The 57,671-nt window shown below is 50.7% G+C and carries 57 protein-coding genes (2 of these 57 running past the window's edge); 20 read left to right on the top strand and 37 right to left on the bottom strand.

Going from position 1 to position 57,671, the window contains the following annotated elements; genetic code table 11:
• The 6 genes from QLH52_RS18115 to QLH52_RS18090 form a co-directional block, all read right to left on the bottom strand.
• On the bottom strand, positions 1-1,508 hold the 5' portion of the coding sequence (locus QLH52_RS18115) for a cytochrome c peroxidase (protein WP_319962476.1). The gene continues 751 nt to the left of window position 1, outside the view; only the first 1,508 of its 2,259 coding nucleotides appear in the window; it begins with the start codon at positions 1,506-1,508; the stop codon falls past the left edge of the window.
• Between the two features lie 129 nt (positions 1,509-1,637).
• Complete coding sequence (locus tag QLH52_RS18110; RefSeq protein ID WP_192395884.1) at positions 1,638-2,555, bottom strand: hypothetical protein; 918 nt, start codon at positions 2,553-2,555, stop codon at positions 1,638-1,640.
• A gap of 623 nt (positions 2,556-3,178) precedes the next feature.
• The gene (locus QLH52_RS18105; protein WP_101051963.1) at positions 3,179-3,976 is read right to left on the bottom strand and encodes a hypothetical protein; all 798 of its coding nucleotides are present in this window, start codon (positions 3,974-3,976) and stop codon (positions 3,179-3,181) included.
• Positions 3,977-4,397: 421 nt separating this feature from the next.
• Positions 4,398-7,733 (bottom strand): DUF3570 domain-containing protein, encoded by a 3,336-nt coding sequence (locus tag QLH52_RS18100; protein WP_319962475.1) that lies wholly within the window; start codon positions 7,731-7,733, stop codon positions 4,398-4,400.
• The gene (locus QLH52_RS18095; RefSeq protein WP_230410270.1) at positions 7,720-7,833 is read right to left on the bottom strand and encodes a DUF4266 domain-containing protein; all 114 of its coding nucleotides are present in this window, start codon (positions 7,831-7,833) and stop codon (positions 7,720-7,722) included. Before QLH52_RS18095 ends, QLH52_RS18100 begins: the two co-directional genes overlap by 14 nt.
• Positions 7,834-7,960: 127 nt before the next feature.
• Complete coding sequence (locus tag QLH52_RS18090; RefSeq protein WP_253734681.1) at positions 7,961-8,404, bottom strand: TlpA family protein disulfide reductase; 444 nt, start codon at positions 8,402-8,404, stop codon at positions 7,961-7,963.
• 869 nt (positions 8,405-9,273) lie between these two features.
• Between QLH52_RS18090 and QLH52_RS18085 the strand changes: the two genes are divergently transcribed.
• The 5 genes from QLH52_RS18085 to QLH52_RS18065 all read left to right on the top strand — a co-directional run bounded on the left by QLH52_RS18085 (position 9,274) and on the right by QLH52_RS18065 (position 16,575).
• A complete protein-coding gene (locus tag QLH52_RS18085) occupies positions 9,274-10,236 on the top strand; it encodes a hypothetical protein (RefSeq protein ID WP_133120648.1) in 963 nt (320 codons plus the stop codon).
• Between the two features lie 62 nt (positions 10,237-10,298).
• Complete coding sequence (locus tag QLH52_RS18080) at positions 10,299-11,114, top strand: VPLPA-CTERM sorting domain-containing protein (RefSeq protein WP_319962474.1); 816 nt, start codon at positions 10,299-10,301, stop codon at positions 11,112-11,114.
• 219 nt (positions 11,115-11,333) lie between these two features.
• Complete coding sequence (locus QLH52_RS18075; protein WP_319962473.1) at positions 11,334-12,863, top strand: tetratricopeptide repeat-containing sulfotransferase family protein; 1,530 nt, start codon at positions 11,334-11,336, stop codon at positions 12,861-12,863.
• Between the two features lie 687 nt (positions 12,864-13,550).
• Positions 13,551-15,701: a c-type cytochrome gene (locus tag QLH52_RS18070; protein WP_319962472.1), complete on the top strand. Its 2,151-nt coding sequence runs from the start codon at positions 13,551-13,553 to the stop codon at positions 15,699-15,701.
• 238 nt (positions 15,702-15,939) lie between these two features.
• A complete protein-coding gene (locus tag QLH52_RS18065; RefSeq protein ID WP_319962471.1) occupies positions 15,940-16,575 on the top strand; it encodes a hypothetical protein in 636 nt (211 codons plus the stop codon).
• 180 nt (positions 16,576-16,755) lie between these two features.
• On the opposite strand, the gene QLH52_RS18060 is transcribed toward QLH52_RS18065, so the two are convergent.
• The 7 genes from QLH52_RS18060 to tusD form a co-directional block, all read right to left on the bottom strand.
• Complete coding sequence (locus QLH52_RS18060) at positions 16,756-17,268, bottom strand: hypothetical protein (protein WP_033156550.1); 513 nt, start codon at positions 17,266-17,268, stop codon at positions 16,756-16,758.
• Between the two features lie 391 nt (positions 17,269-17,659).
• Complete coding sequence (locus tag QLH52_RS18055) at positions 17,660-18,415, bottom strand: hypothetical protein (protein ID WP_319962470.1); 756 nt, start codon at positions 18,413-18,415, stop codon at positions 17,660-17,662.
• Positions 18,412-19,152 carry a type III pantothenate kinase gene (locus QLH52_RS18050; RefSeq protein WP_319962469.1) on the bottom strand — a complete coding sequence of 247 codons (741 nt, stop codon included), beginning with the start codon at positions 19,150-19,152 and terminating at the stop codon, positions 18,412-18,414. Before QLH52_RS18050 ends, QLH52_RS18055 begins: the two co-directional genes overlap by 4 nt.
• The gene (birA, locus tag QLH52_RS18045) at positions 19,149-20,138 is read right to left on the bottom strand and encodes a bifunctional biotin--[acetyl-CoA-carboxylase] ligase/biotin operon repressor BirA (RefSeq protein WP_319962468.1); all 990 of its coding nucleotides are present in this window, start codon (positions 20,136-20,138) and stop codon (positions 19,149-19,151) included. Before birA ends, QLH52_RS18050 begins: the two co-directional genes overlap by 4 nt.
• A 41-nt stretch (positions 20,139-20,179) precedes the next feature.
• Positions 20,180-20,764: a PilZ domain-containing protein gene (locus QLH52_RS18040; protein ID WP_033156554.1), complete on the bottom strand. Its 585-nt coding sequence runs from the start codon at positions 20,762-20,764 to the stop codon at positions 20,180-20,182.
• Between the two features lie 91 nt (positions 20,765-20,855).
• Entirely contained in the window at positions 20,856-21,212 is a 357-nt protein-coding gene (tusC, locus tag QLH52_RS18035) for a sulfurtransferase complex subunit TusC (protein ID WP_171695697.1), read from the bottom strand.
• 7 nt (positions 21,213-21,219) lie between these two features.
• Positions 21,220-21,609, bottom strand: coding sequence for a sulfurtransferase complex subunit TusD (tusD, locus tag QLH52_RS18030; RefSeq protein ID WP_319962467.1), 390 nt, complete (start codon positions 21,607-21,609; stop codon positions 21,220-21,222).
• A gap of 127 nt (positions 21,610-21,736) precedes the next feature.
• On the opposite strand from tusD, the gene QLH52_RS18025 reads away from it, so the two are divergent.
• From QLH52_RS18025 to QLH52_RS18000, 6 genes are all read left to right on the top strand, one after another.
• On the top strand, positions 21,737-23,188 hold the full coding sequence (locus QLH52_RS18025; RefSeq protein WP_319962466.1) for a M48 family metalloprotease: 1,452 nt from the start codon (positions 21,737-21,739) through the stop codon (positions 23,186-23,188).
• Positions 23,189-23,664: 476 nt separating this feature from the next.
• Complete coding sequence (gene rpoZ, locus QLH52_RS18020) at positions 23,665-23,904, top strand: DNA-directed RNA polymerase subunit omega (protein ID WP_033156558.1); 240 nt, start codon at positions 23,665-23,667, stop codon at positions 23,902-23,904.
• Between the two features lie 5 nt (positions 23,905-23,909).
• Complete coding sequence (locus QLH52_RS18015) at positions 23,910-26,093, top strand: RelA/SpoT family protein (RefSeq protein ID WP_319962465.1); 2,184 nt, start codon at positions 23,910-23,912, stop codon at positions 26,091-26,093.
• Between the two features lies 1 nt (position 26,094).
• Positions 26,095-26,490, top strand: coding sequence for a RidA family protein (locus QLH52_RS18010; RefSeq protein WP_319962464.1), 396 nt, complete (start codon positions 26,095-26,097; stop codon positions 26,488-26,490).
• Positions 26,491-26,532: 42 nt separating this feature from the next.
• Positions 26,533-28,620 carry an ATP-dependent DNA helicase RecG gene (gene recG / locus QLH52_RS18005; RefSeq protein ID WP_319962463.1) on the top strand — a complete coding sequence of 696 codons (2,088 nt, stop codon included), beginning with the start codon at positions 26,533-26,535 and terminating at the stop codon, positions 28,618-28,620.
• 3 nt (positions 28,621-28,623) lie between these two features.
• Entirely contained in the window at positions 28,624-29,184 is a 561-nt protein-coding gene (locus tag QLH52_RS18000; RefSeq protein ID WP_319962462.1) for a chorismate--pyruvate lyase family protein, read from the top strand.
• Between the two features lie 36 nt (positions 29,185-29,220).
• Here QLH52_RS18000 and QLH52_RS17995 read toward each other — a convergent pair whose 3' ends face one another.
• The 4 genes from QLH52_RS17995 to QLH52_RS17980 form a co-directional block, all read right to left on the bottom strand.
• Positions 29,221-31,260: a GtrA family protein gene (locus QLH52_RS17995; protein WP_319962461.1), complete on the bottom strand. Its 2,040-nt coding sequence runs from the start codon at positions 31,258-31,260 to the stop codon at positions 29,221-29,223.
• 12 nt (positions 31,261-31,272) lie between these two features.
• Positions 31,273-32,223 (bottom strand): glycosyltransferase, encoded by a 951-nt coding sequence (locus QLH52_RS17990; RefSeq protein WP_051669954.1) that lies wholly within the window; start codon positions 32,221-32,223, stop codon positions 31,273-31,275.
• Between the two features lie 296 nt (positions 32,224-32,519).
• Positions 32,520-33,191: a zf-TFIIB domain-containing protein gene (locus QLH52_RS17985; protein ID WP_205450423.1), complete on the bottom strand. Its 672-nt coding sequence runs from the start codon at positions 33,189-33,191 to the stop codon at positions 32,520-32,522.
• 1 nt (position 33,192) lies between these two features.
• Entirely contained in the window at positions 33,193-34,203 is a 1,011-nt protein-coding gene (locus QLH52_RS17980; protein ID WP_205450424.1) for an SPFH domain-containing protein, read from the bottom strand.
• A gap of 80 nt (positions 34,204-34,283) precedes the next feature.
• Here QLH52_RS17980 and QLH52_RS17975 point away from each other — a divergent pair, with 80 nt between their 5' ends.
• The gene (locus QLH52_RS17975; RefSeq protein WP_205450425.1) at positions 34,284-34,820 is read left to right on the top strand and encodes a gamma carbonic anhydrase family protein; all 537 of its coding nucleotides are present in this window, start codon (positions 34,284-34,286) and stop codon (positions 34,818-34,820) included.
• Positions 34,821-34,920: 100 nt separating this feature from the next.
• On the opposite strand, the gene QLH52_RS17970 is transcribed toward QLH52_RS17975, so the two are convergent.
• On the bottom strand, positions 34,921-35,460 hold the full coding sequence (locus QLH52_RS17970; RefSeq protein WP_033156563.1) for a copper resistance protein NlpE: 540 nt from the start codon (positions 35,458-35,460) through the stop codon (positions 34,921-34,923).
• A gap of 271 nt (positions 35,461-35,731) precedes the next feature.
• Here QLH52_RS17970 and QLH52_RS17965 point away from each other — a divergent pair, with 271 nt between their 5' ends.
• Together QLH52_RS17965 and QLH52_RS17960 are read left to right on the top strand one after the other, a co-directional pair.
• Complete coding sequence (locus QLH52_RS17965; RefSeq protein WP_319962460.1) at positions 35,732-36,025, top strand: hypothetical protein; 294 nt, start codon at positions 35,732-35,734, stop codon at positions 36,023-36,025.
• A gap of 11 nt (positions 36,026-36,036) precedes the next feature.
• A complete protein-coding gene (locus tag QLH52_RS17960) occupies positions 36,037-36,222 on the top strand; it encodes a hypothetical protein (protein WP_033156565.1) in 186 nt (61 codons plus the stop codon).
• Between the two features lie 46 nt (positions 36,223-36,268).
• Here QLH52_RS17960 and QLH52_RS17955 read toward each other — a convergent pair whose 3' ends face one another.
• The 7 genes from QLH52_RS17955 to QLH52_RS17925 are packed head-to-tail and all read right to left on the bottom strand — an operon-like array spanning position 36,269 to position 42,048.
• Positions 36,269-36,691: a hypothetical protein gene (locus QLH52_RS17955; RefSeq protein ID WP_319962459.1), complete on the bottom strand. Its 423-nt coding sequence runs from the start codon at positions 36,689-36,691 to the stop codon at positions 36,269-36,271.
• Positions 36,676-37,107, bottom strand: a complete 432-nt coding sequence (locus tag QLH52_RS17950) for a YcgN family cysteine cluster protein (RefSeq protein WP_319962458.1) — start codon at positions 37,105-37,107, stop codon at positions 36,676-36,678. Before QLH52_RS17950 ends, QLH52_RS17955 begins: the two co-directional genes overlap by 16 nt.
• Positions 37,108-37,111: 4 nt before the next feature.
• The gene (gene ftsX / locus QLH52_RS17945) at positions 37,112-38,074 is read right to left on the bottom strand and encodes a permease-like cell division protein FtsX (protein WP_033156567.1); all 963 of its coding nucleotides are present in this window, start codon (positions 38,072-38,074) and stop codon (positions 37,112-37,114) included.
• 2 nt (positions 38,075-38,076) lie between these two features.
• Complete coding sequence (gene ftsE / locus QLH52_RS17940; RefSeq protein WP_033156568.1) at positions 38,077-38,733, bottom strand: cell division ATP-binding protein FtsE; 657 nt, start codon at positions 38,731-38,733, stop codon at positions 38,077-38,079.
• 19 nt (positions 38,734-38,752) lie between these two features.
• Entirely contained in the window at positions 38,753-40,720 is a 1,968-nt protein-coding gene (gene ftsY / locus QLH52_RS17935) for a signal recognition particle-docking protein FtsY (RefSeq protein ID WP_319962457.1), read from the bottom strand.
• A gap of 4 nt (positions 40,721-40,724) precedes the next feature.
• Positions 40,725-41,312: a hypothetical protein gene (locus QLH52_RS17930; RefSeq protein ID WP_319962456.1), complete on the bottom strand. Its 588-nt coding sequence runs from the start codon at positions 41,310-41,312 to the stop codon at positions 40,725-40,727.
• Positions 41,305-42,048 (bottom strand): SURF1 family protein, encoded by a 744-nt coding sequence (locus QLH52_RS17925; RefSeq protein ID WP_319962455.1) that lies wholly within the window; start codon positions 42,046-42,048, stop codon positions 41,305-41,307. Before QLH52_RS17925 ends, QLH52_RS17930 begins: the two co-directional genes overlap by 8 nt.
• Here QLH52_RS17925 and QLH52_RS17920 point away from each other — a divergent pair.
• Complete coding sequence (locus QLH52_RS17920; protein ID WP_319962454.1) at positions 42,041-42,394, top strand: twin transmembrane helix small protein; 354 nt, start codon at positions 42,041-42,043, stop codon at positions 42,392-42,394. The two genes, QLH52_RS17925 and QLH52_RS17920, sit on opposite strands and share 8 nt — an antisense overlap.
• Before the next feature lie 63 nt (positions 42,395-42,457).
• Here the strand turns inward: QLH52_RS17920 and QLH52_RS17915 are convergent, their stop codons facing one another.
• From QLH52_RS17915 to bioB, 10 genes are all read right to left on the bottom strand, one after another.
• Complete coding sequence (locus QLH52_RS17915) at positions 42,458-43,333, bottom strand: cytochrome c oxidase subunit 3 (protein WP_319962453.1); 876 nt, start codon at positions 43,331-43,333, stop codon at positions 42,458-42,460.
• Positions 43,334-43,344: 11 nt separating this feature from the next.
• Complete coding sequence (locus tag QLH52_RS17910) at positions 43,345-43,887, bottom strand: cytochrome c oxidase assembly protein (RefSeq protein WP_205450427.1); 543 nt, start codon at positions 43,885-43,887, stop codon at positions 43,345-43,347.
• A 155-nt stretch (positions 43,888-44,042) separates the two neighbouring features.
• The gene (gene ctaD, locus QLH52_RS17905; protein ID WP_033156574.1) at positions 44,043-45,659 is read right to left on the bottom strand and encodes a cytochrome c oxidase subunit I; all 1,617 of its coding nucleotides are present in this window, start codon (positions 45,657-45,659) and stop codon (positions 44,043-44,045) included.
• A 53-nt stretch (positions 45,660-45,712) separates the two neighbouring features.
• Complete coding sequence (coxB, locus tag QLH52_RS17900) at positions 45,713-46,843, bottom strand: cytochrome c oxidase subunit II (protein WP_033156575.1); 1,131 nt, start codon at positions 46,841-46,843, stop codon at positions 45,713-45,715.
• A gap of 253 nt (positions 46,844-47,096) precedes the next feature.
• Complete coding sequence (locus tag QLH52_RS17895) at positions 47,097-47,492, bottom strand: bacteriohemerythrin (RefSeq protein WP_033156576.1); 396 nt, start codon at positions 47,490-47,492, stop codon at positions 47,097-47,099.
• Positions 47,493-47,546: 54 nt separating this feature from the next.
• Positions 47,547-48,242, bottom strand: coding sequence for a dethiobiotin synthase (gene bioD, locus QLH52_RS17890; RefSeq protein WP_319962452.1), 696 nt, complete (start codon positions 48,240-48,242; stop codon positions 47,547-47,549).
• Positions 48,239-49,027 carry a malonyl-ACP O-methyltransferase BioC gene (gene bioC, locus QLH52_RS17885; RefSeq protein WP_319962451.1) on the bottom strand — a complete coding sequence of 263 codons (789 nt, stop codon included), beginning with the start codon at positions 49,025-49,027 and terminating at the stop codon, positions 48,239-48,241. The genes bioD and bioC overlap by 4 nt, the downstream gene beginning before the upstream one ends.
• Positions 49,024-49,785 (bottom strand): pimeloyl-ACP methyl ester esterase BioH, encoded by a 762-nt coding sequence (gene bioH / locus QLH52_RS17880; protein ID WP_319962450.1) that lies wholly within the window; start codon positions 49,783-49,785, stop codon positions 49,024-49,026. The genes bioC and bioH overlap by 4 nt, the downstream gene beginning before the upstream one ends.
• On the bottom strand, positions 49,782-50,942 hold the full coding sequence (gene bioF, locus QLH52_RS17875) for an 8-amino-7-oxononanoate synthase (protein WP_319962449.1): 1,161 nt from the start codon (positions 50,940-50,942) through the stop codon (positions 49,782-49,784). The genes bioH and bioF overlap by 4 nt, the downstream gene beginning before the upstream one ends.
• On the bottom strand, positions 50,942-51,931 hold the full coding sequence (gene bioB, locus QLH52_RS17870) for a biotin synthase BioB (RefSeq protein WP_319962448.1): 990 nt from the start codon (positions 51,929-51,931) through the stop codon (positions 50,942-50,944). The genes bioF and bioB overlap by 1 nt, the downstream gene beginning before the upstream one ends.
• Before the next feature lie 70 nt (positions 51,932-52,001).
• Between bioB and QLH52_RS17865 the strand changes: the two genes are divergently transcribed.
• Positions 52,002-52,703, top strand: coding sequence for a ComF family protein (locus QLH52_RS17865; protein WP_319962447.1), 702 nt, complete (start codon positions 52,002-52,004; stop codon positions 52,701-52,703).
• Positions 52,704-52,712: 9 nt separating this feature from the next.
• Here the strand turns inward: QLH52_RS17865 and QLH52_RS17860 are convergent, their stop codons facing one another.
• The gene (locus QLH52_RS17860; protein ID WP_319962446.1) at positions 52,713-54,314 is read right to left on the bottom strand and encodes a nucleotide-binding protein; all 1,602 of its coding nucleotides are present in this window, start codon (positions 54,312-54,314) and stop codon (positions 52,713-52,715) included.
• A gap of 226 nt (positions 54,315-54,540) precedes the next feature.
• On the opposite strand from QLH52_RS17860, the gene QLH52_RS17855 reads away from it, so the two are divergent.
• From QLH52_RS17855 to QLH52_RS17840, 4 genes are all read left to right on the top strand, one after another.
• A complete protein-coding gene (locus tag QLH52_RS17855; RefSeq protein ID WP_319962445.1) occupies positions 54,541-55,077 on the top strand; it encodes a flavoprotein in 537 nt (178 codons plus the stop codon).
• Positions 55,074-56,468, top strand: a complete 1,395-nt coding sequence (locus QLH52_RS17850) for a DUF6513 domain-containing protein (protein WP_319962444.1) — start codon at positions 55,074-55,076, stop codon at positions 56,466-56,468. Before QLH52_RS17855 ends, QLH52_RS17850 begins: the two co-directional genes overlap by 4 nt.
• Positions 56,469-56,624: 156 nt before the next feature.
• Positions 56,625-56,987 (top strand): NifB/NifX family molybdenum-iron cluster-binding protein, encoded by a 363-nt coding sequence (locus tag QLH52_RS17845; protein WP_319962443.1) that lies wholly within the window; start codon positions 56,625-56,627, stop codon positions 56,985-56,987.
• Entirely contained in the window at positions 56,984-57,355 is a 372-nt protein-coding gene (locus QLH52_RS17840) for a hypothetical protein (RefSeq protein ID WP_319962442.1), read from the top strand. Before QLH52_RS17845 ends, QLH52_RS17840 begins: the two co-directional genes overlap by 4 nt.
• Before the next feature lie 8 nt (positions 57,356-57,363).
• On the opposite strand, the gene QLH52_RS17835 is transcribed toward QLH52_RS17840, so the two are convergent.
• Positions 57,364-57,671 carry the 3' portion of a PA0069 family radical SAM protein gene (locus tag QLH52_RS17835; RefSeq protein ID WP_319962441.1) on the bottom strand. The gene runs 769 nt beyond the window's last position, so the window shows 308 of its 1,077 coding nt (coding positions 770-1,077); the start codon falls outside the window, past its right edge — the gene reads right to left on this strand; its stop codon occupies positions 57,364-57,366.

The following is a 57,671-nucleotide window of genomic DNA, read 5'->3' as shown; positions in this document are numbered from 1 at the left end:
TCCGGGTCCGCTACGCCAGTGTTGGCAAAACCTAAGTCCATCAATTTGTAATAGCTGGTAGCGCCATTTCGAGTAGTGTCCCGAGTCACAACATTCGCGGCTGGTGTGATACCGCCGATTCTGCCGCCGTCACCGTCACCGATAGCATTCGAACCGTAAGGAATAGGTTGACTAAGCGGTCCATAATTCATGCCCGGCGTAGGCGTCACCAAACTGGCATTGGTAGCTACCGCTGCAATGCTTAAGGTCGGCCCACCATGGCACAGTTGACAATGGTTGCCGGTAAAAGCCTCAAACCCGCGTGTCAGGGTATCAATTTTTTCCTGATCGTACCCTAAGTTAGTCCAAATAGGCTCCAAGCTATCGGGATCGCGTGCGGTCAAATCGATTGGGGCCTGGTCCGAAATTAACGTGCCTTGGTATAACTGTAATGCGATACCGAAAAACATCGAAAAATTGGCTTCCATTTGGTCGTAAGGGGCTTGTCCCTGACGCCCCCCGAAAGGACCGATACCGCTATAGGACCAGTATTTCTGATTAAAAGCTTGCTTGATTAGTGCTTTATAAGTGGTATTTAGGCCGGGCCGCAAATTTCCAGCGCTGCTTAAACTATACGGACCAAGCACGCTATCTTCGTTGTGAACCTTTTGGTTCTGCAGCGGCTGCCTTAACAATAGTTTTCTTCCGATATCGGGCCAAACTCGCTGCCTGCATCCCATTTCCGAATCACTCAAAGGCGGAGCAACCGCTAGAGAGGCCAATGAAGAATTGACCAAATGTAAGCGTGATTTTTGAACATTACGCGCATTGACTTTCTCCCAGACACCGGCCGTCGGGTCACGGTCGCCCCATGGACTACTGCCGTTAAACACGTTATTGGCTCTGCCGTCCCAAAAATTGCGATGATTAAAAACCGCGTTGATCACGGTTGGCGCGTTACGCGGCTCAACCCGCCGCGTCCCAATACCATTCACGTGAAACACCGGATCAGCGCCTCTGCCGCATTGATCGTTATTGCCACTAAACTGTGATGCACTAATGAAGGTTCCGCTAAAAGTACCTGCCGAAGACACTACATCGTCGGAATTAAAGGTGACCTGACTCGCTGAATTTAGCGGATCGCTATATCGACGTAGCGGAAAGTCGGCAACGCTGAGTTCGTGATTGGGACCACCCAAGCCGGTCGGCAACGCTTCGAAGGTCTGCCCGCTGGGCTGAGTACTTTTTTGACCAGGATTGATTTGATTTTTGACGCGGCTATCCGCGCCGGCATGGAAATGACAAGAACCGCAAGCCATGCCATCGCTGCCGACATTGACATCCCAAAATAACGCTTTACCTAAAGCGATCGCTTTATTCTTGTCCACAACAATTGGATTTGGACCATCGGTAAGTCCCGGCACGGGCGGAACCGGCACACGTTGCAGCGGCATAGGCATAGGCCCATGGGCAACTGCTGCCTGCGACACGACCAAACAACACATAATAACAATATCGGTTAATCTCATTTTTTGCCTCTAAATTAATCCTATCCGTCGCTTGATCAAGTGTGCCGCAACATTGCCACCAACAGCCAACTCGCCAAGTCGCCAAGTCTCGTTGCAAGAGCGGCGAATTCACTCTTGCAACAGTAGCGTTTACCGTGAAAACTTACTCGAATTGCGCTTACCAAAGCCCAACAAACCGACCAAGGCACTACCAAATAGCCAAACAGCACCAGGCAACGGGACTGGAGCCGCAGTGCTAAGATTCAATCGATACCCAGCGTGCGGGTTAAAGTTACCTTCTCCCGAGTTACCACCCAGATATATTGAATAAACCTGTCCGGCAACTGCGGTAAACACCAATGCGTTCGTAGCATCTACGGTCGCGTCATGCGTCAAATAGGTTAGGCCGGTGGTGCCCATGGGGTTGTCCGCGGTAAAACTGGTCTCGTTCCAACCCGCATGGTGGCTATAGTTGGGGGTTGTAGCCTTGGATGTATCCGTATCCATGCCGGTAAAAACCGTAACACCAAAATTGCTCCACGACTTATCGGGCTCGGAAACATTAAACAGTGGCGTTAACCTGATGGATACTTCGGTGGTAACGTCGGATTTGAACAAGCCTATATCGGTATTGTGCGCCCAGCCGGTAGAGCCATCGAACCAAGCACCTTTAGCTGTATCGATATTAGCCAAGTACGTTGTACCCGCCACTGGACCCCATGCAGTGCCGTAGCGCGTCGCGGCATCGGCTTGCGAAATCTCCAAAGAATCTCCCGCAGCCGTGACATGCGCCGCCCAGTTCGCAATCGACAAGCCTTCGTAGCCAAACGGCCTTACCGCACCAACTGTTCCCAACCAAGGCAAAGGGGTTCCGGTATTAGTACCATTGTTATTGCGAGTCCAGCCGTCGGTAGATAAGGCCGCTGCATCGGTAGGATTACCGTTGGTAATGGGCTTATTGGTGTTATACATCGTGGTGGAGGCTGAAGCATTTGATACGCCAGCGAGGGTTATTGCGCCGCCAGCGATAGCTAAAGAAATAGCTTTGGCAAGTGTGTTTCTTATCATCAGATTTATCCTAAAAAATATGTCCTAAAAAGTTACTACTGAACTAGACTGCTAATGACAAAAAGGCCATTGTTGATCCCTTACGCTAAGCATCAACCGAGAATCAGCAAAAACGATGCCATAGCGAAAAGCCTTATAAAGCCTAGCCTTAACCAACAATAATCAGACCCCAGGAAGAAAAAACAGGTTAAATCACTTATTTAAATATGGGAATTGGCGCTAAAGAGCGCCGGTGGGAATGCAAGACCAACACCGAAAGTATGGTCAGTCACTTGTGAACAAAATAATGCCGTTTTTGGTTAGATCAATAGCGGACCAAAAAACGTCCTTTGCAAATTAGACTTCATATTTTTCACAGTCAACGCGACAATTATAAGACTTTGGTCTAATTTACTTTTTACCAACAAGCGCCTTGTTGGTCGCAAATGTTCCATAAATTAATCTATGTTATATACAACATAGATTTACAGGCATTTACCCTATTTTCGAGCTATTCAGTCAACGGCGAGCAAGCCATTTTCAGGGACTACTTTATAGCTACCACTTCCATTCCGCTACAAACAAAGAAGGGCAAGACGAACTCGCCTTGCCCTTCAGTTCAAGCAGAATTTCAAATAACCAGCTTAAATCATGGCTTTTCTGCGGCCTTGCGCAATCATGCCCAACAAAGCGGAACCGAACAACCACACCGCGCCAGGAACCGGCACACTTGAAACAGGCGCATCCAGGGTGATATCGTCAATACGAATATCCCAATCAGGATAACTGCCCAAAGCATAGTTGACAGTTGGGCTATGATTAAAGCCCTGGAAAGTCAGCCAGAACGCGCCTATATCACCCCAATCGGAATCGGCAGCCAACAGGTCACTTAAAGTGACGTTCTGATCGAAAGTACCATCATTAGCTACGACATAGCTAGCGATAGGTGCAGTATTACCGCCTTCCGGGTCACTGCTTGAACCGGCACCGCCACTAGTTCCACCGGCAACAGTCAGCAAGCCGTTGTTGATAGCATTGCTGTAACCGTACAGCACGAAATTGCCACCCGCCTCGCCATTGGTTACGTTCAGGTAGATATTTTGCAAGCTGAAGTTGGAAAGATCGGCCATACGCACATATAGGCCGGTGGAATCCGGATGGTACTGCGCTTCGCGATCACCTGAAGTACCTTGACGATGATAATGAGCGCCGGAATCAGTAGGATCGCCCACAGTACCCACTACGATACCGTTTTGAGCGAAGCAATTGGAATCTGGACAGCCACCGATAAAAGCGCCAGTTGTTTCATTGGCGTTACCATAAGTAGCCGCTGTCATTCCTTGGAAATCGACAGTCGCCGCTTCAGCATTAGTCGCTAAAGCCGCCGTGCCAACCAAAAATAAACCACCCAAGGTCTTGAGTGTAAAAGCTTTGTTCATCATCGATAAAATCTCCATCAGATAAAATCATTACACAACAGACCGATGGCCTGTCATTCAGTTTGAATGTCCGGATTTCGGGGGATTGGACATTTACATTCAAAAGCGCTGGTCAAATCTATTTTCCACTCCACCAACGGCAATCCATGGGAGGCTAAAACCTGGCTTACCGAATTTTTGAGGTGTACGACGATTTGTTCAGCACTTGCATCAGGGAATTCCGCCTAGAAAGCGGGCTTAGCCAGCAGATTTCCCGACAAAGCTAAAGCAGTTATCATGCCATCCTTAGGAAATCATATGTTCTGCGGGCTCCACGGCTTTCGCTCTGGCGAAAAAATCGAATAATTGAGCCATATCACTTATTTTCTGAAAAACCGAGGCAAAGCACTTACATATTTGCTGAGTGGCTAAATACCAGGCCTTTCTAAAACGCATAATTCCAAGTAGCCGACAACACACCTTCGCGCTCCAGCTGGAAACCGTTAAATTTGTCGGCGACAGGCTGCTGCCATTCCACACTAAAGTTGTGACCTGCCATCGCACCATCCGGCACGTTCAGATTTAGACCGAAGCCAACATCCCAGAATTTACCGCCGTAGTTGGCTGGACTGTCAACCGTCGCACCCGAAGAGCTTATTCGATTAAACGCACCGCGTATTTTGCCCTGGTCGGTATAAATACCGCGCAACGTGGCCGAGAGCCAAGTGGACACGCTATAGCCACCCCAAGCCGTGGCCTGAAACATGTCACCCAAGGCGTAACCCGATGGATTTCGGTCCTGTAAACGCTTGGTACCGCTAAGTTGAGCACCCCAACTCCAATCGCCAATTTGACCGGTATAAGTTAAACTGGGCTTGAAGTCCCAGGTACCGCTACCAAGTTGCATGCCGTAATCTTGTAACTCGCTGTCCGGCTCGTCTCTACCATCCAGCGTCACACCCACATCGCCGCTAGGCGCACTAACGCCCACACCGGCATGCACATGATGACCGGGCGCATCGAACACCTTGACCATCGCCACCATCAGCGTGTCACCCAAACCGTGACTTTCGTGCCCAGCCCCGTGTGCAGTCTCTGCAACCGCTCCCGGCAATTGCTCCAGGCTCATGTTCATATCCATCAACTGCGGCATCAGCATCAGATTCAGCCAATCAGTAGGTGCGTACATCAAATCAAGCATATGCATGTGCATACCCATTTCGGTCGGCCTCGAGATACAGCTGGTTGTACCGCAAGCATAATTCAACACAGCGCTGTCACCGGCGGCATGCGAGCCTTGATACATACCACCGGACTGATTGGCGTACATGTATCGGTAACCTACCATGATGTCGTCCGCACTATTCATCATATGCGCGAACATCACACCAGCCGGGGCCGATGCGCCGTGATTATGGTGATGATGGTGATCGCCGGCGCCACCGCCGAAAATTTGTCCCGGTGCCGATAGCGCGATATTGAGTCCTGCATGCGCCATCCAATAACTAAAATCGGCGTAATCACTTTCGCCACCCCCACCCAATTTCAGATTACCTTGATGGGTGTAATACTCCATGCCCAATTCCAGTTTGATACCACGATTGAAATGCTTGGCTACGGTAACACCGCCGCTCAGGGCACCATAGCCGGAAAGGCGGAAATCGCTGGAATACATCCCGTCGGCGCGCGGTGCCAAAAAATACGGCGCGAAAAAATCGGCCTGGGATTGCGAGTAATAGCGCAGACTAGGCGTAACGGTGAGTCCGAAAGGCAGTTTTTGCAGCCACTTCATTTCCATAGTGTGGGAATCAATGCCCCAGTCATCCCGAAAATAACGATAATCCATGTGCAAAGCGGCGTCGACCGCCGGGATATATTGATTCAGCCGGGTAGAGAAAGAAAATTGATTCCTCAGATTTGGACGAACTTCGCGGAATAAATCGATACCGACAATTTCCAGATTTGTAATGCCACTCCAGTTTACGGTTTCCGGCGAATTAAACATCTCATAATATTCTTCGGCAGTAACTTCGCCACGTACGTACACATATTTATAAGGGTTGCTAAGGTATCCGCTTTGCCGGGTGTAGTTGGCCGAAAGTTGCAATAATGCATTCTTATTAAGCACTTGGGACAGACCAAGATTGAACCCATTGGACTCACTAGACTCATCAAGCTCAGGATAAATCGCCGGATTGTGGCCCGGATCTTGTGAATGATGATCGCTGTGCCCACCACTGCTTCGCGTAACATCATTGTGGGTGTAACTATAACCAGCCGAAACAGTGGTAAGTTTGTTATTGAATTCCTGCGAGAAATTAACCGAACCGAAGTTTGAGTTGAAATCGGGCTCGTTCGATTGACCGCCGGAAACCCCCAAAGTAGCGTCATCGAAATAATATTTGGCGCCGAATACGGGTTGCGTGCGGGTTTCTTGCGGCTGAGTCTGGAACGTTTGCTTGACCCGAGTGTTGGGTGGGACAACTTGGTTCAGAAAATTGCGGTAAATACTGATCAAGGCGCTCTTTTCGAATGCCGCCTTTTGTGCGGCCGCATTATCAATTATAGCTTGACGCTGAGATGCTGACGCCGTTTCAAGACTGCTCTGATATGCACTATAGGCCTGCAGCCATGCAATTTGTTCCGGTGTTGCGTTGGCAAATTGCGCTGGCGCAAGATTGATGTCGTCAACCCTCAGCTCAAAATCAGCGCCTGAATTTGTCACATCTTGTATATAACCCTTGTAATGAATCCACAGCGCATTAATATTCGAGAACGAAGAATCAAGAGCCAAAATGCCGGTATGGTTGGTGGCAACTTGTTGATAAGCCACTCGATTCGCGTAATTTGCGCCATCACCCGTGCTCAAGTTTTGATTCACTGCCGAATTAAAACCGAGGATTTCCCAGACATCATTAACGCCTGAGCCATTTGCTTGCAGACTGTTAAAAAACATATTTGCAGCGCGAAAAGCCTTACCATCCAATTCGCGGATATAAATGCCCGATGAGTCGGCATGGTATTGGATTTCACGATCTGCAATTGTGCCTTGTCGATGGAGATGCCCGTCGGGGTTTAGAGGATCGGAAATTGTGCCGACTACAATGCCATTTTGTTGATAACACCCCGCTCCACCCGGGCAGAACCCGCCAGTATTGGTATCAGCCTTACCGTAAACAGCCGCGTTTACTCCCTGAAAATCGATAGTAACTGCGCTGGAAATAGTTTGTCCCCAACCCGCCGGAAAACCGGGTGCTGGATTAGCAGTTTGATACTGGGTAAGCAGTTGATCGGTATTCGCCGTTATAGCAGCGGTACCCTGCTGGATTAAATTCAATTCGAGCTGTTGGCTTTGGGATCCTATGGCTGTATAGGCTTCGAATGGTTCTTTAAATGACATTACACCTTGATATCCGGCCAACTTGGTCGGATCTACTCCGCCAGAGGCAGCCGAAATCACATCGGCACGATTCTGGTTTTGATCTATTTTCGCTTGGTTCGCCATCACCTCGGGCATACTGAACGACGGTGTCGCGCCACTGTATGTATCCCGATCCACGCTAAAGGTAAACTCCAGGCGATCCGACATTGGAATCACAAAATCGCCGTGATATACCTCTACGCGCATTCGGTTATCGCTTTCCTGATAATAGCCGTACTGCGCGTTGGCCTCTGCCTGGGTCGTCGGCGTTGCCGCATGACTATCCAGCCCGGGCAATCCTAACGCTGCAGATGTCAGCGCAGCTAAAACCTTGTTTTTTTCGAGCTTAGTTGCAGCCACAGCCGCCTCCCGAACCGCCGTGTCCACCCTGCGAGGCTTCCTTGCTGGTAAAAATATGATCTCGAAAAGCTTCCCTGTTTGGATACGGTGTGATCGCCATTTCGTCTTTGGCAAGATTACCTCTTTCCCAAGGAGACACGGCGCTACAGCCAAAACATTGAGTCAATACAATCAGAGCTAGCCCTTTGCATATAAGCGAAACAATCCGATTGTTATCCAACAACATCTTATTCGCTCAATAACTGGGTAATCTGCTTGCGCAACCCTTCTCTGTCTTCGTCGCGAAAGCCCAAATGAATCATCCGAATTTTGCCTTGTTTATCGACGATAAATGATGAGGGCATGGCTGTTACTCCGAAAATGCGCGGACAGTCGCCTTCTGGATCAAACGACATCGGATAGTCGACTGCGGCGGACTTCAAGTATTCTTGCGCAGCCTCGATGTCTTCATCGACATTAATTCCTATCACTTCAAAGCCGTCCTTGAGTTGTTCATTACGTAATCCGTTCAAAAATGGCATCGCTTTTCGGCACGGGCCGCACCAGGTCGCCCAAAAATCTATCAATAACACTTTGCCCTTGTAAGCGGAAATATCTAGCCGATTAGTCCTATCTGCGCTAGTTGCGGGGCAACTCGGCACCGAACTTCCTATCTCTGCGGACAACACCATACTGCAATGGGCTATGAGGCAAAACGCTGCTACGACTTTTAATTTCATGGTCTGGGTATGTCTATAATTTTGCTGTTATTGCCGTTTAGTTTTTTGAACCTGCAGTCATAACCAACGCCTCCCGGCCCAGGAAAAGACTACGGACTACTTTTGCAAGCAATACACAATCGACATCTTTCAAGATAAGCCAAGCTCATGCTTGCTGCTACACCAAATTTTGAGCAAATACTATGCCACAAATAGTATTGCGAATTATAAAACTCTAAAAACCAGGCAACCGGTCCGGTTGCGGCATGTGAACCTGTTACAAATACGCATATCGAAGTTCGTTAAAAACCGTAACAATCTGCCCAGTAAACCAGCAAAATCAAAGCGTTGCGGTGTTCCTATCGGAACCGCCTCCTAGATGCTGTACGGTTTTAATACGTTCGAATATGCGCAATCAGCAATTCGAATAACGTTCATTTGCAGACATTGAGCTCTGCATTCAACCCAGATTGTCCATTAGAGGCTGAATCGCCCTAATATCAACAAGTTACTCTAATGGCATCCATTAGAAATCGTCAGAATTCGGTGTATTTCTGGCGAATGGATTATTTGGGTTCAAGTTTAAACTTGCCTGGCATACCGGTTTATACGTTAGACAAAAAGCCAAAAATACTAGTAATCACCCGCAATTACGTTGATACGTAGCTATATAACATAGTTTAATTATTATCCTTTCAAACCTTTGCTGGCTGAATCACCTCATGCCCTCAGCCGACCCCTGATTCAGCCGTTTATAAGATTGTGGCCGACGAAATGTCTAACGAACATGGTACGGATATTGCGGCAGCTTTTGACGTATTGCCTATCCTACGTTGCGACCTATGACCCACTGTTTGATTCCACTGAGCTCTAGCCTTAAAACACATCAAGGACAGGCATGTTCTTTGATTTTCATGCCTCTAAAACTTTTCAAGGAAAAAATCACTATGCAGAAATCGATATTTCGCTGCCTGACTACCAGCAGCCTTATTCTGGCGAGTTCGCAGTCCTTGGCAGCAATTACGCCGCCCACCTTACCAACCGTGATTGGATTCAGCGCCTTAGGTACTGCAACTGCCGGCAAACCCGATCTTCCGGCAAACCCTGCAACAGGCGGCTGCCCAGGGCCCTCGGCTATTTACGGCACATGCTACCAGGAGGACGGTTTTCTGGTGGGAGTGGTTTACGAGGGAGGCGGCGAACATATTCATAGCGCGACAGTTAGCGGGAACAAACGCGCTCAATATCATGCCGATTCCACCGGCATATACATCAGGGCTAAAGACAGTTCCGCCTTTAGCCTAGATAGCATGGACTTCTTTGCCCCGATTAATGCCGGCAACCCTATTTACGGCGATAATCCAACTTATACCGCCTACGATGACGGCAATGGCGGACAGTACTTGGTACCCGAGCCAGTTTCTTCTAGCCCCGACGACACAGCCTTTCTAGGCGACAACGAATATTGGGAAATTCTGGGCTTTAATAACGCTGCGAATCCAGGCCTTGCCGGCGCGACCAGCGACGGCACCAATTACTCGACGCGCGTGGCGTATCAAACTGTCGCTAATGGCTTCCAAGGCAATTTACTGCTCAACGAAGACTTTCGAAATATCAATGCCTTCTGGATCCATTACCACGGCTTTCCCCGCGTTCCGGACATCGGAATCAGCTTCGGCATGCAATTAGACAACGTCAATATTTCCACGGCAGTGCCGATTCCAAGCGCAGCTTGGCTACTTATCACCGGCCTCGCAGGCATATGGACTGCTGCCGGAAAACTCCGTGACCGAAGTGAGGCTTAAGTAGGCTATCGGCATTTGTGAAATCTTTTACAACTCCCTCTTCCCCCAACCTGAAGATATTTATGAATAAAGCAAAACCGGCTTTAGCGGTAATTTGGTTAGCAATGCTTGCAGCAAGTAGCCATGCCGACGCGGCGATTACCGCCCCAACCTTCGTCGACTTCGGCGTAAAACCCGATAGAGCTTCGCCGAACCCGGTACTACCGGTTGGCGCCTATTACGGCCACGCCAACACCGCCCCCGGCGCCGATGGCACTTGCAATACCACGGCATGCATTTATCAGAATGGTCTTGTCGTCGGCACATTGTCGGAAGCAATCAATACCGGGGGGCATCTACATGCACTGAATTCCGTGACGGATTCCGAGGTGTCTTACCATGCTGATGCACCGGGTATCTATATAAGAGCCCTAGACTCGACCGCGTTTAGTCTGCACAGCATACAATTCAAAGCACCTTACGCCGCCGAAGGAAATCCTTATGCCGGCGGAACGCCAATACCGGAAAATTTTGATCCGGCAATTCATTTTTACGAAATCATAGGGTTTAGCAGCGCCTTGAACCCGGATTTGACCAATGGCGACGGCACCCACTATAGCAACCGAGTAGCCTATCAGACAGTTGAAAATGGCTTTTCCGGAACGCTGGCACTGAATCAAGACTTTGCGAATGTCGCGGCGGTCTGGATACATTTCCATGGCGCGCAAAGCGTTGAGGATATAATCGAAATCGGCGCGGAATTCAAAGTGCAAATTGACGATATTGCCGTAGATGCACCAACAGCAGTACCCCTTCCCGCCGCGAGTTGGATACTCGGCAGCGGACTGTTAGGCTTGATTTCGATTGCCAGAAAAAACCGGCAGCCGACATCACGCTAAGTATGCTCACAACCAGGTGATAATAGCTGGCGCGGCTAAGATATAATCAGTGTCAATAACGTATTGAAACCCCTGCGGCAGGAGGCCAAGACAAATTACAGCAAACCGCAATCCCCTAAAGCACCTCACGTAATTGATTTAAGCGAGTTTTGCAACTTCGCTTAACAATAAAAACGCCCCCGCAGACAACTGTCATTCGATTTTATAGCGATAAACACCATGACCCCATTCATGCAACTCGGCCAGGCCGCCGTCCAACAGAAAAATTTCAGCGAAGCCGTGGCATGGTTTACCAAGGCAGCGGCGGAAAGCCCTAAAGATCCGCAAATCAAGGCCTGCCTGGGACAATCGCTATGCTGGCTGGGGCAGCGCGAGGAAGGCTTGGCGCACCTCCATCAGTCCGGGCAGCTGCTGTTAAAAAAATCCCGTAAAAGCCGCGACATTGGCCTGGCTCTGGATATGGTCGACCAATTGCAGTATTGGAACGATTTTCCCGGTGCACTGGCGTTATGCAAACAAGCCGTACAAATCAATCCGGGGCAATTGCGCGGCTATCAATTGCTGGCCTTGACCTATTCTCGTTTAAATCAGAAAAAACTCGCCCTCGCAGCCGGTAGACAAGCATTGAAATTGGCGCCGAACAGCGCAGTACTGGCGATTTTACTCGCCACTCTGGAAGCTGCTGATGGCCTACACCAAGGAGCCAAACAACGCTTGGAAAAGGTATTGCAAAATGCATTATTGACCACCGAAGAAAGGTTCCGAGCCCATAAAGAGTTGGCCCGCATCCTGGACAAGCTTGGAGAATATGAACGGGTTTTCCCGCATTTGCATGCGGCCGCCGAACAGGCACCGCATCTGGCGGAAGTAAAACGCCAAGACGCCGGTTTAGTGCCAAAAATGCTGGCAACGCATAAGACGGAATTTGATAGCGAACTACTCGGTCGCTGGGCCAATACCGAATTCCCCGCCGACCAACCCGCACCGGTTTTTCTGTTGGGCTTTATGCGCACCGGCACTACGCTGACCCAGGAAGTGCTGGCCTCCCATCCGGAAATTTTTGTCGCTGACGAAACCGACTTGGTTATCTCGATGGCGAAGGAACTTAAGCGAATATCGAATGAACAAGGAAGCGTCGCCGAGCAACTACGCAAGCTCGATTTAGCAGGCGTGCTGCACTTACGTGCGTTTTACTGGCACCGGGCCCGCGCCTTGTATGGCGATAAGATCGGCACCCGATTATTGCTGGATAAAACCACGATGAACACCATCGATCTGGGCTTGATCAACTGCATCTTTCCAGACGCCAAACTGGTATTTTTGCTGCGCGACCCGCGTGACGTTTGCTTGAGTTGCTTCATGCAAACCATGTTGCCGACGCCGTCAACGGTGCAATTGCTGAGCTGGGAGAGTACTGCCCGGTTTTATGCGCAAGTCATGGACTGGTGGCTAACTATCAAACCCAAACTAACGATGGATTATATCGAGTTCCGCTACGAAGATGCGGTATTTGATTTCGAACTGGCATTCCGAAAGGTATTTGATTTCATTGGTTTGGAGTGGGATCCGGCGGTCGCCGAATTCCATAAAAAAGCAGCCGGCAAGTACATCGCCAGCCCTAGTTTTAGCCAGGTCGCGCAACCTTTATATTCATCATCAGTTGGCCGTTGGCAGCATTATCGGGCGGAATACACTTCCATCCTGCCTGAACTGCAACCATTTATAAACGAGTTTGGCTACGAAAATTAGTTTTAATTGAGGACTGGGGACGGGATTCATATCCCGGAACCCGGCCTACTCAAAGCGATTGGTTTTGCCAGCCATTAACCTAGAACAGCCGATCCACATCAACTGAACACAGTTACGTCGCAAGCCACTCAGTCCGACCGCAAGGCCTCGATAGTCTGCAATTTAAGGTAAATAACCCAATTTCCGACACGCTAAATAGCCAAAACTCGTCCACCGGAAGAGCTCACCCCCCAAAACCGGATAAATAATGCCGGAATTTGCAGAACAAAAAAATATTTCCCAACAAAAGCCTCTAAAACATACCCTCTAGCGAAAACTTACAGCACTTTTAGCGCCGGCAATCTAAATGACTGTGTCATATAACGCATAGATATGGCATATGACACACTTATCCAAAAGCTAGAAATTTGACATATCGAAAAAATCATCTAGCGACCCGAAGAAGCTTGTTTTCAGGTGAATAAATCAGAATCAAATAAATCCTTATCATTGATTTATATAGGATTTTTCAACAAGATAACGATAAAACACAATCAGGCATGGCTATTGCTTTGGCCTGGGGGATGCCGCGCTGGAACACAATTTAATTGGTTACCATGATCAGAAACATCCGGAACCGTGCTTTCTATCAAATCCCGTCGTTGTGCGCCGCATCAGCCTTATTTAGCTCAACCCAGGATTATAAGCATGAAAAAACAATTAAAAATTCCCTTGGCTTTTGTCGCCGCCATCGCCTTGGGCTATGCTCTTACCCCCAAACCGGAAGCCCCCTTCACCGGCCACGGCAATGTCGATGCCTTAAGTAAAGTCTACGAACGCTGGAAAACCGCACACGAACAACGAGGAAACTTAGAGGTTTTGCGTGTCGGCTTGGGTTTTTCGCGAGCGCAATCCTGGCAATTTACCGCTGCCAATGGTGAAGCGGCATTGAATCTGCTGAATGGCCAATTAAGCGTGGCGGTCAGCGGCTTATCCAATCAGGAAGAATACGATGTTTGGCTGCTGGATAATCACAAATCCGGCAATAACCTAAACGACAAAGCGGTCAAAATTGGCCCATTGTCAGCCCATGAAGATAAACACTTACTGACAACCCAACTGGACCGCGACCGCTTCACCGGCTTTACGATGGATGCCGTCGCGATTACCAAGGCCGGAGAGACACCGCAAACCGGCGGCCTGTTATTCGGCTCACCAAGCTTGCTGCAACGGCTGTATTACACCGAACGCTATTGGCCGGCGGCAACCATAGGCGCCGTAACGACAGAAGAGAACGCCCGCCCCGCACAAGCGGCGTTCGAATTTTTATTGCCCAAAACCGCGCAAGCTGCAGTAACTTCGTCGGCGGCCACCTCGCCCGAACAACTGACGCAACTGATCGCCACCGGGCAACAGCTGTTTACCGAACAAACCTTTAACGGCAACGGCCGTACTTGCGCCACTTGCCACAGGCCGGACAACAACCATACCATCGATCCCAGCTACATTGCCAAGCTGCCGAAAACCGACCCGCTGTTTGTAGCCGAAACCAATCCAGTATTAGCCGATCTGGAAAAACCGGCGCTGCTCAGACAATTTGGTTTGTTCGTGGCCAATGTCGATGGCTTCGATAGGCCGCCAGTCATGCGTAGCTCCTCGCATCTGCTAGGTATTGCCAACACCCTGACCTTCGAAAAAACCATCAACCCAGGTTACGGTAACGGCGAATTCACTCAGGATACGGATTATTTCAACGCTCACGACCCTGAAGCGCAGCAAGCCGGTACGCATACTCATGCTATCGGTTGGTCTGGAGACGGCGCCCCCGACGGCGGGTCGCTGCGAGATTTCGCCAAGGGAGCCATTAAACAGCATTTGCCCAAAACCCTGATTCGCGCTGAAAACATCGACTTTAGATTGCCTACCGAAGCCGAGCTGGATGCGTTGGAAGCTTATATGCTGTCTCTGGGCCGCAGTGAAGAAATCAATCTTGCCAATATGTATTTCAAGTCGCCGCTGGTGCAAAACGGCTTGCTGTTGTTCAACACCAAAAACAATCCCAAACTTGCGGATGGTACGGTGTTATTCGGCACTACCGGCAACTGCAACGGCTGCCACTCCAACGCCGGCGGCATCAGCTCCACCACCAACGCCAACCCAACCCGCGACACCGGCGTCGAGCGCATGCGCGACCAGTTGCATCATCTAGCCGATCCAAATCTGGCCTACGATGGCGGTTTCGGACAAACGCTACAAACCGATTGCGGCCCGAACTTTAACGAAACCTGTTACAGCGACGGCAGTGTCGCACCGGCCGGCACCACGACGCGCCCAGCGGGACATCAGGGATTGAATCGTTTTAACACGCCATCGCTGATAGAAGCTGCCGATACCGCGCCGTTCTTTCACAACAACAGCGTGACCACGCTGGAAGAGACCGTAGCGTTTTACAGCTCGGATGCATTTAACAGTTCTCCGGGTGCATTCACCTCCAGCAAAGCCAACCGCCAAGGCAAACTGGATTCGTCGCAAGTGATTGCCGTTGCCTTGTTCCTGCGCTCCATCAACGTGCTGGAAAACATCCGCAGCTCCAATCTTTTGGATCAAAAAGCGATTACGTTGAACGGTGACCAAAGCGTCAAAACCTTGAAATTGGCAATTGCCGATACTCAGGACGCTATCGACGTGCTCAAGGAAGCTGTCATTAATCCCTATCCGGATGCGTTAGACAAACTGCAGCAAGCGCTCTATTACGAAACACAGGCAACGAACAAGCTTTATCCAAACCGCACAACGCTCATGCAAAACGCGATAAACCTAAAGAATCAGGCACGAAGCATGATAGTCAGCGGCGGTTAGCACCTGCGGGCCGGGACGGACATGTTCCAGTCCCGGCATTTCGGCAAGCTGTTAGCCTAAGCTTTAAACAAAGCCTCTCCTGCGCTAGCCGACGCGCAGGAGAGGAACCGGATTCCCGTTCTTACGGGCGTAGCAACGCCAGGGAATTTAAAGGCTGGATTAGCAAAACCCACTCGCCCGGCAACGCCCTATCCGCCGGGCCAGCGTAGTCTCCTTTTCAATATGAACCAGAACAACGATGAATATGCAACTCAACAAACTTTTAAAAACCGGCCTGACCGTACTTATCCCATTATGTGCGGCCGGCAACGCCGACGCCGCAATAGTTACTTTTAGTCTCGATTACAGCGGCTTAGCATTCGGAAACGCCGCCACTGCGCAAGGCCTTATCAGCCTGGATGAGCAACTCATTCCCAATCCAGGCTCGGCTTTTTTCGATTTCAGCAACAATGACGCAATCAAGGCTTTCACATTAACTGTGTCCAACGCCACGGGAGGCTTGGGAAACGGCACATTTCAGATGACGGATTTCGATTTTGCCACCTGGGATAGCGCAGGCGAAACACTGGACTTTAGCCAACAATTGATAGGCCAGTGGACGCAAGGTGGCGGTTGGGGAAAAAGCGCTAGATGGGACGGCGGCGCGGGTGAGTTTAACCTTTACGCCAAAGCCGGCTCCTCCGCGCCGACCAGCTCCGGCTACTTTACCTTGGCGGCGAACAACGATTTTCTGAATGGCGATTTGTTGAAATTAGTGTCGTTTAAACCCGTGTCAGGCTCTGTTCAGCCAGTTCCGCTGCCCGCACCAATTTGGTTATTCGGTAGCGCTGTTGGCGTGTTCTTAAGCAGAAAAGCAGTGAAGAAAGACCATTAATTGCTCACTTGTTTATCAATCGTCGCTCCCGGGAAAGCGGGAGCCCAACGGCCACAATGATCCACTAAGCGATTTAAAAGCTCTCGCCATGCGGGAATCTAAAGGTCCTCGGTGATTTTCAACAGACGTAAAAAAACCGGATGGAGAACGACTCCATCCGGTTTAAAAAGCTCAAAAATTTTAAGCTTGAACGGCCGCTTTACGACGACCAGTATACAGGAAGCCCATCAAAGCACTTGTCATAAACCATACCGATGCAGGGAGAGGTACACTAGTGACAGGGTTTTGATTCGCAGCAGCTTTCAGATCGAATCCAAACAGAAAGCTCAAGTTGCTGGTGACTACGCCTGGTTTTACAAAGGTCAACAAGAACGTATTAGGGGCACCCAATTCATAGTTACCAGCTTCGCTAACCCAACCGCTCGCTGTCAACAGACCCAATTTGAAAGGGCTAGCAGAAGCAAACGTGCCTACACCGTTAAAAGTGTAAACAGGTGCATCAATAGCCAGATCAGCGGTAGCAGAAAAGATACCGAAGGTGTCACTTGAAGTAAATGGGAATGAACTAGAACCGAAGGAGATAAAATTGCTATCGCCGTCAGTAGATTCCCAAATGATGCCTGCCGAACTTACAGTCGAAACCGCAAATAGGCAAACAGCAAGCCAAAGTTTTAAAGATAAAAGCGTTTTCATGGATATTCCCCATTTAAATTAACGTTAACAATTGGTCATCCTTTTGACCACCTTACTCCTTAGTCAAAATTGTTCCTCAATTCCAACTAAGAAGGGGGGGTGGATATATACCAACACCCACCCATACAGAATAAAGCAAATATAATGCCATAATTAATTATGTTTTTTTTCAATAAGTTATCAGAGCACAAATTGCAAAGTGTAAATATTACCGACACGTTACGAGTGATTTTTGCCTTTTGCCTAAAAAAGTCACCAAATCGGTGCATTACACGTTTTGAACTGCGTCAAAGTAATTTTTCGAACATAAAAAAGCCGGATGAAACTAAATTAGCCTCATCCGGCTCAACGACCGCCATAGCATCGAACAAATGCGACCAGCGTCGGGTACTTATTTCAACGCATTGCCACAGTCTATATCGGCCACTCGTGTATAGCCAACATTCTTGAAAATAGCGTTCTGCCCCCCGACGAACCGAATAAACAATTCATCCCGGAGTTTATTGCGCAGCCTAATTTCCGCTTTGACGCCTTGCTCGGCCAACTGGTTTTTAAATAGCATGGCGCGCTGCCGATCATTGAAAACACCGAGCGATATTGCCCCTTTGATATCACCATCCGAGATTGGCCAGACATCGTTTAATCCTTTGGCTTTTAACATCATTATATTGATACGGGTTTGTTCGGCATCTTTTCCAGCCGGGTAATAAACCTGAAAGTCCGAAGAAACCATAGTTGATTTGTTTGCGACTTTAAACACAGTTAAATGCTCAGTGCTGGCCCATCGCCGCAACGCCTCCTGATCGCTGAACGGCCCGGCCTCATAGCAGTGATGGATCGCGGTTTTCTGCCTGTCTGAACCAGTTGGCTTAGGCGTATGAGGGCTTGTTTTGAAGACTAAAACAACTTGGGGCGGGTTTAAGCGCTGCAGAATATCCGTCACTTGCTTGGCTTGCAATTCAGCGGCAGCATTGTCCAGATAAGCAGAAATTTGTGCTCCACGCCGTGCCAATTGTCTCTCTCTGACCGTTAGCAAGGCCGGAATATTAGTGACCGGCTCGACTGATGGCGTCAGCGCACCAAAATGTAGCTTCCAGAAAAAAAACAACACATTCAGCAGACATAACAAAAAAAACAGCACCTTCATAAGGCTTTGTCGTTTTGGCAATAATTGAGCAAGCCTTTAAAGACCAAGTCGCCGTCTACAATGCTTGGAACGGCCAGATGCCGCGCTAACATCTCCCCATCGCCGCCACTCAACACTAACTGATAGGCTTTGGGCTGACGCACCAAGGCCGCCTCTATCAGACCAGCCGCGGCTAACAAGGTACCGTTATTGATAGCCGCCGCCGTGACAACCGCCAAACTTGTCTCTGCCTGGTCTTCGCTAAACGGCAGCGCAGCGGTATTGTTTGCCAAGGATTTTTTCATCAGCAACAACCCCGGACTGATTAAGCCGCCCAGATGCCTGCCATCGCTCTCGATGAAATCTATTGTGATGGCGGTGCCGCAATCGACAACACAGGTATCCCCAGGATAATAACGATGCGCAGCCTGCAATGCCAACCAGCGGTCCACCCCCAACTTCTCCGGCTCAGCGTATGCATTTTTGACGTTAAAAGCTGTCTGCGAAGACTGCGGCATGATCAGCTCTACACCAGGCCATAGTCCCCGCGCCATGTCGCCCAATAAAACGGTCAGAGCATTTTCCGATACCGACGCCATAGCCACTTGCTTGGGTGCGGGGATACTCAGCCAAAACTCACGCAAACGTTCCGGAAAATCCGCTTGGCGATAATCCATAAACATCGTCGGTTTCAGCACACCGGCCTCTGCCTGGGTCCATTTCAGACGTGAGTTGCCAATATCGACCAGTAAAATCATATGCGTCGAAAACTGACTTCGCCGGACGCAAACGCCCGGATTTGGCCATCGGCGAGTTCCAGCAACAACAGACCTTGATCGTCGATGCCCGCCACCACGCCGCTAAAGCTCTGCTCGTGCATAAAAATATCGATCTGTTTGCCTTGCATGCAATCGTAGCCACGCCATTCGTCGAGATAATGCGCCAACGCACGGGTCTCGTACTCCGCCAGCACGGGTAACAACTGATTTAATAACTCGCCCACCAGCCGATTGCGTTGACCATGAACCGACTCCGCCAAAATACCGTGCAAATCAACCCAATCCTGTTCGATAGCCTGACCTTCATGCGCCGGCAAATACACATTTAAACCCAAACCTATCACCGCATGGCAAGGCCCGCTACTTTCTCCGGACACCTCAATCAAAATCCCCGCCAATTTACGTTGTCGCCAATAAATATCGTTCGGCCATTTCAAACCCACATCAACAATCCCGAAACCTCGCAACGCCCGGATTACCGCCACTCCAACCGCCAGACTCAATCCGCTGATCGCAGCCGGCCCACCCTGGAAACGCCACAAAATTGATAAATAAATATTGTGGCCAAACGGCGAAACCCAATATCTGCCGCGCCGCCCTTTCCCCGCGGTTTGCCGTTCGGCCAGACAGACCGAGCCGATGCCGGCACCCAGCCGCGCCCTGTCCAATAAATAAGTGTTGGTAGAGTGAATCTCGTCGTGAATTTCCAGTTCACCCAGCAAGGATCGAGCATGACCCTCCAAGTGCTGATAAATCTGTTGCTCGTCCAACAACTGTAAAGGGCTTTGCAAACGGTAACCTTTGCCCGATACCGCTAGTAATTCGATACCGAACTCGGACAACGCACTTAAGTGTTTCCATACCGCCGAACGACTCACGCCCAGCAAGCCCGCCAATTCGGTCCCCGAGTGAAATTGACCGTCCGCCAGGACATGTAACAACTGTTTGAGTTTAGGAGAGATCAATCGCCAACCTGTCGAACGCACAGTAAAGCCGGACTACGCAGCTAAAACTCGTTTTTATCACGCAATTGTTGCAATTGTTTCTTGACGACATGCTTGATTAACAGCTCTCTATCGTCTTCTTTGAGATTGACGTACTCAACACAGATAAAAAACGGCCGCTCCGGGCTTTCACCGGAAATATCCTTGCACTGGACGACATTTGCATAGGCCACGATCACCGCCATACATGAGGTCAGCAGCATCCGCAATTCCAGCAGTTCGCCAACCGCTATAGGTGTTTCGTTGCTAAAAGCTAATCCAGTGGCGCTGAGACTGACATCCCGAGTATCGTGTTCAGAAAACTCTTCGCTCTGTGCGCTAATCGCCTGGGCGATCAGGTTGATTTTGGTGTCGATGATCTTCAGATATTCAAACATTTCCGGATCGCGCCTTTCCAGGCGCGGCGACAACATGCGCGCTTCCTGCGCCAATACGTCCAACGCGGAGGTCAATGAACAATTGCCCAATACATCATTAGAGACATGACTCAAGGCGTCGACATTTTTTTTGTCGATGACTTTGTGCAGCAGATTTATCGTGTCGTTGACTCGAAAATAACGCCTTTTTTCTTCAATTTCATCCGCCATGGTGTGCTCGTCCTCGGTCTACTTAAGTGGGGTAAATATTACGAATAAAGAATTTTAGCTTAAGCGGCTTCAACTGTTTAATTCCACAGCATCAATCAGAAATAATAAGATCGTAACGATGCATCAAGCGGCTAACTTCGACACGCGGCAGACTGACGACAGGCAAGATTAGATCGGTGGATGTGAGTCCGGCCAGTTGCAAAGATTCTTCTTCTACGTACAAATCGTTAACGTCGTAAATTTGCAAGGCCTGAAAAATTGCCGAGGTATCCTTTAAATCTAATCCGCCAGGATGCTGCTGATTTTTTAATTGCCACACGGCATCGTCGACAAAAAGCAAGGCGACGTGCTGATCAAAGGCCGCGGCAGTCAAAATCGCGTCCAGAGTTTCTTGCAGATGACCACCGCTGTAAGGCAAGCGGCGCATAATAAATAGATAGCGTTTCATGGCACAGTTAACCGAAGACAATACTGCGGTCAGCCAGCAGAGTCGCCTCCAGCCACTGTCCTAAACCGGCTATCCGAAACCCTGGCGCCGTATCGTCATCCTGCTTACCCTGCCGTGCAGCCTCATCAAGGCACAATAAACCCCGGCGCTGCGCCGCCGAGATGCACACCACTAAATCCACACCATATTGCTCAGCCAAAGCCGACCAATGTCGAGTAATCGAAAATTCATCCTCAGGCGGCTGGGCATAACGGAAAGCATGATAAATACCCTCCTTGTAAAAAAATACTCGCAGAATTTGGTGCTCGGCCGCCAACGCCGCCTGAATAAACCGATAGGCGTTCAGGCCGGCATTGCTGGCGTAAGGACTGGCATTAACTTGTACGGCATATTTCATCGCGCTGTAAAATAATCGTTAAATTCAATATTCGGCCTATTTTAATACGAGCACGTTCAAGCTGCCCGTTTTTGCCGCGCATTGTTTTGCTATTGAACCAAACTTACTGCTTCCAGTCCGAGCTTCCATGACAATTAAGCCTCTTATTTTCAGCCTTGGCCTGATCCTGTTCTGTCCGTCGCCGCGAGCCTTGGACATCGAAAAAATCCAACTGCCGGACATGGGCGATTCAGCAGGCGCCATCATTTCACCGGCTCAGGAAAAGGAGTTCGGCGAAGCTTTTTTTCGTAATTTGCATCAACAAGCCGAAATTAATCAGGATGTGGAAATCCAACAATACATCCAGAACATAGGTCGGCAATTAGCGTCCCACAGCGACACGCCGTCCAATCCCTTCCACTTTTTTGTCGTGATGGACCCCAATATCAACGCCTTTGCCGGCCCAGGAGGATACATTGGCGTCAATTCCGGCTTGATCCTTTTGACCGAAGCGGAGAGCGAACTGGCATCGGTAATGGCTCACGAGATTGCTCACGTTACCCAACGTCATTTATACAGATCGATTGAAAAAGCCAGCAAATTGTCGATCCCGACCGTCGCCGCCACGTTGGCGGCGATTTTGATCGGCACCCAGTCCCCCAATATGGGCCAAGCAGCTTTAATGGCCATCCAAGCCGGCAACATTCAGTTTCAAATCGATTTTACCCGCGACCACGAAAAAGAAGCAGACCGGGTGGGTATGCAAACCTTAGCCGGTGCCAATTACGACCCGCGCAGCATGCCGACTTTTTTCGAACGCTTACAGCAATCCACCCGTTATTACGGAAAGGGCGTACCTGAATTTTTAAGAACCCACCCGGTATCTGAAAATCGGGTGGCCGACACCCGCGGCAGAGCGGAAATCTATCCCTACCGGCAATATCCGGATTCATTAGCGTATTTGTTGACTAAGGCCAAGCTTACCGTGCTGACTGCGCAGGACAAACGCACCCCGCTACAGCATTTCACCACGCTCGAAATGCAAGGCACGCCGGAACAAAGAGCTGTCGCCCGCTATGGCATGGGCTTGGTATATTTGGAAAATCAACAATACCCCGCAGCCAGCGAAATTTTTCAAAAACTCACCGAGCAATATCCGTCGCAACCGCAATATATCTCCGCGCTGGCCCGCACGGCCATGGATGCGCACGACTACGAAAAAGCCGGCAAATTATTTGAGAAAGCAATTAACACCTTCCCCAGCAATGACGCCTTAAAAATTCAATATACCCGCAGCCTGGTCAAGAACGCTCAACCGCAACGCGCAAAACAAGTGTTACAAAGCCTGTCGGACAGCGAGAAAGACCAGCCGTATTATTACGAACTACTCGCGCAGATTTTCGCCGACCTCAAACAGCCAGGGGAATCGCATCGCTACATGGCCGAGTACTATTACGCTAGCGGCGAAACCGAAGCGGCGATCATGCAAATCAGATTGGCAAAACAACAGACTGATCTCAGCTTTCAGCTACAAGCCATCCTCAACGAACGGCTAAATTTCTTTCTCAGCGAGGAAGAATCGCGCCGAATGGAACGCTAATTTCAAACATTAGAAAAACCTGATGCTAGCTAAGTTTTTGTTTAAGAAAATTAATTTCGGGGCAAAACCATTTCCCGAAATAAAACTGATTTTTTTGTTGGACACCCGGTTTTTTTTAAAATACACTGCGCCCACCTTGAATACGGAGTGCATTCAACCTTAACGGGTTGCATCTTTGAGGGGGGAGGGAAACAGCCTGTAAAACGGCTGATAATAATAACTATAAAATAGTAATTGCTTGACTAAACTGCCCTAAGGCAGGCGTCCAACACAATAACAATAATAACTACAACAAACAGGACGGGCCCGCGTATAGCGGGCTTTTTATTGCCTGTCGTTTTACTTTCTCCACCTAGCCGCTTGCAGCCTCGATTGGCCTAAGTGGGTCATTTATCTTATAATTCAACCCTGTCCGCTCAGTACTGTTAAAGTCTATCGGGCGAAGATCCCCCCGCAAACTCAGATAAGGTTTAATAATGGCACGCGTTACCGTTGAAGATTGTTTGGAAAATGTTGAAAACCGTTTCAAATTGGTGCTACTCGCCAGCAAAAGAGCACGGCAGTTGGAAAAAGGCGCCGATGAGTTCGTTCCACGCGGCAAAGATAAAGACACTGTGCTGGCACTTCGTGAAATAGCCGCAGGCTTTGTCAACGAAGAAAATATCGACCGTTTGCATCGCGCGGGTTACGTTTCGGAAACCCATCTGGAAATCTAACACCCATGCCCGAGATAGCTGTCAAACCCGCACCAGCGCTACCTGCTATCGAGCATCCTGAAGAAAAACTTCTTCACCAGCTCTGCGAGATCCTGCGCAGCTATCTCGACCAAGAACAAATCAACGATGTGGTCCGCGCCTACCATTTCGGTGCGGCCGCGCATTCCGGGCAATTCCGCAGAAGCGGCGAAGCCTATATCTGCCATCCGGTATCCGTGGCAATCACACTGGCCAGCATGCACATGGACCACCATGGCATCATGGCGGCTATTCTGCACGATGTCATCGAAGACACCCCTATCAGCAAGGAACAACTGGCCGAGCAGTTTGGCGTGGAAGTGGCCGAACTGGTTGATGGCGTAACCAAACTCTCCAAGATCGACAGCCGTTCCCGCGCCGAAGCGCAAGCGGAAAACGTCAGAAAAATGTTCCTTGCCATGGCGCAAGATCTGCGCGTAATCGTGGTAAAACTCGCCGACCGTTTGCACAACATGCAAACCATGGGCAATATGCCGGTCGATAAAAAACGCCGCATCGCCAAGGAAACGCTGGAAATATACGCCCCTATCGCCAATCGGCTGGGCATGAACGATGTCAGGCATCAGCTGGAATCGCTGGGCTTTAAGGCGCTCTACCCCAACCGCTACACGGCCATCAATAATGCCGTGAAAAAATCGCGCGGCAACCGCAAGGAAATCATCGACACCATCCAAAATGCCATCCAAAATCGTCTAAACGAATCCAACTTGGACGGTGCAGTGGCGGGCCGCGAAAAAAACATCGCCAGCATTTATCAAAAAATGCTCAGCAAACGGATTTCCTTTACCGACGTTTTTGATGTCTACGCTTTCCGCATTTATTGCCATCAGGTCGACGACTGTTACCGGGCTTTAGGCTGCGTGCACAATTTATATAAACCCGTTCCCGGCCGCTTCAAGGACTACATAGCCTTGCCCAAAGCCAACGGCTATCAGTCGCTGCACACGATATTGATAGGCCCTTACGGCGTACCCATCGAAATTCAAATTCGTACCCACGAAATGCATCGCCTTTCGGAATCGGGAATTGCCGCGCATTGGCTATACAAATCAGATAACGATAAAAGTGAGACCATCCAGGCGCGCGCTAACGAGTGGCTGCGCGATTTACTGGAAATCCAAAAATCCGCCGGCGATTCGCTGGAATTCATCGATAACTTAAAAGTCGATCTGTTCCCGCAAGAAGTTTTCGTGTTTACCCCCAAGGGTAAGATCATCAAATTGCCGCGCGGCGCGACCATCGTAGATTTTGCCTATCTGGTGCATACCGATGTCGGCAACGCCTGCATTTCCGCGCGCATCGACAAGAAACTGGTACCGCTGCAAACCAAACTGGAAAACGGCATGACGGTAGAAGTCATTACCGCCACTTGGGCCAGACCGAATCCCCTTTGGCTGAACTACGTCACCACCGCCAAGGCCCGCAGTTGCATCCGCGCCTATTTGAAAAACTTCAATCAGCAGGAAGCGATCAATCTGGGCCGCCGCCTGCTGGAAAAAGAACTGCAGAGCCTGGGTATTCAACTGGAAAATGTCGATAACACCCGCATCATCCAGGTGTTGCAGGTCTTGAAAAAGCACTCGATGAACGAGTTGCTGGAAGACATCGGCTTGGGGAATCGCATGCCCTTCCTGGTGGCCAAACGTATCAGTCAAACCGACGTGAACGCGGCCGTCAAACTCGACGACAACGAATCAACGCATAAAACCCCTTTAATTATCAAAGGCACCGAAGGCATCGTCGTCAGCCTGGCCAAATGCTGCCGGCCGATTCCGGGCGACTCGATTATCGGCTTCTTCAACCCCGGCAAGGGCATCGTCGTCCATCACCACGAATGCCGTAATAGCAACGAAGTCAGAAAAAAACAGACAACCTGGCTGGATGTGGAATGGAGCCCGGAAGCCAGCGGCGAATTTCCTGCCGAAATCCGTATCGAACTGTTAAACCAACGCGGTTCGCTGGCGACCATCGCCTCGACCATCTCCAGCATGGATTCCAATATCGAAAACATTACCGTGGTCAGCCAGGATGATCGGGTCTCGGTGGATTTATTAACCCTGGCTGTGAAGGACCGCGTGCATTTGGCCAATATCATCCGTAAATTGAAAAAACTTTCCATCGTTTTAAAAATTACCCGCATCAAGGCATAGCATGAACAAGAAAATCATCTCGACACCTCTGGCCCCGCAAGCCATCGGCACTTATTCGCAAGCCGTCAAAGTCGGCGAGACGGTTTATTTATCCGGACAAATCCCGCTTGACCCGGAGACCATGCAAGTCGTGGACGGTGACATCGCCGTGCACATCCGCCGGGTATTCGATAACCTGAAAGCGGTGGCCGAAGCCGCTGGCGGCGACTTCAACGACATTGTCAAACTCAATGTCTTTCTGACCGACTTAGGCAATTTCCCTATCGTCAACGAAATCATGGCCGAATACTTCAGCCAACCCTACCCCGCCCGGGCAGCAGTAGGCGTGGCGGCATTACCCAAAGGCGTCGGCGTGGAAATGGACGGCGTGATGGTATTGCGCAACGAATACTACTGATCAAAACAACGGGGCGTTTTATTTCGCCTTATCTGTTGATTCATGAGTCATCCGGAACCGCATAAACAGCCTGTCACCACCTTGACAGGCATCGGTTCCCAATCCGCCGCCCGCCTGGAAAAACTGGGCATCCATACCCTCCAAGACCTGCTGTTTCACCTGCCCCTACGCTACCAGGATCGCAGCCGTATCGTGCCCATTTCCCAGTTGATGCCGGGTATGACCACCTTGGTTTGCGGCACCGTCGAATTTACCGATAGCATCCAGCGCGGACGTCCCAGCGTAATTTGCCGCATCGCCGACGACAGCGGCAGCTTGTCGATCCGTTTTTTCCATTTCACCGTGCAACAAAGTCAGCAGCTAAAGCCCGGCACCCTACTCGGCTGTTTCGGCGAAATTCGTTACGGTTATAGCGGCTTGGAAATGGTGCATCCGGAATACAAAATCGTCTCTGCCGCCGAGCAACTACTGGAAACCACGCTGACGCCGGTCTATCCGCTGACCGAAGGCATTTCCCAATCCGCATTGCGTAAAGCCATCAAACAAGCGTTAACACTATGTTTAACAAGCGACAGCGCGATTACGGACTGGCTACCGGCTAATTTGTTGACCGAGCATGGTTACCCTTCGCTGAACGACGCTCTACAAACCCTGCATAATCCACCGCCGCATTTGTCTGCGGAAATCATCAGCGGCGGTGGCTTGCCCGCGTTAAAACGCCTGGTGTTCGAAGAGTTTTTGGCGCACCATTTGGCGCTGCTGCAAGGCAAGTTAGCTTATAAAAGCTGGCAGTCGCCGGTGTTTGACATAAACCAGGCTGCCAAACAAGCCTTTCTGGCAGGCTTGCCGTTTCAACTGACAGGTGCGCAACAGCGAGTGACCGCCGAAATCGAAAGCGATTGCTGCCAAGCACAACCCATGCTGCGCCTCGTGCAAGGCGATGTCGGTTCCGGCAAGACCGTGGTAGCGGCTCTGGCAAGCTTGTTGGCGCTGAACTCGGGTTATCAAGTCGCCATCATGGCACCCACGGAATTATTGGCCGAACAACACTTTCGTAACTTCAGCGCATGGTTCGCAAAAACCGGCTACCAAGTGCTGTTTCTGACCGGCCAATTGAAAGGTAAAGCCCGGCAAACCACCTTGGATGCACTCGCCGACGGCACGGCCAACATCGTGATCGGAACACACGCGCTATTTCAAGACAGCGTGCATTTTCATAAGCTGGGCTTGATCGTCATCGACGAACAGCATCGCTTCGGGGTTCATCAGCGCCTGGCCCTGCGCGAAAAAGGCCAACACGGCGGATTGAGGCCACACCAACTGATCATGACCGCCACGCCCATTCCGCGCACCTTGGCGATGCTGCAATATTCCGACCTGGACATTTCCATCATCGACGAGCTGCCGCCCGGCCGTAAACCCATCGCCACCAGCGTAATTTCCTCGGAACGCCGCGAAGAAGTCATCGGCCGTATCGAACATTGGGTGGCGCAGCAACGCCAAGCGTATTGGGTCTGCACCTTGATCGAGGAATCCGAGGTTCTACAATGCGAGGCTGCCGAGAAAACCACAGCCTATCTATGCCAAGCCTTGCCGAACGTGCGTGTCGGCCTGGTGCATGGCCGGATGAAAGCCGCGGAAAAAGACGCGGTGATGCAAGCCTTTAAAAATCGCGATTGCGATTTATTGGTCGCCACCACGGTGATTGAAGTGGGTGTGGACGTACCCAACGCCGGCCTGATGATCATCGAAAATCCGGAGCGTTTGGGCTTGTCGCAGCTCCACCAATTGCGGGGTCGGGTTGGCCGCGGCAATCAGGACAGCTATTGCCTGCTGCTGTATCAATCACCGCTCTCGCAAGCCGGCAAGCAACGTCTGGCTATCCTGAAAGAAAGCAACGACGGCTTCGTGATCGCCGAAAAAGACTTGGAATTGCGCGGCCCCGGCGAAGTGATGGGCACCCGCCAAACCGGGCAGATACAGTTCAAAATCGCCGACCTAGAGCGCGACAGAGCCCTGCTGGAACTGATCCCAGCCGCCGCGCAATTGATCCACAGCCAACACCCCAACGCCATTCAACCGCTGATCCAACGCTGGATCGGCCATAGCCGCCATTACGCCGAGGTTTAACGCTTGCCCGACAAAAGTTTTCTATTCAGCCGCCCACCCATCTGGAAAAGCCACGAACAGAGCAGCCAACGGCAACTGCCGAACGATCTGCAATCCTGGCTCAACGAAACCGGCTCGCTGACCAAACGTCTCCGCGGCATCCACGGCAATCGCTTCGGCGTAAAAGTGTTATTCCACCGCTGGAAACCGGCTTTCATAGACGAATGCCGACTATTGGGCTTGCCGCCCTGCCGCTATCAATTGATCCGCGAAGTGCTGCTGCATGCCGACGGCGAGCCCTTGGTGCTGGCCCGCACCATCCTGCCGGAGCCGACCATAGAAATCGCCCACCGCAATTTGTCCCATCTCGGCACCAGGCCCTTGGGTGAAGTGATTTTCGCCTATCCGGATTTGGAGCGCCGCCAGAGACAGTTCGGTCGGGCTGATACAGGCATTTGGTCGCCAGGTTTGCAAACGGCGGTTGGTGTAGACGATGCTATTTGGGGGCGGCGAACGGTTTATGCGATCCATCGGCAACCGTTGTTGGTCGCGGAGTTTTTTCTGCCGGGGGTGCTGAATGTGTAATCGATAACCGGCTCAAGCCGCCTTTTCTACCATGCGTCATAGTGGCGCTTTTTCGGGAAAATTGACACGCTTGACCGCTTCCCGATCCAATCGTATCGGCGTGTCGCGCAGATACAAATAGGTTCGGCCATCGTGCCGGTAGTGCTGATAAGTTTGCGCTAATCGAAACGGCGAATTCGGCTGTTTCAATGCCGAAAGCAACAAATCGGAGTGGGCAAAATGCGGTTCGATTAACGGGCCTTCAGCAACTACCACAGCACTTGCCGAAACCTGATCCAGCAAATCCAACACGGCTTGCGGCGACTCCGTTTTTAGGGCGTAGCGTTTACCCATGAAGTCCGATTTTGCCAACAACTGCGAACTGCGCACCACGTAGCACTGCAAAAGCTTGTCGCGTAACGCCAGTTCGGCAGCGAACGCACCCTCAGTGCCCGCATGCCCGTCGACAATCGTCACCGTACCCGGCGTCTGGCTGATAATTTGTTCGGCTACCAAATCCATGCGCAAATCAAACCTTGGCGCGCGGTCGACAAGAAAAAACCAGCCGGGAGCACAAAACACAAAGATCAAGACTGTTGCCACCAGCCAAGGCCTAGCAAATGCCCACTGCCAACGCCGTACTGCGGCTGCGGCGCCCATGCTGATAAAAATCGCCAGATAAGGCATGGCTGACGACATATACCGTTGATCCAAATCTACCGGCACGATGGCATGAAAGATAATAGTGGCAAGCACCATGGCCAGGCCGGTGCGCCCCGCTTCCCTTAAAGCCGGATCCGCCCTGCCGCTCACACTGACGACTACCCCGACTAACGCCGCAATTGTCCCTATCGGCCCGATATTGGCGTATATGGCGGGAAGGAACGCCGATAAAGCCAAAACAAAGTAATCCATACCCCAAGCATAATTGAAGCCATCGCTGGATATTTTGTAGGTGACTACCGTCCAGGCCCCCACGACAGCCAACGCCGCGAAACCCGATACGTATGTACGCCAATTCAGCAGTATCTGCCAACGTCCCGTCAGAGCAATATGGAAAAATGGGAATACGCCCAGTAACCAGCCGTTGCCTTTTACCAGGATAGCGGCTGACGTCAAAGCCGCGTAGGTCAAACCTCTGCGTAAGGTGGGCTGCTGGGTGTAACCACTCCACTGCATGGCCGCCAACACGCACAAGCCAACCAAAGCCTGGTCCAACATTAATCGCAAGGTGTTATTAATGGTGCCGGGCATGCAGACATAAGCAATCGCCGCTAAAAGCGCCCAAGGCATACCCATAACTTGCCTGGTAATACGTGCCACCAATAAAGCTGGTAGCGTCCCTATCAGCAAATTGACCAGCATGAACGGAAAGGTAGCATGCGGCAGGATGAAGAAGAATAATGACAGAAACGCATAGTACAGCGGCGGCCAATGCCCAATCGAAATCTTGGGGTAATGCACGTAAAAATCAGTGGCGTACTGCATGGGATTCTGCCCGAATGCTGTGGTGACATACGACCAGATCAGATACGCATTCAAAAAATGAGATCCCTCGTCGCTGCCGGTCAAGCCACTGTCCAAGCCGCGCAAAACTATCATTGCCGCCGCGAGAATCGCGGTGGCAATACCAAATACAGCCGAATCGGGATACCAAGATCTTGCCCTAACAAAGCCCTCCAACCTTGTTCCGCTTGATAATTTCCGCCGCAATTCGCTGTTTGTGTTACCGGCGCTGGCATCACTGAATACGAAATAACGATAGGCGTGAAAACTGAGAATGGTCTGACAAGCAGTTGCCAAGGTCACCGCCAACATTGGCAACAAGCCATAACTAACCAAAACCAAGTAAATCAGGTAGTTGATTAAAGCCATGCTCAATGCCACCAGCATATAGCGCCCGCCTTCGCGGATAGAACGGGAATGTTCGACTTGGTAGGTAAAACACCGATTGGCCAACCACGTAAATAGCATTGCGGAAAAAATAGCCGGAATACGCGCCAGCCACGGCGCCAAATTAAGCTGTATCAGCAAAAAAGTCAGACCGGCATCGATACAAAAGCCGGCTCCGCCGACGAGCAGGAAGCGAATAAACATCCGGATTACAACCTATGCCTGACTTCTGCTGTTTGTCATATACCACATGCGCTTTTGTTCGAGGCGGCCGCGGGCGACGCTATCCAGAATCAAACCGCAAACAGTGAATATGCCAGCCAATAGCACTATGCCTGTTGCCAGAATAGCGGTGGGAAATCTCGGTACCAAGCCAGTATCTAAATATGTCAGCAATAGCGGCAGAGCCAGAACCAGCGCAATCAGAATCAGGCCCATCGCAAGCACGCCAAAAAAACGCGCCGGACGAATTTCTTTGAACAATATCAGAAAGGTAAACAGTATTCTGAACGCATCCCGAACCGTACGCAGTTTGCTGGCGGAGCCCTCTAGGCGCGCGCCGTAATCGGTGGGCATTTCCGCGATGGGCATGCGCAATTGACTGGCATGAACGGACATTTCGGTTTCTATCTCGAAACCGCTGGATATCGCCGGAAAACTTTTTACGAAGCGCCGCGAAAATACTCGATAGCCGGAAAAAATGTCCGTAAACAGCGGCCCGAAAAGACTGCGGTACATCGCATTAAACAGCCGATTGCCAAAACCATGGCCGGCCCTATGGGCATTTTCGAATACGTTACGCCGGGTACCTACAACCATATCCAAATGTTCGTCCACCAAACGCTGTATCATTTGCCCGGCAACTTTAGAATCGTAAGTGCCGTCGCCGTCGGCCATGATGTAGATATCGGCATCGACATCCGAAAACATGCGCCTGACGACGTTGCCTTTCCCCGGCCACGGTTCTGATCTCACCACCGCGCCCGCTAGAGTGGCCTCTGCAATTGTGTTATCGGAAGAACGATTGTCGTAAACGTAGACGGTAGCATCCGGAAGCTCTTTACGAAAATCGTCAACCACTTTTCTGATCGACAGCCCCTCGTTATAACAAGGCAAAAGTACGGCAATTTTGCCGATTTTGGAACCGTCCTGAGCATAACTATTCATCAACCATCCTTACTCGCTAAATATTGTTCTTGGGTATTTTCCGAGCTGTCAGAGCCGGACATTTTTGTTATTGCAACACCGCGGACGGGTGTCTTTGGTTTTTTAACGCGAATTCGAAACCCAACCTCAATCGAGGCATTTTAGGGCCCGACTTATCGAATAAGAATATGGCGGCACGGCGATTTTAGCAAGGCAAAGCACTCACACAGAAATCCCGATTGAAAATAGCGAAAAACCGACCTGCTTCGGCATTATTCAAAAAAATCACGGCCGAAGCGCAACTGGCGACACTAAAGTTACTCAAAAATCTTGAATATCACTTCGGCGACCGACGCCACTAAGTCGCCGTCGATGCTTTGTTCGCCATAGCTTTGTTGCGGGCGGGAATAGTCTTTCCGAAAGGCCTTTTTGAATTGCTCGGAACTGGCTTTTTCTTGTTTGGCAGTGATTTTTTGCTGATTCAAAATCTGGCCGCCGGCTTTTTTCCATTCCAGCAGATGACTGATTTGTCCGCCGTCCAGCCAAATACCATGGCTTCTGCATTGATCGATAATTACACCGCTGCGATAGCCGTAGATCACCCGATTCATTAACACCTGGCACACCGGGCATTTAAGGTATTTTACGGTGGCATTTTTCGGGTAGCGGTCCTTATTAATATTGCTCAGTAGTTCCAGGTTGACGGTAACCACAGGCGCCACCGCGCTATCCAGCAAGGTTTCTATTTCACCGGGATCGAAAAATAAGCCATAGCAATTGGCGCACCGCTCGATATGTAGGGAACCGGCGGCATCCAGACTAATGGTTTGCAGGCTTTGCGCGCATTCCGGGCAAACTCGCTCGCTGGTGGCATCGATGACTTGATAGTCGTGCTTGCCTAGCAAATCGATGTCGTTGCGGACGCCGCAATAACTGCAATACTGTGTGTTGGCAGGCAAGGGTGCGGAACAACTCGTGCAGTTGGCCATGCTAAAACTTATCCAATATTTGTTGTTTCTTGGCGGCGTATTCGGTCTCGGTTATTAGCTGCGCTTCGAATAGCTGCTTCAATTCGGTCAACTTGGCGACGGTTTGATTGCTATCGGCAGCAACCTGATTAGTCGTCGCGCCCAGCGACTGGGCCATACCTTGCCCCAAGCCGATGCCCGCGCCCATCCCCATCCCAAGCCCGGCGCCGCCGCCTTCGTTGCGAGCCGCATCGCGTAAGGCGTCCAACTGCTGCACCTTGGCATAATCCAAACCCACCGCTTGCGCGGCTTGCGCTTCAGCGGTCAGGTCGGCAATACGGTTAATGCGGCGCAAAGTGTCTTCATCAAAATCAGTACCTTCGATACGAAAATCACTAATGCTAAAACCCAGCTTGCGAAACACGATGGCCAGCTTAATGGCTATGCCGCGAGCTATTTCGTCGCGGTTGGCGTCGATGTCGGCAAAGCTATACTGACATTCCGCCAGATAGTCGGAAATGGGATTAATGATCCGCGCCGAAAGAATGTTGCGGAAATCGTCAATGCGCATCTGGTTATGGCTGCCGACGATATTGACGAAAAAATCGTTGGCATCGGCTATTTGGTAGCTGTAGTTGCCGTAAGCTTTTAAAGCGACCGGGAAATGATATTTCGGGTCCTGATATTTAATTGGCGAAGTGGTGCCCCATTTCTGATCGAGAATCTTGGTTTTGCGGAAGAAATAAATCCCCACCTTATGTTCGCTCTCGAAAAACTGCATGAATTTCTTGATCGTAGTCCAAAACGGCACGTTATCGGTTTCTAAATTGATCATGCATTGTTCTTCGATCACCGCTTTGACCTGGCCCTGATACACGAAAATACAGCCCTGCCCCGGACCGACGATTAATTTGGAGGCATTTTTGATTTCGTCGCCGTTTTCAGTCCATTGTGCCAACAACAGATCTGGATCGGGGTTTTCCCATTCGATAACCGAACGTAGTTGCCGTCTGATACCGTCTATAAATGCCATTACTACCCTCGCTGGACTGGAGAAGAATCGATTAATTGCGTAACATCGCGGTTTAATTATGGCAAAGAACCGGAGTTGCGGTGGCAATCAGAGCATATAAAGGCAAACAACCCAAGGTCGGCAAAAACGTGCACATCGACGAAGCGGCGGTCGTGATCGGCGATGTGAGAATAGGCGACGATGTATCGGTATGGCCGACCACGGTGATACGCGGAGACGTCGAAGCTATTACCATCGGCGAAGGCACCAACGTTCAGGATGGCTCGGTGTTGCATGTTTCCCACGCCGGCGACTATTCGCCGCAAGGCCATCCGTTGACAATCGGTAAAGGCGTCACTATCGGTCATCGCGCCGTAGTGCATGCCTGTACGATAGGCGATTATTGTCTCATCGGCATAGGTGCAATTGTGATGGATGATGCCGAACTGGGAGATTATGTGATGCTGGGTGCCGGTGCTTTAGTGCCGCCCGGCAAGAAGCTGGAAGGCGGTTATTTATATGTCGGTACACCCGCCAAACAAATCCGGGCTTTGACCGATGACGAAAAAGCTTTTCTGGAATATTCGGCCAAACATTATGTGAAGTTGAAAAACGACTATTTAGCTGAATTAGAGTAAATTTCATACTCTCTAGGCTGTATCGGCGCTTTGCATCCGACAGCCTATCATGTAACTAGCCGGCGTCATCTAAAACCGGCTAGACCCTTCAGGGAAGAGCTTAATGAATATGCACTTCCCGCGATTTGGATTTATCGCTTCTTGCCAGCGTGTAATCGTCCTGGTCGCCGAGCATGGGCGTACCGTCGCTATTCAGGTGTATCAACGTTCCTTCGTCTTTGATGCTGAATTTGCGATTCAGATCGCCTTTATTGGAGGTTAACGACAGTATGTGAGTTTTGTCATCCCAGTCGTACTTGCCTTTCTCGTAAAACTCTCTGGAAGAGGCTTTTGCGTATTGAGTGACCAATAAGTAATTGTTCTTTTGTTTCAAAGACAAGGTCATTTTGAAACCATCACAATCTTTTTCCTTGCAGGGCAAATAACCGTAAAACACGCCGCGAAATCCCTCGGTTTTGTCCGCGAGTTCCGCATGGGCGGAATGATCCATGTCTTTCTGATGAATCAATTCCCGCGCTTTAAGCGTTTTTTCCTGGAGTTGCTTATCGGATTCCGCCCAAGCCGGGTTTAGCGCCGGAAGCAATGCACCTAAAAAAATCACCGTCACATATTTTTTAATTTTTCTAGTCAATGTTTGCATATGAGATTTTTCTATTTCTGTGAGTAAAGTAATTGGACAAGAACAGCATCGAAGACTACCAGGATAATCGCCAATTTCAACTTCGCGAATATTTTATCGCCGATAGATGCTGCTTTTTCCAGACTTTTCAAATAAAGCGCCGTCGGCGTTTTACGCCAAATCGCGCCTGACCAGATTGGGGAGAACAGATAATAGTGCAAAATCCAAACACCACTTGCAGACAGTCTTTGCGAAAATAACGGCAAGCGCATAATATTGATACGATATTTGTTTGACAAGCCCGCGCATTTCTTTTATTGTTTCGATTCGCTACCATGAAGCAGCTCAAAAAAGCCTGAATCAGGTGTTTTCAATCCGTAGCTGCTTACATGGAGGTGTAACGCAATTCCTGGCTGATGCATTCAATGCTTTCAGCGAAATATTCGATCTGGCTCGACGGCGCGAGCATGCTATAGGTATCGGAGAAATCGCTAAGATTGACGTCAAATCAGTGCCGGCCCCGTTAAAGGGCGAACAGGTTTTTCAATACAAATTCGGTTCGGCACTGGCCGATTTATTATTATAAGAGGTAAAACCATGACAGAAGTAAAACAAGAAAAAGATAACTTCGTGTTGTATTTGGTGCTGGCTACCGCAGTTGTTGTTGGCGCCATCCTGGCGGTAAAAATGAGCGAAAACGAAAAATTTGCCCCCATCAAGGATCAAATTGCCGAAGAAAATCGCTTAATGAACATCCGAGTCATCGGCAACCGCGAGGATTAATATGATGAAAACCACTTTTATCGGCACCCTGTTAGCCTCTTTATTGTTAGCTAGCCCCGTCCAGGCTACCGAATATATTTATCGAGACATCATGGCGAACACTCTGGCCCCCGAGCACTGCCAAGTTGAGAGCAAAGCCAAGGAAAATGCTGCCAAAAACTACAATATCGACAGATTCAGCAAAAAATTCTGCCAGTCCCAAGGTTACGGCTGGCATGTCGACGAGGTAAAAAGCACTGGTAACACAGTTTGCGACACCTGTAGCAACCCACAGGAAGCAAAATGCCGTCAGGAAGATGTCGTAGTGAGTTGCAAACGAATTAAACCGGGTACGGTAGGTATGTTGCCCGGCAAAGGATAAGCTAAAGTCCACCCAAGGGATCGGTAATCCCGGCTTTTCCACACCTGAAGCCGCCGGAAAACGAAGTTGACCGGCGGCCCAGCCAGCCTGAATCAGGGCTGCAACCATTCGATAATATGATCTTCCAGATCGGTAACCTGCGACTCTTTAATCGCATAACTGCTGATAGACACCCCCGCCTCTTTCACCGACTCGCGAGTCCCGGTGATCAAGGGATGCCAGCTAGGCAACGCTTCACCGTCGGTTAACAAGCGGTATGCACAGGTTGACGGCAACCAGTTGTATTCGGCAAAGTCATGTTGCTTCAAGTCGATGCATTCCGGCACCAGCGTGCAACGCTCGCTATAACGAGTGCAACGACAGGTTTCTAAATCGATCAAATCGCACGCCACGCTGGTAAACGCAATTTCGCCGGTGTCTTCGTCTTCCAGCTTGTTCAAACAACACTTGCCGCAGTTATCGCACAGCGACTCCCACTCTTCCGTGCTCATTTGCGCCAGGGTCTTGGTTTCCCAAAAATTCATAGGCTTATTGCGGTTTTAGTTGCCTTAACTGATAGTGCAACACCGCCCAGGAACCAAGTACCGCCAGCATGGACGAAATCATCAATAGCAAAATAAACTCCGAGAAACTCAAAAACAGTAAGTCGAATGAACTGTTATACAAGGTCGATAGTTTCTCCACCGGCGTTTCCAGGATCAACAGCATGATAGTCATGATCAACCAACCGAGAAAACCCGAGATAAAACCCAGCCAGAAACCGGTGTACAAAAACGGCCGTTGAATAAAAGCATGGGTAGCGCCGACCAGTTTAGAAATAAACACTTCGTCCTGGCGATTCTGCAACTCCAGACGAATGGTATTGCCGGTAATGAACGTTACCGCAAACCCCAGTAACAGACTGACCAACATCACACCGCGGCTGGCAATCAGCATGATGGTTTGCAAGCGTGCTACCCATTGCATATCCACCTGCACGAAATCGACTTGCGGGAATTGTTTAAAATCGGACATCAATTTTTCGATGTCTTCGTTGCTTTCCAGCGCATTTTTGGGCACTACTTGAATCACGCTCGGCAAGGGATTTCGTTCCAGCGCATTCAACGCATCGCTGAAGCCGCTATTGGCTTTGAACTCTTCCAGCGCCTGTTTCTTGCTGATGAATTTGACTTCCATGACACTACCGTTTTGCTGGATTTGCTCGGCGAGTTTCTGCCCGGCCGCATCGGTAATGTTGTCGTGCAAAAACAAGGACATCTGATTGCTGGACTCCAGATTGCCGGTTAATTGCTGGATGTTGGCGACCACGATATAAAAACTGCTGGCCAAGGAAATGGCGATGGCCAATACCAGAATGGTCATGGTGGAAGTAAAAGGCGTGCGGCTCAGCCGGCCTAGACTGGAGAACAGTCCATGGGCATGGTTGAGCATATAGGCATGGAATAATTCCAGCAGCCTGCTACCGGTTTGTCTGCGGTGATTGCGTTTCATCGTCAACTCGCTATCAAATGACCTTTATCGAGCGTCAATACTCGATGGCCGAGATGATTAATCAACTCTATATCGTGGCTGGCTATCAACACCGTCACCCCGACCTGTTTGAATTGCTCGAACATGAACATCACTTCGGCGGACAGATCCGGGTCCAAGTTGCCCGTCGGCTCGTCGGCCAGAATTAATTTAGGTTTATTGACAATGGCTCGGGCGATACCTACGCGCTGTTGTTCCCCACCGGACAGGGCCAAGGGATGTTTCCTTTCCTTGCCTAACAGACCCACTTTATCCAGGGATGCCCGCACCCGCCGCGCCACTTCCTGGTGGTTATAACCCGAGACTACCAACGGCAGGGCCACATTATCGAATACCGTTCTATCGTTCAGCAGTTTGTAATCCTGAAAAATCAGGCCCAGATTACGACGCATGTAGGGAATCTTCCGTTCGCCGATGCGCGTAATATCCTGGCCATCCAGCAACACGCTGCCGCGCGTGCATTGCTCCATCATCGCGATCAACTTCAGCAACGTACTTTTGCCGGCACCGGAACGGCCGGTTAAAAATGCCATTTCGCCGCGATGCAAATGAAAGCTGACATCGGTCAAGGCTTCGCCGGCATCGGGATAGCGTTTGCTTACGTGTTCGAATCTCAACATGGTATCTGACTACTGCGCATCACTCTTGAACAAACAGGGCATCGACGAAGGTTTGCGCATTGAAATCCTGCAAATCGTCAATCTGCTCGCCCACACCGATAAAACGAATCGGAATATGCAGTTGATTAGCCAGCGCGAATATAATGCCACCCTTGGCGGTGCCGTCCAGCTTGGTCAAGGCAATGCCGGTCAGTTCTACCGCTTCGTTGAATAGTTTAGCTTGCGACAAAGCATTTTGCCCGGTGCCCGCATCCAGTATCAGCAATACCTCGTGCGGGGCTGACTCGTCCAGTTTGCCCATGATCCGTTTGATTTTTTTCAATTCGTCCATCAAGTTGGACTTGGTATGCAAACGTCCGGCGGTATCGGCGATCAATACATCAACGCCTTTGGCTTTGGCTGACTGTAAGGCATCGAAAATCACCGATGCGGAATCAGCGCCGGTATGCTGCGCCACGACTTGAATATCGTTACGCTCGCCCCAGGTTTGCAATTGCTCGACTGCGGCGGCCCTAAAGGTGTCGCCCGCCGCCAACATGACGCTATGGCCTTGTTGCTGCAAGCGTTTGGCCAGTTTACCGATCGAAGTTGTCTTGCCGGCACCGTTAACACCCACCACCAAAATTACGAACGGCCCATCTTGTTTGGGAATTTGCAACGGCAGGCTGCAAGGTTCCAGCATCGCTAACAAATTTTGCTTCAAAGTTTGGCTCAATAATTGGCCGTCGCTGAGCTGATCGCGCTCCAGACTATCGGTCAGCTGTTTAATCAATTGCGTGGTGGTTTCGATACCCAAGTCGGCCATCAATAATTGGGCTTCAATATCGGCCAATAACTCCTTCGTCAGCGCCTTTTGCCCGAATGCCAAGCTGCTCAGTACCCCGCCCAGGCCGGTTCTGGTTTTTTTCAGCTGAGTGGTTAAACGCAAATATAAAGAATCTTCGCTGCTTACCTGAGATACTTCAGCGGGCACCTGTTCGGTTACAACAGTCTCGACGGCTTCGAAGGCTATACTTTCGTCCTCAGTTTCAGTGCTATAACGGCTGTAAAACAAAATCCCCAGCAACGGCAACATCAGCAACGCAGCGACCGCATTATGCGCAACGGCCAACGCCAGAGGCAGCTGGTACTTGACGCTAAAAATCCCCAGTGCGATCTGCAGTAATAACAGCATACTGAGGATATTTCCCGCCAACCGCACCGGTTTTGGATGGCGTTCCGAAGTTGCGGACAACATCAAAGCGCTGAGCACCAGGAAAGTGAAAGCAGCCAAAACGCGATGCAATGCCTGTATTGCCATTTTCGCATCGGCGGAAAGACCGCTGTCCCTGAACAGATCCAAAATACTCAGATAATCGCCGCCCGGTAACCATTCGCCGTTACAGCGCGGAAAATCGCTACACGCTAGGCCGGCATAGTTGCTACTGACCCACCCGCCCAGCACAATCTGCGCCAGCAAGACCAGTATCGCCAAACCGGTAAATAGGATGGGGCCGGAACGAACCGGCCTTGCTTCAGCAGCCGGATTAAGCCGCAAATAGCTCCAACCTAAAGTCCAAAACGTAAAAAAACCCAACAACAGATGCGCGGTTACGACGCCGGGTCGCGTGCCGGATGTCACCGTCCACATGCCCAAACCGGCTTGCCCGGCTATCAACAGCAATACCAGAGTGGTCAGCATGACTGCAGGCGAACGCGGTTTTTCCCTCCACGCCAATCCAAACCAAACCAACACTAATAGCGCCAAGCCGCCAGCCAAATAGCGGTGGGCCATTTCTTTCCAAGCTTTTGCGGTATCCAAGGCATACTGCGGAAATCCAGCAGCCGCATCGGCTTTAAATTCCGCGCTGTCACTGACGAAAGCCTTGCCGTAACAACCAGGCCAGTCCGGGCAACCCAAGCCGGCGTGGGTTAAGCGCACATACGCGCCGACGATGATGACTAGCAGCGCCAACAACGCGCAGCACAGGGTTAATTTTCTGAACATATTTCTAACCGATTTGTGAAATTCTGAGTAACTTGCTTAAGTCGCTTTTGACTTGGTAAGGATCGTAGCCCGGAGCGTATTGCATCATCAGATTTCCTAGTGGGTCCATAATGATCAGCATGCCCTCCGGCAAAGGCTGCACATTTAATTGTTTTAATTTTTCCTGCAACGAGACAGCTGGCAAGGCTTTTAATAAACGCCCGTCATCACGCCATTCTGGTGGTAGCTGATAACTTTGGTCGAACAGCACCGCCAAACGTCGGATCCGGGCAATATCCTTCCCCATCATTAATGTCAGTTGATGAGTTTTATACAAGGCATCGCGACATGTCTCCTCGCAATTCTTCGGCACCAGATTCACTAACACCCAATGGCCTTTCAACTCCTGCATGTTTTGGGTGGAAAATGTATCGTAGCCGGAAAATTCATCGGCGGAGGTAACTTGCGGTGGATTGATCAGCGCGCCATTGTTGGTGCCTAATTTAACTATCTCGGGATTTTTTGCCAAAAACCAAGCAAACCCAAAGGGCACGATGGACATGGCAAATATCACTATGATGGTGATGCGGTTTTTTTTATATTGATTATCCACGGTGTATTTTTCGACTACTAATCCAAATAAATAGGGCTGTTAAGGTCAGCGCTAAGCCGAACCATTGTACTGCATAGGCCCTATGTTTTTCAGGTGGGATTGCCACAGCAATCTTCCATTGCCGTTGATAGCCATCGGGCTGCGCCGAGTCGAGTTCGATCTGATAATCGGCCAACGCATATCCCAACCTATCCGCCAAGAGTTGGCTATCTATTACTTGTACTCTGACCGGCCAAGTTTCCCCCGGAATTTCCGCACCTTTTAATTTCAGACCTGGCTCAGGAAAACGGTTAATTCTGCCACGTACTTGCTGCGTCACAGTGCTGATACCAATGTCCGGCAAAACTTCGCGGGAAGCGCCTAACGGAATCCAACCACGGTTCACTAATATGCCAGGCTGACCGCTATCGGGCAAAAACGGCGTTAAAACCAGGTAGCCGGGTTTGCCGTTTAGCGTTTGGTTATCGATCAAAACCTGATGGTTAATATCGTAGTGCCCAGTCACTAAAACCGGTCGATAGCGCAAAACATCCTTATCTATTCCGGTTTGAGGCGTTAAATCCAAGGCTTCCGCGTTGGCAACATCTTGCTGTTGCGCCAGTAAAACCGCTTTCTGTTCGCCGCGTCCCAGTTGCCAAACCCCCAAACCGCACAACAAACCGAATAACAGCAGGTATCCGCTTAATGCGAGTAATGAACAACGGAATTCGATACCCCGCATACTAAATTTGATCATCGGTGACTGCTCCTCGGTGGATATGTGCTATTGGCAAGCGTACCTGAATCGCCGAGAATGCAGGTTTTTATTTATTATTGCCGCCATGCTCATCAAAACGCTCACTATCGTCGCATTCCTGGCCATCGTCATCAGCCTCGGGTCCGCGCTGTTTCATATTGTCAAACACAAGGAAGACAGCGATTCGGCCAAGACCGCCAAGGCATTAACCATGCGTATCGGTCTCTCGCTGGCCTTATTCGTCCTACTTTTCATCGCGTACGCCACAGGCATGGTTCAACCCCACGGCATCGGTGCCCGCATGCATGCCAACCAAAATCCAGCAACTGCAACGTCAAACCCTTAAAAATCGACAAAAAAAAAGCGCGATCCGCAAAGACCGCGCTTTTTCCGGTTTGATTAACAGCTGTTACATCATGTAAACAAACACGAACAGACCCAACCAGACCACGTCGACAAAATGCCAGTACCAAGCGGCTGCTTCAAAGGCAAAGTGGTTTTCCGGCGTGAAATGACCTTTCCAGCTTCTGAACAACACGACCGATAAAATAATTGCGCCGACACAGACATGGAAACCGTGAAAACCGGTCAACATAAAAAAGGTTGAACCGTAGATGCCCGAACCCAGAGTCAAACCCATTTCATGGTAGGCTTCGTAATACTCAGTTGCTTGAAATCCCACGAACAAAAAGCCCAAACCAACAGTAGCGATCAAACCTTTGATCAGTTGATCGCGATTTTTTGCTAACAAACCGTGATGCGCCCAAGTACAAGTTACACCGCTGGACAACAGCAACAAGGTATTCAGAAACGGTAAACCAAACGCACCCATCGGTTCGAAATCACCACCTACTTTACCGGGACCGTTGGTAGGCCAAACCGATTGAAAAGCCGGCCACAAAGTATCGTGTGTCGAACGGCCCGGCCCGCTTGGAAAGCCGGTTTCACCCAGCCAAGACACGGACAAATTACGTGTGTACCAAAGTGCACCAAAGAAAACGGCAAAAAACATGACTTCGGAAAAAATGAACCACATCATGCCCATCCGATAAGAAATACCGACGCCGTGGTTGTACATACCGGATTCGCTCTCGGTGGATTGCAAGGCAAACCACAACCCCAGCATCACCAAAAAAATTACGAAACCGGTCAACATCATGCCGGAACCAATCGACGAACCGTTCAGATGATTAGCAAACCCCGCCAGCGTCATCATCAAACCGCCGGTAGCCAAAACCGGCCATACGGCTTTATGCGGTATGTAATAACTATCGTGTGTAGACATATCCTTCCCCTCTATTTTTTACTGATGTTAGTGTTATCAAAAAAAGTGTATGCAAGCGTGACGGTCTTATAGCGTTCGGGTAACGCCGGCTCTACAACGAAACGGACCGGCATGGTTTTTTCTTCGTTTGCTGCAAAAGTTTGTTCAGAAAAGCAAAAACACTGAGTCTTTTTAAAAAACTCTGCCGCCAAGCCGGGAGTAATACTAGGTATCGCTTGGGCAATCATCGGCTTGTTAGTGGTATTTTTGGCATAAAAATTAACGGTGTAGTATTCACCGGGATGCACTTTCATGCTTTTCACTTCTGAACGGAACAACATCGGAGTGGACTCGTTTAAGGACGTGAGAAACTCGACAGTCACCTCCCTATTTTTATCCACCTGATACGCCGCCTCCTGAACCGCTTGACCTTCAACTTTACCGTTCAAACCGGTTAAATCGCAAAGCACATCGTAAAGTGGCACCAGAGCATAACCAAAACCAAACATGGCAATTGCGACAAGCGCCAGCTTACGGACCAACTTGATATTTTTTTGCCCAATATCGTCGCTCATTGCGAGATAGCCTTAATAACCGCAAATACGTATATCGTAAAGGCCACCGCAAACAACACCAAAGCGGTCAAAATGTTTTTCTTTTTTGTATCCATTTCATTACCCAATAAGCCATGTCAAATGACATGGCTTATTTCAGTCACTCATTTCAAGCCTTAAAAATGCTCGGTAGGGATTCTCGCCGGCGGTGTGCTGAAGGTGTGATAAGGCGCAGGCGAAGGCACGGTCCATTCCAGACTGTGTTTGCTGGCATCTTCCCAAACCTCGTCACTCACTTTTTCGCCGGTTCCACCGCGGATGGTGTCGATGACGATGTACACAAACAACAGCTGGCTAAAACCGTAGATAAACGCACCAATACTGGACACCATATTCCAATCGGCGAATTGAATCGCATAATCGGGGATACGACGCGGCATGCCAGCCAAACCCAGGAAATGTTGCGGGAAGAACAAGATGTTTACCGATACCGCTGACAACCAAAAATGCAGCTTGCCGATTTTCTCGTTGTACATATTGCCGGTCCATTTAGGCAACCAAAAATATCCGGCAGCCATCAGAATGAAAATAGACGCAGGCACCAAGGTGTAGTGGAAGTGGGCAACGATGAAATAGGTATCGTGGTATTGAAAATCTACCGGCGCTACCGACATCATCAAACCGGTGAAACCACCCATCGTGAACAGCACCACAAACGCAATCGAAAACAGCATCGGCGTTTCAAAGGTCATAGAGCCCTTCCACATCGTAGCGGTCCAGTTGAACACTTTTACGCCGGTCGGAATCGCAATCAGCATGGTGGCGTACATAAAGTACAACTCACCGGCGACTGGCATACCCACGGTAAACATGTGGTGAGCCCAAACGATGAAAGACAAGAAGGCAATCGCACCGGTCGCATACACCATAGAGGCATATCCAAACAGCGGCTTACGGGCAAATACCGGAATGATGGTCGACGCCACACCGAAGGTCGGCAGAATCATGACATACACTTCAGGGTGTCCGAAGAACCAGAATATGTGTTGGTACAACACTGGATCACCACCGCCGGCTGCATCGAAGAAGCTGGTGTCGAAGAATTTGTCGGTCAACAGCATAGTTACCGCACCGGCAAACACCGGCATGATAGCGATCAACAAAAACGCAGTGATCAACCAAGTCCAAACGAACAATGGCATTTTCATCAAGGTCATGCCAGGCGCGCGCATATTAAAAATGGTGGCGATCACATTGATAGCACCCATGATGGATGAGATACCCAACAAATGCACAGAGAAAATAGCGAACGGGAAGGATTTACCATTTTGGAAAACCAAGGGCGGATAAAAAGTCCAACCACCCGATGGCGCGCCACCTTCCATGAACAAAGTGCTGGCCAACAACAATACGCCTGCCACCAACATCCAGAAGCTCATGTTGTTCATCCGTGGCAAGGCCATATCCGGCGCACCGATCATCATCGGAATCATCCAGTTTGCCAAGCCAACGAACGCCGGCATGACGGCGCCGAACACCATCACCAAAGCATGCATGGTGGTCATGGAGTTAAAGAAGTTTGGATCGACAAATTGCAGGCCTGGCTCGAATAATTCAGAGCGTATAACCAATGCCATGGCACCACCGACAAAAAACATTGCCAGGCCGAATACCAGATACAAGGTGCCTATATCTTTGTGGTTGGTGGTAAATATCCACCGTAAAACGCCCTTCTCAGGGCCGTGATCGTGGTGATCGTGATGATCATCATGTTCAGCTACGACAGCAGTCATACTTTATACCTCAGCAAAAATTAGAAAATGAGTTCATTGCGAAAATCAGTGAATTACTCATCATCGTCCCATTTAGGTGTGATTTTATTAGGCTGAATCTCATCACCCACGTTGTTACCCAATGCCGGCGCGTTTCTGATGTAAGTGATCAGTTCGGCCAATTCGTCATCCGGCAATTTTTTGAAGGCCGGCATTTTGCTCGTACCTGCCTGAATAAAACCAATCAACTGATCCATATTGCCGGTGACTTTCGCGCTGCCTCGCAAAGCGGGGAACCAACCGGAGATGCCGTTACCATCGATCTGGTGGCAAGCCACGCAGTTTTTCAGATAAACAGATTCACCTTTTGCCATCAGCGTGTTGCGGGTTTGGTCGCTCAAATCAGGTGCTTGGTTCTGTTTCTCCAAAGTCGCTTTCACCCAGGCGTCGTATTGATCCTGTTCCATCGCCACCACCACCACAGGCATGAAGCCATGGTCTCGACCGCATAGCTCGGTACATTGGCCGCGGTAAGTGCCTGGTTTATCAACTGAAGTCCAAGCTTCGTTGATAAAACCGGGGTTGGCGTCTTTTTTCCAGCCCAGATCAGGCACCCACCAGGAGTGAATCACGTCGCCAGCAGTAAACAGAAAGCGGATTTTCTTACCGACCGGCACCACCAGCGGCTTGTCCACGTTCAACAAGTAATTGGGCACGTTACGCGGATCCATGGAACTGACCCTATGAGTTTTTTCGCTGGCCTCGTCTAAATGGCTTTCGAAATGCACGCCGCTATCCAGGTATTCATACTCCCAATACCATTGTTTACCGGTGACTTTAATGCTCATCTCTGAGTCCTGCACCTTGTCCAAATCGATTACGGCTTTGGTGGCAGGAATCGCCATACCCACCAGAATCAGGGTGGGAATGATGGTCCAGATGATCTCAACAGTCGTATTCTCATGAAACTGCTCGGCTTTATGGCCCTTTGATTTACGATGATGATAAATCGAGTAAAACATAGTGCCGAACACCGCGATCCCAATAAACACGCAGATCCACAGAATCAGCATGTGCAAATCGTAGAGCTCGTTACTGAGTTGCGTCACGCCCTTCATCAGGTTGAGTGTATAGTCCGCATGCGCAGTCCCCAAGCCTAAAGCCATCAGGACTAAACAAGCGAGCAGTTGCTTTGTTTTCTTCACGGAGCAGCCTCCCCATTGGTAGTTATAAACTTGTATGCGTTATATCTTCGTAATATCGTCGCAGGACCCTTTAACCGGCGAACAATTCCATTTACTGAGAATTATCATAAATTAACTGGGCAATTTTAACCCATGACTCACCCACAAACCAGAAGAGGTTTTCCCGTTTGTAAAAAATACACATAAAAAAGGCTTGGGAGCATCGCTGCTCGCAAGCCTTTTGTTGCGTAATAGAGACAGATTTATGCTGTCATTACTTCAATGCTTCAGAATACGCCATGTCGAATTTAGGAATATGGCTATCCAACCAGCTTTTGACCAATTGCCCCACGTCTTCGGTGACTTCGGCTTCGCCAGCATGAAATTTTTTCTGTAAATCCGCGCAGATACCGATCAACGCTTCGTGCTCGGCTTTGTGCCTATCATAACCAGCAAAGCCCTTTGCCACCATTTCCTTTTCTTCGTGAGCAAAGTGATCAACCACATAGGCAATCAGTGCATCCAGCGAAGCGCCAACGGTTGCGCGCGCGGCGCCGCCCGTGGCTTCATCGTACAGTTTATTCAGCAAACCGAACAAGGTTTGGTGCTCTTGGTCGGCAAATCCGACATTAGTGCCATATTGAGCCGCAGTCCAAGTAATTAAAGCCATATAACGTCTCCTGGTTGTTTTTGTAATGGAGTCGTCATTTTGAACATCTGCTCTTCATTTTTTTTGATTTACATCAACTTTTTGCCAGTTTGGCAAACTCAATTTAGCCGCCAACAACTCAAAATCACCGGCAGCCGAAAACGGCAAAATCCCCAACAGCGGCGCATCTATAAACTCACGCAGATAAGCCAGATTGCCGTCAAAACCCGGCATGGCCTGATCAATTTGCACGGCTATCCAACCGGCACAGAGCAAATCGCTCTGGCTTATCGCCGATATTGTCAAGCGCGCGTGATTGATGCAACCCAGCCTGACACCCACCACCAGAATCACCGGCAAACGCAAGGCTTGCGCCAGACCGGCGTTGTCCAAAACCCCGCTCATTGGCGAATACCAACCGCCTGCGCCTTCTACCAGCACCACATCAGCCCGTTGTTGTAAACGGGTAAATCCATCTGAAACAACATCCACTGAAACATCTACACCACCGCAAGCCAAATGGGGAGATATTGCCGCTTCAAAAGCGTAGGGGTTGATTTGCCGATATTCCAGTGGCACCGAAGCGTATTGTTGCATCAATAGCGCATCGGAATTTTTCAGGATGCCGTCATGCCATTCACAGCCGGCGGCCACCGGTTTCATTCCCACCGCACTCAAGCCTTGCATTTGCAGGCAACGCATCAAGGCAATCGTCGTCCAGGTTTTGCCGACGTTCGTATCCGTACCGGTAATGAAAAACGCGGATTTCATAAGCTGGCCCGCACGAAAATAATTTCATAGCTGGCCACTACTTCACCGCCTACCATACTGTTTTCGTAGCGCCGAATCATGCGCTGCAATTGCGAACGGGTGGTGGGTCGCCGATTTCTGGCATCGCTAACATTATGCGCCCCCAGGTCTTTTAGCTCATGCATCAAGGCCAGTACCGTGGGGTAAGATAAACGATAAATCACAGTATCCACATCAACCCGCCCAAAATCAGCAGCCCTTAAAAAACCGCCAATCTGCCCCCCACTATAAAAATCGTTAACATGAACAAAGTCGTCGACACCGGTCCAAGCGGCTTTCAGTTCTTTTAAGGTTTCCGGACCGAAGGTTGAAAATACCAGCTGCCCATCCTGATGCAATAATCGCCGCACATCGGCAAATACCGCCGGCAAGTCCTGACACCACTGCACGGCCAGATTCGAATAAACTTGTTGCAGACTGTTATCCGCAAAAGGTAGTTTTTCGGCATCGGCACAAACATATTCTACCGATACAGCACCGTTGTTCCGTCGCGACGCTTGCAGCATGGGCAATGCAATATCCAATGCCAAACAAGACTGATTCAGCCCATCTAACGGCAAACATCGCGTCAAAAAACCGGTGCCGCACCCAATATCCAGCACCCAGCCCGTTGCGGATTGCAACGGATATTTTTGCAGTAGGGCTAATCCCACCTGACGTTGCAACATCGCCGCCGAATCATAACTCCCAGCCGCCGCCGCAAACGAATGCCTAATTTTGGCTTTATCCAACACGGCAAAACTCATTCAGCCGCAGCAACGATGTCGCATAACTGCTGGGCGTGCGATAAAAAAGGCACATGTCCGGCATTTGCGAGGAGATGTAGTTTGACGCGCGTATTTAAAGTTTTTACAGCTTGCCCGGTTTGTACCGGAATCAAAGTATCTTTATCGCCTTGCATGACCGTGGTCGGACAGTGCAAGCCCACCACGGACTTGCGCAAATCGCTATTTTTCAGAATTTGCAAACCACCCTGCAACGCATCGCGCGCCGGCGCATCGCACTCATGTACTGCCAAGCGCAATTGCTGCAATAACTGCCGACTCTCAGGCAAGCCCTGCACTTGCAAACTCAAAAAGCGCTGCAAGGTCAATTTCGTGTCATCGCTAAGCTGGGCGACAAAACCATCCAACACCTCCGGCCTCACTCCCGGCCAATCGGCAGTCTTAACAAACTTCGGATTGCCTGATAACAAGAACAGCGACTGCACTCGGTCCGGACAGCGCGCCGCCATATCCAAAGCCACCGTCGCGCCCAGCGACCAACCTAACACGCTAAAGCGATTGACCGGAATCGCATCGAATAAAGCGGACGTAATAGCCGACAGATCATATGCATCCAAACCGGCACTGCGGCCGTGACCGGGCAAATCCAGGCAAATCACCTGGCGATGCCGAGCCAGTTGCCTGGCGAACTCGCGCCAAATGCCGCTATGCATCGCCCAACCGTGCAGCATGACCAGAGGTCTGCCCCGGCCGTATATTTCTCTATGAATACCGGTCATGGCAAAGCCTTGGCCAATGCATCCAGCAACGCATCGACCTGCTGTTCGGTGTGATTGGCGGAAAAAGTGATCCGCAAGCGCGCACTGCCGGCCGGCACGGTCGGCGGCCGAATCGCGCTTACCCAAAACCCTTGTTCCAGCAAGCGCTGACTAGCCACCACGGCTTGGCCGCTATCGCCAATCAGAACGGGTTGGATCGCGGTAAAAGAATCCATCAGTTGCAAACCTTGTTGACGAGCACCTTGTCGGAAACGGCGGATTAGATTTTGCAATTGTTCGCGGCGCCAGGACTCACTTTGCAACACCCGCAAACTGGCGCGAGTCGCCTCGGCCACAGCCGCCGGCAAGGCGGTGGTGAAGACATAACTCCGGGCTATTTGAATCAGCATCTCGATCAAATCCTCGGAACCGGCCACGAAGGCGCCGAAGGTCCCAAATGCCTTGCCCAAAGTCCCAATCAGAATGGGTACGTCATCCTGACTCAAACCGAAATGCTCGACAATGCCGCCGCCGTTTTTACCGAGTACGCCAAAACCATGGGCATCGTCGATCAGTAAGCCGGCATGATGTTGTTCGGCCAACTCGACCATCGCCGGCAGCGGCGCCAAATCGCCGTCCATACTGAATACACCGTCGCTGACCACCAAAGCCTTGCCGGCGGCAGTAGACAACTTGGCTCGTAAGTCCTCGACCTCCACGTGTCGATAGCGCTGAAAACGCGCCCGTGACAACAAACCGCCGTCCAACAGAGAAGCGTGATTCAACCTATCCTCGAGTACCGTATCGCCACGACCCAGCAAAGCAGAAATAACCCCCAAATTGGCCATATAGCCCGTGGAAAACAGTAAAGCTCTGTCCCGCTCGGTAAAGGCCGCCAATTCTTCTTCCAAAGCATGATGCGCGCTACTGTGACCGCAAATCAGATGCGCAGAACCGCTGCCGACGCCGTAGCGATCGACGCCGGCCTTAAACGCTGCAGCAACGTCGGGATGACTGGCCAGCCCCAGATAATCGTTACTGCAGAAATTGATCAGCTGCCGGCCATCGACATTCAGCATAATGCCTTGCGGACCATGTACAACCCGTCGGCGCCGATACAGGTTGTCCTGCTCCAGCTGCCGCAGTTCGGCGGCAAAATCGTAGAAATTGTTGGCCATTAGGCGTAACTGGAACCGCCCATCTTGACACCCAAACGTTCGAACAGTTGCTGGTCATGGTTAGTCATCGGATTGTCGGTAGTCAACAGCTTGTCGCCATAGAAAATCGAGTTGGCGCCGGCCAGGAAACACAAAGCCTGCATCTCGTCGCTCATTGCTTTGCGGCCAGCCGACAGGCGTACCCGCGACTGCGGCATTAGAATTCTGGCCACGGCGATGGTACGCACAAACACGATAGGATCCAGCGCTTCGGTGCCGTGCAATGGCGTACCTTCCACCTGCACCAACATATTGATAGGCACGCTTTCCGGATGCTTGGGCATATTCGCCAGTTGCAACAACAATTTGGCGCGGTCGGTTGCCGACTCGCCCATCCCGACAATCCCGCCGCAACACACATTGATGCCGGCGTCGCGTACCCGTTCCAGCGTATCCAAACGGTCTTGATAAGTGCGGGTCGTGATGATTTCGGAATAGTAATCTTCCGAGGTGTCCAGATTGTGGTTGTAATAATCCAGGCCGCCGTCCTTCAAGGCTTGGGTCTGCTTATCGCTGAGCATACCTAGCGTTACGCAAGTTTCCATACCCAGAGCTTTCACGCCCTGCACCATTTCCACGACTCTTTCGATGTCTCTGTCCTTCGGACTACGCCAAGCCGCACCCATGCAAAACCGCGAAGCGCCCTGCTCCTTGGCTTGCTGCGCGGCCTTTAATACGGCATCAACCGGCATTAGGGCTTCCGGATTTAAGTCAGAATCATAGCGCGCACTTTGCGGGCAATAGCCGCAATCCTCGGAGCAGGAACCGGTCTTGATGCTTAACAAACTGCTCACCTGGATCTCGTTGGGATCGAAATACACCCTGTGCACGCTTTGCGCCTGAAAAATCAAATCGTTAAACGGTAGCGCCAGCAAAGCTTCGACTTCGTGTAATTGCCAATCGTGACGGATGGTGGCCGTTGATTCCAAGGGTTTCTGGCTTGCAGACATTCTGATAATCTCCGAAAAGTGAGGACGAAACCGGCGTCGGACACCGACTCATCAACCTGTATTTAAAATTATGGTAAACAACTGGCTGAACATTATACAGAAGAAATTGCTGCCGCCACGTTGCGTGTTATGCGCAAGCCCGGGATACGGCGATTTGGATTTGTGCCTGGGCTGCTTGACCGACCTGCCGCGCAATCTTTCGTGCTGCTACCGTTGCGGAGAACATTTCGAGACCGCGATTGATATGCCGCAACTCTGTGGCCGCTGCTTGAAAAAATCGCCGGCCTTCGACGAGACCTATGCGCCGTTTTTATACCAAAGCCAGATGCGCTATTTGATAGGCCAATTAAAGTTTGCCAACGATTACAAAAACGCCCGCTTAATCGCGGCCCTGCTGGCCGAGCATATTGCCGATAGCGCGGAGCTGCCGGATTGTCTGTTACCCGTACCGTTGCATCCCAAGCGTTACCGCGAACGCGGCTTCAATCAATCGATAGAAATTGCCCGGCATTTGTCCCGGCAACTCCGCATTCCGCTGGACTTACAGAGCTGCGTTCGCCAGCGCGATACCGGCCACCAAACCGGCTTACCTGCCAAGCAACGCCGGAAAAACATGCGCCTGGCTTTCAAGATTGTTAAGCCACTGACGTTTCATCATATTGCAATCATTGACGATGTCATGACCACCGGCGCCACTGCCTCGGCGCTGGCCGCTACGCTAAAACAAGCCGGAGTTGGCAAGGTCGATGTCTGGGTTTGCGCGCGAGCCTAAAATACCGTCTCAATTATCCCGGATGGCCGAGGCTGCCAGCGGTAAACCAGAATTTTGCAAGGCATTAAGAGTAGTCAGCAATTTTTCCCGCCGCGAACCCAACAGCTGAAAACCGTGCATCAGCATCGTGATCTCATCCTGCAAATTGTGTTGATCGACGCCCATGACATTTAAAGCCTCGACCGTCGACGCCAGCGCCAACTCGTGCCGACTTTGGTAAGGCCGTTTAAAGCGGGTCTGAAAGCCATCCCGCAATTTTTGCAGCAATTCTTCGAAATGCTGTTCGGTGAAATCCTCGGCCTGCATGCGTTCCAGCAACACCTGTTCGGCGTCGAATACCTCGGCGTGAAAAGCCTGCCGATAAGCCGCGCATAATTGTTCCACCAAGTTTTTATGCTGTTCTTGCTGTCCTTGTAGCTGCGCCACCAATCGCGCCGCATTTTCTTCCAGGCTGAACATCGGCCGTTGATAACGCATCGCATGCAAAGCCTCCAGCGTCGCTACCAATTCAATCAATCTGGGCTCGGCATAATTTTCGGTCTCCAGCCAACGATAAAACAGCGGTTTGAAGGCATTCGGAAAACGGCCGAATTGCTCGCAGTAGGTTTCTACAAATTCGCCGATAAAGCGTTCCAGCGCCGGTTGGTCGAGCAGTTGCTGCTTCATCGCCAACAACAACCTCCGACTCAACTCACTGATACTCATTTCCGCTCTATCAGCAGGACTTAGCGAGTTAACCGGCTCAGCATCGGTATCATCACCCACAATTTGCCTGGTCGGCGTAGCGCTTAACAGCCTTTGCCAGTACTCCACCAACCCGGTACCTGCGGTTTCGCACCCGATGTGCTTGATAATATTATCCGCCAAGGCCAACAAACAGCGACTGGCCGGGGAATTGACGGCCAAATCCACTACCGACATCTGTAAAGCCACGGCTTTGGGCAGATTCTCGTCGCGAATCACAAAGCCGCCGTACTCCACTTTCAATTTCAAGCATTTTTCCGCCACGGCGGCAAACCGCCGATAGGTATCGGTCGCAGCCGGGTAATCCAGGGCCTGATTGACCACGACGCGCAGGCTGCCCGTATACTGGCGGGTATTCAAAGACTTCAGCAGCGCAAAGGCATCGGTTAGCGCCGCAGGATCACCGCTGACCACTAAAAAAGTTGATTGCGCCAATTCGATAAAGCGCAACAGCGTTTCGGTATGCATCGCAGCCGTGTCGATCAAAAAATAATCGAATTGCGTTTCCAGATCCGCCAACGCAGCCGCCAGCCTATGTGTCTGCTCGGCGGAGACCGGCACACCACCCATTAGATGCGCAGCTGACACGACGCCAACACCGTCGCCGGTTTTCAGCAACACCTCAGCAATGGCCTTTTCACCGCGTAACACCTGCTCCAAGCGATGTGCCGGCCGCAGCCCGAGCAAAGTAATGATATTGGACAAGCCGGTATCGACATCGACTACGCAGACCCGCTTGCCACGCAATGCCATTGCCGCCGCTACATTAGCCACCACACTGGTTTTACCGACGCCGCTCTTGGCACCGGCAAACACGATAATGTGCGGTTTTGATGGGCCCTGTTCTGAGATATATAAACTGTCCATGATGGCAATGAAATAGGCTGTTTAGGTCGCGTATAGATCGGCAAACCAAACCAGCCGAATTCGGGCAATATTGTAAGCCCAATCTTATAAATTCATGAATTCATACAACAAACCAAATTGTAAATGTCGACACATAAGCGACAGCCCGGATCGTATCGCCGGCGAATGGTCGATTAGCCACCTTCTTCACGTATAATGCTCTGTCCACAAAACGACTACACATGCCATGACCACACCGCGTCTCGCCTGGGCTATTACCGGCTCCGGACACTATATAGAAGAATGTCTTGAATACATGCTGACGCTGGATAATGTTGATTTGTATTTGAGTCAGGCCGGCGAGGAAGTCTTGAAAATGTACGGTATTCGCCTGGACGACATCCGCGCCAAGATGGCGGTATATCGGGATAAAGCCGCCTCGGCGCCACCGGTTGGTTTGTTCTATAAAGGTTATTACCACACCTTTGTCATGGCCCCCACTACCTCCAATACCATCGCCAAATGCGTGTTGGGCATCGCCGATTCGTTGGTCACTAACCTGTATTCCCAAGCCGGCAAATGCCGCGTGCCCAGCATCGTTTACCCTTGCGACACCCAGCCGGAGATTGAAACCACCGCGCCCGGCAAGAAAAAGTTCATGGTCTATCCGCGCCCAATCGACCTGGAAGCCACCGACAAAATCCGCAGCTTTCCTTACACCCAAGTGGTCGATGATGTCGAGCAGCTAATCGTCGCCGTCAACACGCGATTAGCCAGTCTATGACCGAACGCATCCTGTTCATCACCGGCCGACTGGCGGAGAAACAAGTCCGGCAAGTATTGGAAAAAATGCAGCCCGACTTTCAATACAAGGTGTATGTGATGGGCGTCACGGTGGCCGCGTTGATTACCAGCGACATGATCATCCGCCGCTTGCCGGACGCGCAAGGCGCTGACCGGGTGATTTTACCGGGCCGCTGCCGCGGCGACCTGGATGCTCTAGCCCGACATTTCGGCGTGCCGTTCGAACGCGGTCCGGAGGAAATCAAGGACTTGCCGCAGCATTTTGGCATGGCCGCCCAACATTACGACCTTAGCCAATACCAAACCAAAATTTTCGCGGAAATTACCGACGCCCCCAGCATCAGCGTCGAGGCAGTCGTCGAGCGCGCTTATTACTACCAAGCCAACGGCGCGGATGTGATCGACATCGGCTGCCTGCCCGGCACGCCGTTTCCGCATCTGGCCGATTGCATCCGCACCTTGAAGCAAGAAGGTTTCACTGTCAGCATCGATTCGCTGGAAGACGCCGATCTGCTGGCCGGCGGCCAAGCCGGCGCCGATTACATGCTGAGCTTGACCGCCAAGAGTCTATGGATTGCCGACGAGGTAGCGACCACGCCGATTCTGATTCCGGAAACCCACGGCGACTTGAGCACGCTGGATAAAGCCATCGAAATCTTGAGTGCGAAAAACCGCGCCTTCATCGTCGATCCTATCCTCGATCCAATCCACTTCGGCTTCACCGACTCCATTGTCCGCAATCATGAGTTCCGCCGCCGCTATCCAGAGGTGGAAATGATGATGGGCGTGGGCAATCTCACCGAACTGACCCACGCCGACACCTCCGGCATCAACGCCATGTTGCTGGGGATTTGCTCGGAGCTGAACATCAACCATATTCTGGCTACTGAAGTCAGTAAACACGCACGCCGCGCCATCAAGGAAGCCGACAGCGCCCGGCGCATCATGTACACCGCCAAGCAGCACAATACCCTGCCCAAGCATATCGCGCCGGATTTGCTGACCGTGCATGACAGCTCGCCTTTTTTGAACAGCCGTGAGGAAATCGAAAGTTTGGCCGCGGAAATTAAAGACCCCAGCTACCGCATTCAGGTCAGCAACGACGGCATTCATGTATTTAACCGCGACGGCCTGCACACCGCACAAGACCCATTTGATTTATACCCCAAACTGCACGTCGAAACCGACGGCGGCCACGCCTTTTATTTGGGTGTGGAACTGGCCCGAGCCGAGATAGCCTGGCAGTTGGGCAAGCGCTTCACCCAGGATCAGCAATTGAGCTGGGGCTGCGCCGCGCAAGGCACCGAGCCGGCGGTGGATTTACATACCTTCAAACCCGCCGGCAACACCTTAAAAAAGCACGAAGACTAAGCCGTTTGTCGGCTGCACTTGTCGTAAACTCGACAAAGCTTCAATCCATTTCTGCATTAGTCTCGCCAAAACCCCACTATTCCAGGCTCAGTTCATTTGGTATTGGTCTTGCTTATTTCTTGGCTAAATCCCATTCACCCGAACGAGCCCTCGCACATGCCCGAGTTTCCGTTAAAACTGGCCGTCGCCACCAAGGACAATATTTCCATCAACGAACATTTCGGCCATGCCACAAAATTTTCGGTGTATAGCGTCTCCGAAGCCAGTTGCGAATTATTAGAAACCCGCGAAGTGGCCAATTACTGCCTGGGCCAGCATGCCGACGAGTCCGCAATGCCCGGCATTTTGGCAACGATTAAAGACTGCTACGCAGTGTTCGTGGCGCGTATCGGCGACGGTCCCACCACCAAAGTCCATGCCATCGGTGTGCGCGCGGTTTCTGAATACGCCTATGCGGCGGTTGAAGAATCCTTGCTGGACTATACCAAGCGCACCGCAGCCGGCGAGGAGATCGGATGACGCTTGAGTATGTGCAGCAATGGGTGAAAGATCACCCCCTCAGTCCGATTCACGTCGATTGCGCGGTGACGGTGATGCTGAAAATCATCGACGGCAAATGCAAGATGCGGCCGACCGAAAAAGTGGTGATGGCACTGCTTTACGACTGCGTCAAACACTTGCCCGGGCAACTGTTGCAAGACGATCTACATCCCTTGATTGCAACCGCCCGCACTCGTGAAGACGACGAAGCACTGAAAAATCTGATTTACGAAAAACGTCTGATGGCGGAAACCGCGATTTCCCGGCCGGTGATGAAAGGTTTTAAAGCCATGATCCGCGAGCAAGGCCTGCTGGAGCGTAGAGAAGAAAAGGAAACGGAAGAGTGATGCCCCATTCAATCGAAAAAATCGAAACTCAGCTGTCCACCCAAGCTTGGTGGACGGAACAAATCGCTGCGCAATGCTGGTAGAGAACCCGTTAGTTCCAGCTTTCTGGTAATCAGCTTGAAACGCTGCGCCAGCAAATCGGCGTAACTACCACTACCCGTTTGGCGTTGATGAAACGCCGCTTCGTAAGCTTTGCCGCCGCGGCTGTCCCTGACTCGATTCATCACATGCTCGGCTTTCAGCGGGTAGTTTTGTTGCAGCCATTCTGCAAATAAATCCGCCGTTTCCAAGGGCAAGCGCAACAGGATGTATTGCA

This window comes from Methylomonas defluvii, assembly GCF_033949435.1.
GTDB classification, from domain to species: domain Bacteria; phylum Pseudomonadota; class Gammaproteobacteria; order Methylococcales; family Methylomonadaceae; genus Methylomonas; species Methylomonas defluvii.
Note: the sequence above shows the minus strand (reverse complement) of the source record. Positions and strands in the feature narration are given on the sequence as shown.

Coding starts and splice junctions, on each gene's coding strand:
- QLH52_RS18110 (WP_192395884.1), bottom strand. CDS start 2,555: ATGATAAGAAACACACTTGCCAAAGCTATTTCTTTAGCTATCGCTGGC.
- QLH52_RS18105 (WP_101051963.1), bottom strand. CDS start 3,976: ATGATGAACAAAGCTTTTACACTCAAGACCTTGGGTGGTTTATTTTTG.
- QLH52_RS18095 (WP_230410270.1), bottom strand. CDS start 7,833: ATGGCGATCACACCGTATCCAAACAGGGAAGCTTTTCGAGATCATATT.
- QLH52_RS18090 (WP_253734681.1), bottom strand. CDS start 8,404: ATGGTGTTGTCCGCAGAGATAGGAAGTTCGGTGCCGAGTTGCCCCGCA.
- QLH52_RS18085 (WP_133120648.1), top strand. CDS start 9,274: ATGACCCACTGTTTGATTCCACTGAGCTCTAGCCTTAAAACACATCAA.
- QLH52_RS18080 (WP_319962474.1), top strand. CDS start 10,299: ATGAATAAAGCAAAACCGGCTTTAGCGGTAATTTGGTTAGCAATGCTT.
- QLH52_RS18075 (WP_319962473.1), top strand. CDS start 11,334: ATGACCCCATTCATGCAACTCGGCCAGGCCGCCGTCCAACAGAAAAAT.
- QLH52_RS18070 (WP_319962472.1), top strand. CDS start 13,551: ATGAAAAAACAATTAAAAATTCCCTTGGCTTTTGTCGCCGCCATCGCC.
- QLH52_RS18065 (WP_319962471.1), top strand. CDS start 15,940: ATGAATATGCAACTCAACAAACTTTTAAAAACCGGCCTGACCGTACTT.
- QLH52_RS18060 (WP_033156550.1), bottom strand. CDS start 17,268: ATGAAAACGCTTTTATCTTTAAAACTTTGGCTTGCTGTTTGCCTATTT.
- QLH52_RS18055 (WP_319962470.1), bottom strand. CDS start 18,415: ATGAAGGTGCTGTTTTTTTTGTTATGTCTGCTGAATGTGTTGTTTTTT.
- QLH52_RS18050 (WP_319962469.1), bottom strand. CDS start 19,152: ATGATTTTACTGGTCGATATTGGCAACTCACGTCTGAAATGGACCCAG.
- QLH52_RS18040 (WP_033156554.1), bottom strand. CDS start 20,764: ATGGCGGATGAAATTGAAGAAAAAAGGCGTTATTTTCGAGTCAACGAC.
- tusC (WP_171695697.1), bottom strand. CDS start 21,212: ATGAAACGCTATCTATTTATTATGCGCCGCTTGCCTTACAGCGGTGGT.
- tusD (WP_319962467.1), bottom strand. CDS start 21,609: ATGAAATATGCCGTACAAGTTAATGCCAGTCCTTACGCCAGCAATGCC.
- QLH52_RS18025 (WP_319962466.1), top strand. CDS start 21,737: ATGACAATTAAGCCTCTTATTTTCAGCCTTGGCCTGATCCTGTTCTGT.
- rpoZ (WP_033156558.1), top strand. CDS start 23,665: ATGGCACGCGTTACCGTTGAAGATTGTTTGGAAAATGTTGAAAACCGT.
- QLH52_RS18015 (WP_319962465.1), top strand. CDS start 23,910: ATGCCCGAGATAGCTGTCAAACCCGCACCAGCGCTACCTGCTATCGAG.
- QLH52_RS18010 (WP_319962464.1), top strand. CDS start 26,095: ATGAACAAGAAAATCATCTCGACACCTCTGGCCCCGCAAGCCATCGGC.
- recG (WP_319962463.1), top strand. CDS start 26,533: ATGAGTCATCCGGAACCGCATAAACAGCCTGTCACCACCTTGACAGGC.
- QLH52_RS17995 (WP_319962461.1), bottom strand. CDS start 31,260: ATGTTTATTCGCTTCCTGCTCGTCGGCGGAGCCGGCTTTTGTATCGAT.
- QLH52_RS17990 (WP_051669954.1), bottom strand. CDS start 32,223: ATGAATAGTTATGCTCAGGACGGTTCCAAAATCGGCAAAATTGCCGTA.
- QLH52_RS17985 (WP_205450423.1), bottom strand. CDS start 33,191: ATGGCCAACTGCACGAGTTGTTCCGCACCCTTGCCTGCCAACACACAG.
- QLH52_RS17980 (WP_205450424.1), bottom strand. CDS start 34,203: ATGGCATTTATAGACGGTATCAGACGGCAACTACGTTCGGTTATCGAA.
- QLH52_RS17970 (WP_033156563.1), bottom strand. CDS start 35,460: ATGCAAACATTGACTAGAAAAATTAAAAAATATGTGACGGTGATTTTT.
- QLH52_RS17960 (WP_033156565.1), top strand. CDS start 36,037: ATGACAGAAGTAAAACAAGAAAAAGATAACTTCGTGTTGTATTTGGTG.
- QLH52_RS17955 (WP_319962459.1), bottom strand. CDS start 36,691: ATGGTTGCAGCCCTGATTCAGGCTGGCTGGGCCGCCGGTCAACTTCGT.
- QLH52_RS17950 (WP_319962458.1), bottom strand. CDS start 37,107: ATGAATTTTTGGGAAACCAAGACCCTGGCGCAAATGAGCACGGAAGAG.
- ftsX (WP_033156567.1), bottom strand. CDS start 38,074: ATGAAACGCAATCACCGCAGACAAACCGGTAGCAGGCTGCTGGAATTA.
- ftsE (WP_033156568.1), bottom strand. CDS start 38,733: ATGTTGAGATTCGAACACGTAAGCAAACGCTATCCCGATGCCGGCGAA.
- ftsY (WP_319962457.1), bottom strand. CDS start 40,720: ATGTTCAGAAAATTAACCCTGTGCTGCGCGTTGTTGGCGCTGCTAGTC.
- QLH52_RS17925 (WP_319962455.1), bottom strand. CDS start 42,048: ATGATCAAATTTAGTATGCGGGGTATCGAATTCCGTTGTTCATTACTC.
- QLH52_RS17915 (WP_319962453.1), bottom strand. CDS start 43,333: ATGTCTACACACGATAGTTATTACATACCGCATAAAGCCGTATGGCCG.
- QLH52_RS17910 (WP_205450427.1), bottom strand. CDS start 43,887: ATGAGCGACGATATTGGGCAAAAAAATATCAAGTTGGTCCGTAAGCTG.
- ctaD (WP_033156574.1), bottom strand. CDS start 45,659: ATGACTGCTGTCGTAGCTGAACATGATGATCATCACGATCACCACGAT.
- QLH52_RS17895 (WP_033156576.1), bottom strand. CDS start 47,492: ATGGCTTTAATTACTTGGACTGCGGCTCAATATGGCACTAATGTCGGA.
- bioD (WP_319962452.1), bottom strand. CDS start 48,242: ATGAAATCCGCGTTTTTCATTACCGGTACGGATACGAACGTCGGCAAA.
- bioC (WP_319962451.1), bottom strand. CDS start 49,027: ATGAGTTTTGCCGTGTTGGATAAAGCCAAAATTAGGCATTCGTTTGCG.
- bioH (WP_319962450.1), bottom strand. CDS start 49,785: ATGACCGGTATTCATAGAGAAATATACGGCCGGGGCAGACCTCTGGTC.
- bioF (WP_319962449.1), bottom strand. CDS start 50,942: ATGGCCAACAATTTCTACGATTTTGCCGCCGAACTGCGGCAGCTGGAG.
- bioB (WP_319962448.1), bottom strand. CDS start 51,931: ATGTCTGCAAGCCAGAAACCCTTGGAATCAACGGCCACCATCCGTCAC.
- QLH52_RS17865 (WP_319962447.1), top strand. CDS start 52,002: ATGGTAAACAACTGGCTGAACATTATACAGAAGAAATTGCTGCCGCCA.
- QLH52_RS17860 (WP_319962446.1), bottom strand. CDS start 54,314: ATGGACAGTTTATATATCTCAGAACAGGGCCCATCAAAACCGCACATT.
- QLH52_RS17855 (WP_319962445.1), top strand. CDS start 54,541: ATGACCACACCGCGTCTCGCCTGGGCTATTACCGGCTCCGGACACTAT.
- QLH52_RS17850 (WP_319962444.1), top strand. CDS start 55,074: ATGACCGAACGCATCCTGTTCATCACCGGCCGACTGGCGGAGAAACAA.
- QLH52_RS17845 (WP_319962443.1), top strand. CDS start 56,625: ATGCCCGAGTTTCCGTTAAAACTGGCCGTCGCCACCAAGGACAATATT.
- QLH52_RS17840 (WP_319962442.1), top strand. CDS start 56,984: ATGACGCTTGAGTATGTGCAGCAATGGGTGAAAGATCACCCCCTCAGT.